The following is a 56,209-nucleotide window of genomic DNA, read 5'->3' on the forward strand; positions in this document are numbered from 1 at the left end:
TGGACCACGCGGGCATCGCGACGCAGAACATCGTCGAGAAGCAACTCGTCGCCGAGGGCAGCAGCCGCGAGGAGCTCGGCCGCGAGGCCTTCATCGAACGCGTGTGGAAGTGGAAGGCCGAGTCCGGCGGCACCATCCAGGGACAGATGCGTCGCCTGGGCGACGGCGTCGACTGGAGCCGCGACCGCTTCACCATGGACGAGGGCCTCTCGCGTGCCGTCCAGACCATCTTCAAGAAGATGTACGACGACGGCCTCATCTACCGCGCCGAGCGCCTGGTGAACTGGTCGCCCGCGCAGCAGACCGCGATCTCCGACATCGAGGTCAAGTACGAGGACGTCGACGGCGAGCTCGTCTCCTTCCGTTACGGCTCGCTCGACGACGCCGAGCCGCACATCGTCGTCGCGACCACCCGCATGGAGACGATGCTCGGCGACACCGCGATCGCCGTCCACCCCGACGACGAGCGTTACAAGGCTCTGGTCGGCGTCGAACTGGACCACCCGTTCCTCGACCGCAAGATCCCGGTCATCGCCGACGACTACGTGGACCCCGAGTTCGGTTCCGGCGCCGTCAAGATCACCCCGGCGCACGACCCCAACGACTTCGCGATCGGCCAGCGCCACAGCCTGCCGATGATCACGATCATGGACGCCACCGCGCACATCGAGGGCACCGGCACGCAGTTCGACGGCCTCGACCGCTTCGCCGCGCGCGTCGCCGTCCGCGAGGCGCTCGCCGAGCAGGGCCGCATCGTCCAGGAGATCCGCCCCTACGTGCACAGCGTCGGCCACTCGGAGCGTGCAGGTGAGCCGATCGAGCCGCGCCTGTCGATGCAGTGGTGGGTCAACGTGGAGTCCCTCGCCAAGGCCGCGGGCGACGCCGTCCGCGACGGCGACACCGTCATCCACCCGGCCAGCCAGGAGTCGCGCTGGTTTGACTGGGTCGACAACATGCACGACTGGACCATCTCGCGTCAGCTCTGGTGGGGCCACCGCATCCCGATCTGGTACGGCCCGAACGGCGAGGTGGAGTGCTTCGGCCCCGACGAGACCGCGCCCGAGGGCTGGGAGCAGGATCCCGACGTCCTCGACACCTGGTTCAGCTCCGGCCTGTGGCCGTTCTCGACCATGGGCTGGCCGGAGACCACCGCCGAGCTCGACAAGTTCTATCCGACGTCGGTGCTGGTCACCGGCTACGACATCCTGTTCTTCTGGGTCGCCCGCATGATGATGTTCGGCACCTACGTCGGCAAGCTCGACGTCGCAGGCTTCCACGGACGCCAGGCGCAGGTGCCGTTCGGCGACGTCTTCCTCCACGGCCTGGTCCGCGACGAGCACGGCCGCAAGATGAGCAAGTCCAAGGGCAACGGCATCGACCCGCTCGACTGGGTGGAACGCTTCGGCGCCGACGCCCTGCGCTTCACCCTGGCCCGCGGGGCCAACCCGGGCAGCGACATCTCGGTCGGCGAGTCGCACGCCCAGTCGTCGCGCAACTTCGCCACCAAGCTGTTCAACGCCACCAAGTTCGCCATGATGAACGGCGCCCGGTGCGACGCCCTCCCGGCGCGTGATCAACTGACCGACGCCGACCGCTGGATCCTCGACCGCCTCGACCAGGTCCTCGCCCAGGTCGACGAGGGCTTCGAGAGCTACGAGTTCTCGAAGGCCTGCGAGGCGCTCTACCACTTCGCGTGGGACGAGGTCTGCGACTGGTACCTGGAGCTCGCCAAGGTCCAGGTCCACGAGGGCGGCGACCGCGCCACGAACACCGGTCTGGTCCTCGGCAACGTCCTCGACCCGCTGCTGCGGGCCCTGTCTCCGGTGATGCCGTTCGTCACCGAGACCCTGTGGAAGGCGCTGACCGGCGGAGAGTCGGTCGTCATCGCGCCGTGGCCCGCCGCGTCGGGCGCCGAGCGCGACGCCGTCGCCGCCACCCGGATCGACGATCTGCAGAAGCTGATCACCGAGGTCCGCCGTTTCCGCAGCGATCAGGGGTTGAACCCCGGCCAGCGCGTCGCTGCGACCGTCGACGGGCTCGACGCCGTCGGCCTGGCCGACCAGCGGTCGTACCTGGACTCCCTCGCCCGACTCGAGGCCGCGGGCGACGACTTCGCCGCCACCGCCACCGTCGAGGTGCGCCTGTCGTCGGGGACTGCGACCGTCGCCATCGACACCTCCGGCACCGTCGACGTGGAGGCCGAGCGCAAGCGCGCGGCCAAGGACCTCGCCGCCGCCGAGAAGGAGCTGGCAGGAACCACCGGCAAGCTCGGCAACGAGCAGTTCCTCTCGAAGGCACCGGAGAAGGTCGTCGCGAAGATCAAGGCGCGCCAGGAGCTGGCCGTCGCCGAGGTGGAACGACTCAAGGCCAAGCTCGTCGCGCTGGGTGAGAAGTGAGCCGCGTGACCGACTCCGACGACGATCTCGCCGAACTCCACGCGCTCGAGGCCGAGCTCGACACCCGCTGGCCGGAGACCAAGATCGAGCCGTCCCTGACGCGCATCACCGCGCTGATGGAACTGCTCGGGAATCCGCAGCACGCCTACCCGTCGATCCACATCGCGGGCACCAACGGCAAGACCTCCGTCACCCGGATGATCGACTCGCTGCTGCAGGCGTTCCACCGTCGCACCGGACGGGTCACCAGCCCGCACCTGCAGCTGGTGACCGAGCGGATCGCGATCGACGGTGCGCCGATCCCGGCGCGCACCTACGTCGACACCTACCGCGACATCGAGCCGTACATCACGATGGTCGACGACTCGTCCACCGAGAGCGGCGGCCCGCGGATGAGCAAATTCGAGGTGCTGACCGCGCTCGCCTACGCGGCCTTCGCCGAGGCTCCCGTCGAGGTCGCGGTCATCGAGACCGGCATGGGCGGACGGTGGGACGCCACCAACGTGATCAACAGCCAGGTCGCGGTCATCACGCCGATCGCGATGGATCACGCCGATTATCTCGGTGACACTCTCGCGGCGATCGCGGGGGAGAAGGCGGGCATCATCAAGGCGGGCCAGCCGGACCGGGTGATTCCGATGGACCCCATCACCGTCATCGCGCCGCAGGCACCGGAGGTCACCGATGTGCTGCTGCGCGCCGCCGTCGAGGCGGGCACCATCGTCGCGCGGCAGGACTCGGAGTTCACGGTCGTCGACGCGGTGACCGCGGTCGGCGGACAGATGCTCACCATCCGCGGACTCGGCGGCGTGTACGACGAGATCTTCCTGCCCCTCCACGGGGCGCATCAGGCGCAGAACGCGGCGCTCGCCCTCGCGGCCGTCGAAGCCTTCTTCGGCGCAGGCGCCGACCGGCAGCTCGACGTCGAGGCCGTCCGCCTCGGGTTCGCGGCCGTGGCCAGTCCCGGCCGCCTGGAGCGCCTCCGCGGCGCCCCCAGCGTCTTCATCGACGCCGCGCACAATCCGCACGGTGCGCGGGCGCTCGCGCAAGCACTCGTCTCAGAGTTCGACTTCCGCAGGCTCATCGGCGTGATCGGCGTCCTCGGCGACAAGGACGTCCGCGGTGTGCTGACCGAACTCGAGCCGGTCCTGGACGTCGTCGTCCTGACCAACAACGGCTCACCCCGAGCCCTCGACACCGACGCGCTCGCCGACATTGCAAACCAGGTCTTCGGCGAGGACCGCGTGGTGATCGAACCCTTCCTGCCCGACGCGGTCGAGGCCGCGATCGCCCTCGCCGAGGAGGCCGACGAGAACGGCTCGGTGTCCGGCGCGGGCGTCGTCATCACCGGCTCCGTGGTCACTGCGGGCGCCGCACGCACCCTCTTCGGCAAGGAGCCGTCATGACCGAGAAGTCGACTCCCCGACAGTTCACGCCGCCGACCAACGACCCGTGGAAGGGCTTCCGCGGGGTCATGGCGGGCACGTTGATCCTGGAGGTCATCGTCGTCGCACTGGCGTTCCCGGTGGTCGCGAAGCTGACCGACGCGGGCGTCACGTGGGCGTCGGGCCTGTACCTGGGCGTCGTGGTGCTGGTGCTTATCCTGCTGTCGGGTCGACAGGGTAAGCCTCACGCGCTGGAGATCAACCTCGTGATGCAGGCCTTCGTGATCGGCGGCGGGTTCTTCCACTGGTCCATCGCCGTCGTCGGCGCGGTCTTCCTGTGCGTCTGGATCTACATCGCGTACATCAAGCGCGACGTCGCCAAACGCATCGAACAGGGCCGCCTGTACGGACAGCATCCGGTCTGAGGTCCCGGCGTGGCGAGGACTTCCGTCACGTCCACTGAACGATCGACAGCGGGGTGACTCGGCTTCCTCGGTACTTTCGGTTACACTCACGACTTGTTGTGCCGGACGCCACGGGGGCGGTGGCCGGCGGTGATCGGGGGGCGGGGACCTCGAGACTTCGTGAGAGTGGAGATATGGGCAAGTACAGCACCGTGTTCGGACGGACTCGTCGAGTGGCGGCCGCGGGGGTTCTCGCGGCGAGCGCGGCCATGATCGCGCCGTTGGCGGTGTCCGGTCCGATCGCCTCTGCTGCGCCGAGCACGTCCGCGACACCCTCCGAGTCGCAACTCGACGGACTTCCCGAGCCGAGCTTCCCGATGCCCGTCCGCGACGGCGCCCTCGGCTACCTCGCCACCCGGTCGGCCACCCTGTGGCTGGAGGACCGCGGCGCCGACGACGTGATCCGCAACCTGCCCGTGCCGCCCGCCTACGTGGACGCCAACCGCGGCATGGCCACGAACCTCGAACGCGAACTGAAGTCGGCCAAGCAGACGCCGGGTGCCTGCCTGCAGATCATCGTCGACGGGCCCGACAGCAGCGGCGGCCTGTTCAACTACGGCTTCTACGCCGTCGAGAAGCAGTACTGCCCCAAGTAGCCGCCACTCGATCGGCGTGATCGGGGTGCACTCCATTACAGTGACTCCCGTGACTGAACAGACTCTCGTCCTCATCAAGCCCGACGGCGTCCAGCGCGGACTGGTCGGCGAAGTGATCGCTCGTATCGAGCGCAAGGGCCTCACCCTGGCCGCACTCGAGCTGCGCACCGTGACCGAAGAGGTCGCGGGACAGCATTACGCGGAGCACGCCGAGCGCCCGTTCTACGGCTCGCTCATCGAGTTCATCACGTCGGGTCCGCTGGTCGCGGCCGTCGTGGAGGGCCCGCGCGCCATCGCTGCGTTCCGTCAGCTCGCCGGCGGCACCGATCCCGTCGAGAAGGCCACGCCGGGAACCGTGCGCGGCGACTTCGCCCTCGAGACCCAGTACAACATCGTCCACGGGTCGGACTCGCCCGAGTCCGCGGCCCGTGAGATCGCACTCTGGTTTCCCGCTCTGAACTCCTGATTTCCGTTCCGCAACGCGGCGCGCAAGAGCCATTTCTCCACTCGTGTGCGGGCAGACGCCCGTGATGTGGGATACTTGCCTAGTCGTCGGCATCACGCTTTGGTGCTGACGGCCGACGCACAGCCAGTTTTGAGGTACCCGGTTCCGTCTGACTCCCACAGGGGTCCGGCTGTGGCCCGAGGCCTGCGTCAAGCAAGGCGTCATGACGACGCGAAGACCACATAACACCCGGTCGTCCAGACCGGCACACATAGGAAAGGCCCTCGCGTGGCCGCGTTGCTTGTCTTCGACGCGCCCGGGGGTCTTGAGGAGACCACGTGACCGATAACGGGTCGCCGGCTGACGCTACGGCGGATCAGTCAGCGGAAAAATTCCCCCTCCGTCTCCGCGTGCACGCACTCGCGCGCACGCTGGGACTGACCAGCAAGCAGGTGTTGGCGCACCTGCAGGAGATGGGGGTGACGGCGCGCACCGCGCAGTCGTCGATCTCGCGAGCCGACGCAGAAGCCGTCGAGCTCCGCATCAGCGGCGCCGTCGAGACTCCGGCGGAGACGCCGAGTGCAGGCGGCTCCGACGCCCCGAGCGCAGACAGCCCGAGCGCCGACACCGCAGCTCAGGCGTCGCTCTTCTCCTCGGTGGAGAAGGTGGAGCCGGTGTCCGTCGCGCGCAGCGAGGCCACCGCTCCGCTGTTCCTCTCCGCCTCCCAGGGCGAGGAGTCTGCGCCGTCGGCGAAGAAGGCCGCGAAGAAGGCTGACAAGCCCGCGAAGGCCGAGAAGTCGAGCAAGGGCGAGAAGGCCAACAAGCACGAAAAGGCTGAGAAGGCCGAGAAGGGCGACAAGCCCGCGAAGAAGTCGGGCAAGAAGTCCGGTACCAAGAAGACCAAGAAGGTCGCCGAGGAGACCGAACCCGTCGAGGAGATCTCGACCGAGGCCGTCGAGTCGGAGACCGCGGTCGAGACGGCCGCCGTCGACACCGAGCCGTCGGTCGACGCCTCCGTCGAGGTCGACTCCGCACAGGCCGTCGCAGCAGACGCGAGCGAGGCCGACGCCGACACGAGCGATGCGACCGACGCCGACCAGGCCGACGGATCGAAAGACGAGCACGGTGAGAGCAGGTCGCGTCGCCGCCGCCGCGGACGTCGCGGGCGCGGACGCGGACGCGGTGACCAGGCGTCGGAGAACGCCGAGAACGACGGAACCGAGCACAGCGGCAGCGATCAGTCGACGTCGGACGAGGCCGACGCCGAGCAGAGCGACTCCGATGACGGCAAGCCCCCGAGCAAGGACGCGGACGCCGAGAACGGTGCCGCTGAGAACGGCGACGCTGAGAACGGCGACGCAGCGGATGCCGCGTCGACCGAGTCAGGCTCCGGCGACGACGACAACTCCGGTGTCCCGTCGAGCAAGCGCCGTCGCCGTCGTCGCCGTCGCCGCGGTGGATCCGACGGAGACGACAACGCATCGCACGACGATCCGCCCAACACGGTGGTTCACGAGCGTGAGCCGCGCAGCAAGCGGGTTCGCGACGAGGTGCAGGGCATCTCCGGTTCCACTCGACTCGAGGCCAAGCGTCAGCGTCGCCGTGACGGTCGCGACGCCGGTCGTCGGCGCCCGCCGATCTTGACCGAGTCGGAGTTCCTGGCTCGCCGCGAATCGGTGGAGCGCGTCATGGTGGTCCGCGAGAGGTCGGCCAACAGTGCGATCAATGCGGCCGAGCCGCACGCCGTCCCGACCGAGGACTACACGCAGATCGCCGTCCTCGAAGACGGCGTCCTGGTGGAGCACTTCGTCACCACCGAGACCTCGCAGTCCATGGTCGGCAACATCTACCTCGGCCGCGTCCAGAACGTGCTGCCCGGCATGGAGGCCGCGTTCGTCGACATCGGCCGCGGCCGCAACGGCGTCCTGTACGCCGGTGAGGTCAACTGGGAGGCCGCGGGCCTCGACGGTGGATCGCGGAAGATCGAGCAGGCGCTCAAGCCGGGCGATCACGTCTTGGTCCAGGTCAGCAAGGACCCGATCGGGCACAAGGGCGCACGCCTGACCACGCAGATCTCCCTGGCCGGCCGCTACCTGGTGTACGTGCCCGGCGGCACGTCCACCGGCATCAGCCGCAAGCTCCCGGACACCGAGCGCAAGCGCCTCAAGCAGATCTTGGCCAAGCTGGTCCCCGACGAGGCCGGTGTCATCATCCGCACCGCGTCCGAGGGTGTCAGCGCCGAGGACCTCGGTTCCGACATCGAGCGCTTGGAAGCGCAGTGGAAGAGCATCGAGGCCGCAGCGGAGGAGCACAAGGCGAAGGCGTCGGGAACTCCGAAGGCCCTCTACGAAGAGCCCGACCTGCTGGTCCGCGTGGTCCGCGACCTGTTCAACGAGGACTTCCGCAAGCTCGTCATCGAGGGTGACCGCGCATGGGCGCAGGTCTCCGGCTACGTCGGCGACGTGGCACCCGACCTGTCCGAGCGACTGGAGAAGTTCGAGAAGGACCACGCCGACGCGCCGGACTCCTTCAACGTTCACCGGATCGACGAGCAGCTCGCGAAGGCGCTCGACCGCAAGGTGTGGCTGCCGTCCGGCGGCACGCTGATCATCGAGCACACCGAGGCGATGACCGTCGTCGACGTCAACACCGGCAAGTTCACCGGGTCGGGCGGCAACCTCGAGGAGACGGTCACCCGCAACAACCTGGAGGCGGCCGAGGAGATCGTGCGGCAGATGCGCTTGCGCGACATCGGCGGCATGATCATCGTCGACTTCATCGACATGGTCCTCGAGTCCAACCGGGATCTGGTCCTGCGTCGACTCACCGAGGCGCTCGCTCGTGACCGCACCCGGCATCAGGTCTCGGAGGTCACTTCGCTGGGCCTGGTGCAGATGACCCGCAAGCGGCTGGGCACCGGACTCCTCGAAGCCTTCTCGACCACGTGCACCGCGTGCTCGGGTCGCGGCGTGATCGTCCACGCGAACCCGATCGAGGTCCGCCCGTCGGAGGATGCGAATCGCGGGGGAGGCGACTCCGGGTCGCGTCGCTCGCGGCGGTCGCGTCGACGCGGCAACGATCAGCCGTCGCAGCAGCAGTCGTCCACACAGCAGCACGACAACCAGAACCAGGCGAGCGGACAGCACGCCGACGCGCAGGCCAAGGCACCGCACAAGCCCGCCGCCGAGCATCCGATGTTCCGCGCCATGGCGCACGGCGAGCATCCGGAACAGGCTGCGGACGAGACCGTCGTCGTCGAGACGACGACGGTGGTGGAGAAGACGACGGTGGTCGAGGAGACCGCGGTCGTGGCGAAGACCGAGAAGGCCGAGACGGTCGAGAAGACCGTCGAGAAGCCGGTCGAGTCCGCACCGCAGGCGCCGACCGGCGCGACCCGTCGTCGACGTCGTGCGGTCCGCCGCACCGCCGGCCCCACCGGTGCGGTCGAAGCGGCGGCCGAGACCACCTCGGAGACGGTCGTCGATCAGGCGCCGGTGACCACCGTCGCACCGCAGGCGAGCGAGCCGATCGTGGCCGTCAAGCGGTCCTCGCGGCGCCGCAGCGGTCGTCGCGTGGCGGGCCCGCCGCCGACCGCAGAGTGACCTTGCTCTCGGCGCGCACCCGGCGCGCCGAGAGTTTGACCTGGATAGGCGCGGTACCGTAGCCTTGACAAGTCGCCTCCCGCAGGCGTGCTCATTGTTGCGCGCAGTAGCTGGAGGGGTTCCCGAGTACGTGAGCTCGGGGACATACACACCAAGAGAATGCCGATTCCGCGGGGGATGACCCGCAGATTTCGGCCCGATGAGACGAGTAAGAGGACAGCGGCAATGGCAACGTACGCGATCGTCAAGACCGGCGGTAAGCAGTACAAGGTCGCAGAGGGCGACATTGTGAAGGTCGAGAAGATCGACGGCGAGCCCGGAAGCTCGGTGCAGCTCCCCGTGGCGCTGCTCGTCGATGGTGCAAACCTGACCACCGACGCTGACAAGCTTGCTGCTGTCTCCGTCACGGGCGAGGTTCTCGAGCACGTCAAGGGCCCGAAGATCAAGATCCACAAGTTCAAGAACAAGACCGGCTACCACAAGCGCCAGGGTCACCGTCAGCCGCTGACGGTCCTCAAGGTCACCGGTATCAAGTAATCTCGCTCGTTTCGAACATCTAGGAGGACAGTCAGATGTCAAGTAAGAAGGGCGCGTCCAGTACTCGGAACGGTCGCGATTCAAATGCTCAGCGCCTCGGCGTCAAGCGCTTCGGTGGCCAGCAGGTCAACGCGGGCGAGATCCTGATCCGTCAGCGCGGCACCAAGTTCCACCCGGGCGTCAACGTCGGCCGCGGCAAGGACGACACGCTGTTCGCTCTCGAGGCGGGCGCAGTGAAGTTCGACGTGAAGCGCGGACGCAAGACCGTGAACATCGTCCCGGAGCCGGCCGAAGTCTGACCCGGCACCGGAATCACAGCTCTTTGAAAGAGGGCGGGTAGGGTCGTTCAGGGCCCACACCCGCCCTTTTTCGTATTCCCAGCAATTTTCGAGGAAGGCGAGAGAATGTCACGCTTCGTCGACCGCGTGAAGATCGACGCGACCGCAGGCAACGGCGGTCACGGCTGCACATCGGTTCATCGCGAGAAGTTCAAGCCGCTCGGCGGCCCCGACGGCGGTAACGGCGGTCGCGGCGGAGATGTGCGGCTGGTCGTCGACCCGCAGGTGCACACCCTCCTCGATTTCCATTTCCGGCCGCACGCGCGCGCCACCAACGGCCAACCCGGGCAGGGCGGCAACCGCGCGGGGCGCACCGGACAGGATCTGATCCTGCCGGTTCCCGACGGCACCGTGGTGATCGGCGACGACGGTGAGATCCTCGCAGACCTGGTCGGCGAGGGGACCGAGTTCATCGCGGCCCAGGGCGGTCGCGGGGGACTGGGCAATGCCGCTCTGGCGTCGCGGGCCCGCAAGGCCCCCGGCTTCGCGCTCCTCGGGGAGCCGGGCGAAGAGCGGGAACTGGTCCTGGAGCTCAAGTCGGTCGCCGACGTCGGCCTCGTCGGCTTCCCGTCCGCGGGCAAGTCGTCGCTGGTCTCGGTCCTCTCGGCCGCCAAGCCGAAGATCGCCGACTACCCGTTCACGACTCTCGCGCCCAACCTGGGCGTGGTGACCGCCGGTGCCGAGGTCTTCACCGTCGCCGACGTCCCCGGACTGATCCCCGGAGCCTCCGACGGCCGCGGGCTGGGACTGGACTTCCTTCGCCACCTGGAGCGGTGCGCGGTCCTCGCTCACGTCGTCGACTGCGCCACCCTCGAACCGGGCCGCGACCCGGTCTCGGACATCGATGCGCTCGAAGCCGAACTCGCCGCGTACCAGCCCGCGCTGGTCGCCGACCACTCGCTCGGCGACCTCGCCGACCGCCCGCGGATCGTCATCCTCAACAAGATCGACATCCCCGACGCGGCCGAACTCGCCGACCTGGTGGAGGCGGAGATCGCCGAACGCGGCTGGCCGGTCTTCCGGATCTCCGCCGTCGCACACCTGGGCCTGTCGGAGCTGACGTACGCGCTGGCGGAGATGGTCCGCGAGTACCGCTCGAAGCACGCCAAGCCGGTGGCCAAGCGGCCGGTGATCCGTCCGCGCGCCGTCGACGAGAGCGGTTTCACCATCGTCGACGATCCCGACATCGAGGGCGGCTTCATCGTGCGCGGTGCCCAGCCCGAACGGTGGATCCGGCAGACGCAGTTCGAGAACGACGAGGCCGTCGGCTACCTCGCGGATCGCCTGAACCGTCTCGGCGTGGAAGCCGAGCTGGTCAAACGCGGTGCGCAGCCGGGGGCGTCGGTCACCATCGGTGCGGTCACCTTCGACTGGGAGCCGACCACCCCGATGGGCGACGCCGTGCCGGTCACCGGCCGCGGCACCGACGTCCGCCTGGAGCGCAACGAGCGGATCGGCGCCGCCGAACGCAAACTCGCCCGTAAGGCTCGACGCGAGGCCAGCGACGACACCGAACTGGGTTGGGGCGACGCCGACGACTTCGATGACGACGATGCCGGTGTCGACGACCATGCGGAGAACGCTGTCGACGATGAGCAGTGAGGCGGTGCCCGCCGCCGTCGGCGGGCCCACGATGAGTCAGGCGCGCGCGAACATCGCCGGCGCCCGCAGCATCGTCGTCAAAATCGGTTCGTCCGCGGTCACCGAGATGTCCGACGGGATCGACCTCGCCCGCCTCGACGCCCTCGCAGACGCCCTCGAAGCGCGGATGCGGGCGGGGTCCGACGTGATCGTCGTGTCGTCCGGAGCCGTCGGAGCGGGCATCGCGCCGCTCGGCCTCAAGAAGCGTCCGCGCGATCTCGCGACCAAGCAGGCCGCGGCGAGCGTCGGGCAACTCCTCCTCGCGCACGCCTGGGGGACGTCCTTCGCCCGCTACGACCGTGTCGTCGGCCAGGTCCTGCTGACCGCCGATGACATCTCCAACCGGTCGCACACCGCCAACGCCCAACGCACACTGGATCGTCTCCGTGCCCTGCACGCGGTGGCCGTGGTCAACGAGAACGACACCGTGGCGACTAACGAGATCCGGTTTGGCGACAACGACCGCCTCGCAGCGCTCGTCGCACACCTGGTGCACGCCGACGCCCTGGTCCTGCTGTCCGACGTCGCCGGTCTCTACACCGGCGACCCCCGCAAGCCCGGGCCCGACGGGCAGCCCGCACGGCTGATCGAAGAGGTCGACGGCCCCGAGGACCTCGACGGGGTGATCGCGGGCACCGGCGGTGCGCTCGGCACCGGCGGCATGGCGTCCAAGCTGGCCGCGGCGCGACTGGCCGCCGACTCCGGTGTTCCGGTCCTGCTCGCCGCGGCGTCCGACGCCGCTGCGGCACTCGGCGACGCCTCGGTCGGCACCGTCTTCAAGGCGCGGCCGACGCGCCTGTCCGCCCGACGGTTCTGGGTGCGTCACGCCGCCGAGACCCACGGCTCGCTGACCCTCGACGACGGCGCGATCGCCGCCGTCACCGCACGACGCCGATCGCTGCTGCCCGCCGGGATCGTCGCGCTGTCGGGCGATTTCTCCGACGGCGACGTGGTGGAGCTGCTCGACAAGTCGGGCGCGGTCCGGGCGCGCGGCGTCACGTCGTACGACGCCGACGACGTCGCGACGATGATCGGCCACTCCACCTCCGAACTGCCGCAGGACCTGCAGCGCGCCGTGGTCCACGCCGACGACCTGGTGCCGCTGGCCTGAACCTCCACCGACGACGAGATCCCCTCCGCCCGAATCGGGGGAGGGGATCGTCGTTTGGGGAGTCAGCGGCGGTGCTTGCCCTCGACAGCCGGGGCGGGTACCGGGACCAGCGGGTAGACGCCGTTCTCGTCGTGCACCTCGGTGCCGACGACCGGGGGATTGAAGACGCACAGCATGCGCATCTGCTCCTCGACGGTCACCGTGTGGCGCTCGTGTCCGTTCAGGAGGTACATGCTGCCCGCGGCGAGCGGGTACACCTCACCGGTCTCTCGATCGAGGAGGCTGCCCTTGCCCTCGACCAGCCAGACGGCCTCGATGTGGTTGGCGTAGTGGAACTCGTTGACCGAGCCCGCCGCGATGGTGGTCTCGTGGAACGAGAAGCCGACCCCGTCGCCACCGAGCACGATCCGCTTGGAGACCCAGTTTCCCTTCGGGTCGGCCACCTCGCGTTCGGTGCCGGTGATCTCCTCGGTGGTGCGGACGATCATGCGTTGTTCTCCTTGATGGCTTCGTCGACGGCTTCGCTGAGGATGGCCAGACCCTGAGCGAGTTCTTCACTGGTGAGCGTGAGCGGCGGGAGCAGCTTCACGACCTCGGAGTTCGGGCCGGAGGTCTCGGCGAGCAGACCCTTGCCGAAGGCGATCTCGCAGGTGCGGTCGGCGAGTTCGGCCTGCTCGAAGACGAGGCCCTGAACCATGCCGCGACCGCGGTGCGAGAGGCCCTCGTGGCGGCTGCAGAGCTCGTCGAAGGCCTGAGCGATCTCCATGCCCTTCGCCTTGACCTGCACCGACAGCTGGTCGTCGGACCAGTACTTGTTGATGGCTTCGGTTGCGGTGACGAACGCGGGGTTGTTGCCGCGGAACGTGCCGTTGTGCTCGCCGGGCTCCCAGACGTCGAGTTCGGGCTTGATGAGCGTGAGCGCCATCGGCAGGCCGTAGCCGCCGATCGACTTCGACAGCGTCACGATGTCCGGGACGATGCCGGCCTCCTCGAACGAGAAGAAGTCGCCGGTGCGTCCGCAGCCCATCTGCACGTCGTCGACGATCAGCAGGATGTCGCGGCGCTTGCAGAGATCGGCGAGTCCGCGGAGCCACTCGGCGCGCGCGACGTTGACGCCGCCCTCGCCCTGAACGGTCTCCACGATGACGGCGGCCGGGCGGTTGAAGCCCGATCCGGAGTCGTCCAGGACGCGCTCGAACCAGTTGAAGTCCTCGACGACGCCGTCGAAGTAGTTGTCGAACGGCATCGGGGTGGCGTGCACCAGCGGGATGCCCGCGCCGTTGCGCTTCATCGAGTTGCCGGTGACGGCCAGCGAGCCGAGGGTCATGCCGTGGAAGGCATTGGTGAAGTTGATGATCGCCTCGCGGCCGGTGACCTTGCGGGCGAGCTTGAGTGCGGCCTCCACTGCGTTGGTGCCGGTGGGGCCGGGGAACTGAACCTTGTAGTTCAGGCCGCGGGGCTCGAGGATCTTCGCGGCGAAGGCCTCGAGGAATTCGCCCTTCGCGACGGTCGACATATCGAGGCCGTGAGTGATGCCGTCTCGCGAGATGTATTCCACGAGAGCGTTTTTCAGTGCCGGGTTGTTATGCCCGTAATTGAGTGCTCCTGCGCCTGCGAAGAAGTCGAGGTAGCGATTTCCGTCGACGTCGGTGATCCAGCTTCCCTGGGCCGTGTCGAAGACGGCCGGCCAGGCACGGCAGTAGGAACGGACTTCAGATTCGTGCGTGGTGAAGGTTCGATCGTCCAGTGCAGTTTCGATAGTCATTGTTTCGAGTTTTCCTCGTGGGTCCTGCCGGGGTCACTCAGCGGCGGCCGCCGGCGTAAGCAGATACAGATCCTCGGGCTGATGCGAGTCGAGGAACAGATCTGCGCTGAAGAACGGCTCGCGCGTGAAGCGCAGGCCGAGGGCTCGGGCAGCGCCTGCGAACAGTCGCTGTGACGCCTCGTTATCGGGGCTGATCGTGGTGTTGATGGCTACCACGCCGGCGGGCGCGCAGTGCTCGAAGAGCTCGCACAGCATGCGTCGTGCGATCTTCTTGCCGCGCTGCGCATCGTCGACGGCCACCTGCCACACCATGAGGGTGTCGGGGGCTGTCGGCCTGCGGTAACCGGTGACGAAACCGACGACGTCGCCGTCGATCTCCGCCACGATTGACGTCTCGGAAAAATCCTGTGACCAAAGAACATAGGCGTAGGGCGAATTAACGTCCAATACTCGCGAATCACGAGCGATTTCCCAGATTCTTTTTCCATCACGGGCCCGCGGCCGCCGAAAGGCGACCGTATTTCCGGTGTCTGTCTCCGGTGTGTTCTCAATCGGGTTCATGACGTGACCGAGGCTATCGGTCGTTCAAGTGAAAGTCAGGTCCACGGCGACATTGGTCGGTGAAGCTCTAACCTTTGTGCAGTTCAAGCAATGTCTGTGGCATACATCACAGTAACGCAGAACGGCGGGATTTGATGAGGCTCGCGGCTGTGGGCAGGATCACTTCGCAGCGGTGGTCGATCTTGAGTTCGGCGAGCTCGTCGCCGCGAGTTCCCCCGCGATTCACGATGAAGACCGGTTTGTCTGCTGCTGCGGCCCTCCGAGCGAAGCGGAGACCGGACATGACCGTCAATGACGACCCGGCGACCAGGATCGCGTCGGCGTCGTCGACCATCGCGAACGCCCGCTCGACGGTCGCTTTGGGCACGGTCTCACCGAAGTAGACGATGTCGGGTTTGAGGATGCCTCCGCAGTTCGAACAGGGGAGCATCACGAAGTCGCCGATAACCTCCAGTGCGGCGTCGGCGTCGGGTGCCACTTCGATCGCGCCGCGCGAGGCGACGCGGCGGGTGAAGCCGGGGTTGGCGGCCTCGAGCGCCTCGGCGTGGCGGTGCCGTGAGATCACCGCGCCGCAGTCGAGGCAGCGGACGCGGCCGTATGAGCCGTGCAGATCGATCACCGGGTGGGAACCGGCCTTCATGTGGAGCATGTCGACGTTCTGCGTGATGACTCCGGTGACGACGCCCTGCTCCTGCAGCGACACCAGGGCGCGGTGGGCGGCGTTCGGCTGTGCGGCGTCCATGTGTCGCCACCCCAGGTGATTGCGCGCCCAGTAACGGCGACGGCTCTCCGGAGAGGAGAGGAAGGCGTCGATCGTCATCGGGTTCCGCTTCGGTGACCCCGGACTCCGGTAGTCGGGGATGCCCGACGACGTGGAGATGCCTGCGCCGGTCAGTGCCACGACCCGTCGCCCGGCGAGGTGGTCGGCGAGCAGCTCGGCGCGCTGCTGAGGATCCGAGTCGGCGACGGTGGCCGGAGCGGGCGTCCACGCGGCGGTTCGAGTGCGCATGCCGACAACGGTACTGCGCTGCGCTGGTTAAGATGGTCGACGATATGACCAGAATCATCGCCGGCGAATTCCGCGGCCGTCGACTCTCGGTTCCGGCCGACACGACGCGCCCCACCTCCGACCGCGTGCGCGAGGCGGTCTTCTCCATGCTCGGCTCCCGCATGGACCTCTCCGAGGTTCGTGTCCTCGACCTGTATGCGGGTACCGGCGCGCTCGGGATCGAGGCGGTCTCGCGAGGTGCGGCGTCCGCCGTCCTCGTCGAATCGGATCGTCGGGCGGCCGGCGTGCTGCGCGACAACATCGCGGTGTGCGGTGCGGGCGCGCGCGTCCGGATCGTCAACCGCAGCGTCGAATCGTTCGTCGCTGCGCCGTCGTCGGAGTTCGATCTCATCTTCCTGGATCCGCCGTACGAGGTGCCGACGGAGACGGTCGACGCCGTGATCGCCGGCTGCGTCGCCATGCTGTCGAAGGACGGTTGGGTGGTGGTGGAGCGAGGTCGGCGCAGTGACGACATCACCTGGCCCGAGGGGCTCGAGGAGGTCGCGGCCAAGAAATACGGCGACAGCGTCGTGCTCATGGCGAGCCGCTGACTGTGTACCGATGACTCCGCGTACGCCTGGAGCCAAGTAGATTCGGCAGACATGAGTGCTGCTGTCTGTCCCGGTTCGTACGATCCGTTCACCCTCGGTCACCGCTACGTCGTCGAGCGCACCGCCGCGCGCTTCGATCGCGTCGTCGTCGCCGTCGTCGTCAATCCCAACAAGCAGGGGATGTTCAACGTCGACGAGCGGATCGCCTTGATCGAGGAGGACTGCGCGGACATGCCGAACGTCGAGGTGCGCATTTGGACCGGACTCGTCGTCGATCTCCTCACCGAGGAGAACGCCGACACCATGGTGAAGGGTCTGCGCTCGGAGACGGACTTCGCGTACGAACTGCCGATGGCGCAGATGAACCGCGAGCTGACCGGATGCGAGACCTACTTCATGCTCACCGATCCGCGGTTCGCGCACGTGTCGAGCTCCCTGGTGAAGGAGGTCGCCAAGCTCGGCGGCGATGTGACCCCGTATCTCTCGGAGCACATCCACACCGCGCTGCTCGACCGGATCGCCGGAACCCGCGCGATTTAACCTTCTCGACTCCGACACGCCCGCCCTGCCTCCTTAGTCACAGCGGCAACATTCGGCACAATGGCCTCAGAAACATCAATGGCCGCCGAACCGAGGCTGTGCCGGATCGGAGAAACCGTGTACCGCGTATTTGAAGCCCTCGACGAGTTGGTTGCGATCGTCGAAGAGGCACGCACCGTGCCGATGACCGCCGGATGCGTCGTTCCCCGGAGCGACGTGCTGGATCTGCTCGACGAGCTGCGCGACGCGCTGCCCGGCGAGCTCGACGACGCCCAGGACGTGCTCGACGAGCGCGACACCCTCATCTCCAACGCGCGTGAGCAGTCGGATCGCCTCATCACCGGCGCCGAGAACGACTCCGAGTCGATGCTCGCGCACGCCCGCGCCGAGGCCGACCGCATCCTGGCCGAGTCCAAGGCGCGCGCGGACCGGATGATCGACGAGGCCACCGGCAACGCCAACGCGATCGTCGGCGACGCCACCGACGAGGCCCAGCGTCTCGAGCACAGCGCCGCCCGCGAGTACGAGGCGGTCACCGGTCGCGCCCGCGCCGAGGCCGGCCGCGTCGTCGAGGCGGGCAACTCCTCCTACGAGAAGTCCGTCGCCGACGGCATCGCCGAACAGCAGCGACTCGTCTCCGAGTCGGAGGTCGTGGCCGCCGCGAAGTCGGAGGCCGAACGCATCGTCGACGCCGCCCACGCCGAGTCCGACCGCCTGCGCGGCGACTGCGACATCTACGTCGACGACAAGCTCGCCGACTTCGAGGAGATCCTCACCGGAACCCTGCGTTCGGTGAACCGCGGTCGTCAGCAGTTGCGCACCGGTGCCGGCGTGCACGACTACGTCGAGTACCCGCACGGCGTCGACGCCGAGCCGCAGCGCGGCCCCGCCCAGATGGCGGGCTGAACGGCCGGTCGTTGCTCCAGGGCTCGACGAAGTAACATCGTCTGAGTGACTGATTCTGGATTCGTGATCGACGTCCGGTCGGTGCCGCGTCGTGCCGGTTCGCTGACCGAGAAGGCGTGGTCCTTCGACACCCCCGAGCGCATCGGTGCGGAGATGATCGGGATTCCGGCCGGTGGTCGAATCGAGTTCGACCTCCGGCTCGAGTCCGTGTCCGAGGGCGTTCTCGTGACCGGCACCGTCGGCGGCCACGCCGACGGGCAGTGCTCGCGATGCCTCGATCCGCTGGAACAGGACGTGTCGGCGTACCTCACCGAGCTGTTCGTCTACCCGGACAGCGAAACCGACCGCACCGCCGACGAGGACGAAGAGGTGGAGCGGATCGTCGACGAGGAGATCGACCTGGAGCAGGTCGTCATCGACACGATCGCGTCCGACCTCCCGCTGTCGCCCCTGTGCCGTCCCGACTGCCCGGGACTGTGCCCGATCTGCGGGGTCAAGCTGGCCGACGCCGAACCCGATCACGGTCACGACATCATCGATCCGCGGTGGGCGAAGCTCGCCGATCGACTCGAGACCACCGATGGGGAGGCCGAAGGCAAGTGAGTAAGCGTCCGGACCCGAAACTGCTCACTGACGTTCTCGGCATCGAGATCAGCGACGAACTCCTGCAGCTCGCTCTGACGCACCGGTCGTACGCGTACGAGAACGGCGGCCTGCCGACCAACGAGCGTCTCGAGTTCCTCGGCGACGCGGTGCTCGGCGTCGTCGTCACCGAACGCCTCTACGTCGGGTTCCCCGATCGGCCCGAGGGCGAGTTGGCGAAGATCCGTGCGAGCGTCGTCAACATGCATGCTCTGGCCGACGTCGCCCGCGAGCTCGGGGAGGGCGGCCTCGGGGCGCACCTGCACCTGGGTCGCGGCGAGGAGTTGACCGGCGGCCGCGACAAGGCCTCCATCCTGGCCGACGGGCTGGAGTCGGTCTTCGGTGCGATCTTCCTCGACCATGGCATCGAGGTCTCCAAGACCGTCATCATGAACCTCTTCGAGCCGATCATCGAGCGCGCCGGTCGCCTCGGCGCCGGCCTCGACTGGAAGACCTCGCTGCAGGAGCTGTCGGCCGAGAAGAACCTCGGCCAGCCGCAGTACACCATCACCTCCACCGGTCCGGACCACGACAAGGAGTTCACCGCCGTCGCCGTGGTCGGCGGGGAAGACCTCGGTCAGGGCGTCGGCAAGACCAAGAAGGAAGCCGAGCAGCACGCTGCGGAGCTCGCGTGGAAAGCGCTCGACGAGCGCGCCGAGTGACCTGACTCCTCACCCTTCTGCTCTGGAGTCGAATCGTGCCTGAACTCCCCGAAGTGGAGACCATCCGCCGCGGTCTCGCCGTGCATCTGGCCGGTCGGACCGTCCGCGACGTCGAGGTCCTGCATCCGCGTGCTGTCCGACGTCATGTCGGCGGCGGCGTCGACCTCGCCAGTCGATTGCGCGGCAAGCACTTCGACGGCGTCGAACGTCGCGGCAAGTACATGTGGCTGCTCGCCTCCGACCCCGCCGACGAGGTCGCGGCGGTCGTGCATCTGGGCATGAGCGGTCAGATGCTGATCGCGGAGCAGGGGAGCGACGACCCGATCCATCTGCGAATCCGCGCAGTGCTCGACGACGGGCACGAACTCCGCTTCGTCGACCAGCGGACCTTCGGCGGCTGGCTGCTCGACGACCTCGTCGACACCGGTGCCCGCAAGCTCCCCGAGTCGGTGGCGCACATCGCCGCAGACCCGTTCGAGGAGAGCTTCGACCGCGACGCCGTCGTCTCGGCGCTGCGTCGCCGTGACACCGAGATCAAGCGCGCGATCCTCGACCAGACCGTCATCTCCGGCGTCGGCAACATCTACGCCGATGAATCGCTGTGGCGTGCCCAGCTGCACGGCCGACGTCGTACGAAGGGCATTTCGCGTGCCAAGCTCGGCGAACTCGTCGACCACATCACCGACGTGATGGGGGAGGCGATCAAGGTCGGCGGCACGTCGTTCGACGACCTGTACGTGAACGTGAACGGGCAGTCGGGGTACTTCGAGCGCTCGCTGAACGCCTATGGGCGCGAAGCACTTCCGTGTCGGCGCTGCGAGACGCCGATGGTGCGTGAGGCGTTCATGAATCGAAGTTCGTTCTTCTGCCCGACGTGTCAGCGGGTGCCGAGCACCAGAAGGTCGACAGGGAAATAGCAGCACTCCAGCCACCCAAGGTCCGACCCGAGGATGCATCCACACCTCGGCATGGTCAACGTCAGCGAGTACTGGCGAATCGGACACCTCGGCGTCGACTGTCGTGAAGTGGTGGATTACTTCCGCAGTTCATCGTCGCACCCGATTGCACACCATCTCGTCGACCCAAGCCAAGTGTTCTAATTGCCGAGCGCGTCACTCGTGCGCGTCGCACCATGCATCGACTGCCGCGCCCAGCGCCTCGCCGTCTGTCAGACCCAGCTCCCCGGCGATGGCGCTGAAGCGATCAGCTACCACCTGCGGCACCTGGGCCTTGAGTTCGACCTTGCTGGTCTTGACCGGCTTCGGCTTTGTGGTGAAGGCCTCGCGTTCCCTCTCGAACTCCTCGAACAGCTGCTGGTAGTGCTCGTGGCGCGGCTGCATATTGTCACCCTTGCTGAACCACTTGAGTCGCTTGCATCTCCCCTGTTTGGAACTGGCGATGCCGCGCTTGTGAACGTAGTCGTTGCGCATGAAGCCGAGGTCGCGCATCAGCTCGGACGCGATGTCGCGCCCCGCGCAGCCATGGATCCGCGCCAGCCGCGGTCGGTAGTTCAACTCCCACTCGGTGACGAAAGTGACCACCCACTGACTAGCAAACCGGCTCTGGACTACCGTGTCGAACTCACCCTGCTCGATGTACTCCTGCACTGTCGCGACGCCGGGATCAATGGAGGCTCGGAGCTCGGAGAAGGGGACGGTTGTGACCGACTCGGTGTTGGTGCTCTCCAACGTCATCACGTCGACATACAATGATGACTCACCCGATCGCCCGCTATTGATCGCCGTGGCCCGCGTGTCCCACTCGCCATCGATTAGATTCATGACTCCGACGTGAGCCAGGCGTGCCGACACGACGAGCGTCTTGAGGTCGAGCACCATCTCACGCACGACATCGTCGGCGGTCTCAGAATCGGTCACACCAGCGTCCAGTTGTTCCTGCGCGACCTCGATTAGATCGAGCGCGTCCGTCACTGGCCGAAGGCGCACGTCGGTGGGGTCCAGTTCTTCGACGGCATTGATTACGGGTGCGATCACCGCATGCAGGTGTGAGCCCTCTTCGGGTTGAGCGGTACGCCAGTGCTCGAGGACCGGGTCGGTGATCGTTCCGACCATGACGACGGAGGCCTGCGCAGTCGCGAAGTCAACCCGCGCCTTCCTCATTATGTTGATGGCCATCGCGGACGGCGTGACGGCCTGTTTCAGGACGTGCTTCCAGCGATCGACTTCTTCCGATGTGCTCATACGCCAAGCCTAGTGACGAGTTCAGACAAGCTCGATATTCGCGACAGCGGGTACCTTAGCGTCTGCGTAATTCCTGTGCGCATCGGGAAATTTGCGATGTCCCCTCGCCTCGGGCCTCGTTCTCCAATGTCACGGAATATGGCTTGCTACTCCGAGCGATGTTGCCATTGCGGCGCGGCCGCGTGAGGTTCGACACGGCCCGCTCACGGGCCTCCGGTCAACTTTCGTGGCGCTGCCACGATCGCACTCGCATGATGCGTTCACGGTCTCCACCAGAACCCAGGACGGTTTAGGGTCAATCCACGGATAGCGAGTCAGTAGCTTTTCCGCGGGCCACCATGCCCGTAGTCTCCTCGAACCCCTCCGGAGTCGAGCACTTTTTGATGAGGTGGTTCACATACGCCTTGGTGTATCGGTACGACTTCGTCGGCTCGTCGTACACGCAAAAGTCGGGGTTCGTCCTGTCCGGGTTCGGGTCGCCGACGCGCGGGCGGACCCCCTTCCTCTTCCATGCTGCCGTGAAGTGATGGACATTGAACACGAACGGGATGCCAGACTCGACCTCGGCGGCAGCGGGCTTCGGCATCAACCGACCGAGGCCGGACACAGGCCGCTTCTGCTCGCGCACGATGACTTGGCCGCGTCGGCCCATCTCTTCCGCGATAGCCCGTTCTTCCTCGGTCATGTCTTCGTACCGCGTGAACTGCATTGCCACGGCATCCGGGTCCTTCGGTGCCAACTCGACCATCGCGCGCAGCCGGAACTCGTACCGGGAGTCGCCGATCACCTCTTCGTCGAGGCCGGACTCGTAATCGGTGACGAAGCTGCGGAGATCGGCCGGCAGAGTCTTCCGGAACCGTCGCAGTGCCTGCTCGCCCTGTGACGTGAACGTGCCGACGAAGATCGGCAGCCGTAGCCGCAGGGCCAGCGATTGGGTGTCGCCGAACTGGTTAGTCAGCTCCGTCTCGTAGTTGACGAGGAGGGCGTGAGCGTGGCCAGCGAGGTTAAGCATCAGCGCCTCGTCTGCGTGGGCGTGGCGGTGCTCGAGACGGTTCCTCAGCTTGATGAAGAGTGCCAGGTTGGCGCGCACAGGATCGGAGTCGACCGACCATCGCTCCTTCATCGAGCGCTCGAGCTCCCACCGCTTGGGTTCGCCGTCGATCTTGAGCAGACGCTTCTTGAAGTTCGGGTCCCAATAGCGAAAGTCGACGTCATCGCGGACGAACTCTGCGTGCAGCAAGTAGAGCCACGCCAGATGCATGTGGATGACGAATCCCTCAAACGCCCGGGCCTCCGCCGAGTCGTTGTAGAGCCGGACGGCCAGGCATGCCTCCTCGACGCTCGCGTCGAGCGTCGCCTGCCATCGTGGCGGTCGAGCCATGCCAAGGAGATTATCGGCACCGTCCGACAAATGGGATCTCGTCCGAAATAGTGGTCGGAGCGCCTTATGCCGGATCCCTGAGTGCCTCCTGCCATGGACAGATGACGCAGGAGCGCCCGAGGCGCACAGACTCGAGCGGTGTCGAAATTGTGCAGAGCATGGAACTGCCGTGCTGCAACGCGAACAGCTCACTGCTAGGGCCGGACCCGATCCGTCGATGGTCATCGACCTGATCGGCGGCAACCTCTGGTTCCGCACCCTGGTCCGTGACGACGCCGTCGACGATGACTATCTGGCACGGCTGGTCGACAGCGTGGTGGCCGGAGTCGGAGTGACCCCAGGCGGTTCGTGACGTCGGAGCGTCAGGCCTCGCGCTCCAGGCGGTAGTGCAGGCGCAACGCGCGGAACCGACCGACCTTCAGTTCGTGATCGGTGCGGAGGACACCCTCGTCGTCGACGTACACACGGAAGGACTCCCGCAGTGGCGGCTGCGCGGAGTACCACTGATCGCCGAACAGCACCGACACGTAGGCGCCGTCCTCGCCGAACCGTTGAGATCTGGACGTCAGTCGGAGTGCGCCGTCGGCGTCGGCGCTCGGCGTCAAGAAGACGTGGATGTGTCCGAGTTCCAGCGGGAACGCGACGGCGACGTGCGGCTGGTCCTGCCCGGGCAGCATCGCTGACCGGTAGAAGCCGCTGTAGACCGCGGAATCGTCGAGGCGAAGACGCCGCAGCCAGGCCGCGCCTTCACGGCGTCCCGACTCGTCGGTGACGACCCGGACCTCGCTGGACATGCCGCGGCTCACCGACAGGGGTTCGGTCGGCAGGGCCAACTGTTCGACGCGTCGGCCGAACATCGAGGCCACAGCCATCCCGCCGGGTGCGAACAGGGGGTTCCACTGCGACCACACCTCCATCCGCCAGGATCCGGTGTGCTCGTAGAACTCGCGCACCAGCGGATGCAGCGACGCGGCTTGGAAGTCGGGGCCGTCGAGGACCGCCATGTCGTCGAAGAGGCCGGAGATTGGCGCCGTCGGTGCGACCGCTCCACGCGCCTCGTATGCGGTCAGCCAGGCATCGCCGACCTCGTGCTTGCCGTTGTACGGCGCGGTCAGGAAGCCGAAATCAGGAGTGGACAGATCGACGCGCCGTCCGACGACCTGCCACCACCGACGACTCAGCGGATCGAGGGCGTGGAGCGTCGGTCGACGGCTCATCGGGTGGATCCAGAAGTGGGAGTGTGGGGTTCGCGCCGGACGCAAGAGGATGTGTGGACCATGCGAAGACTGTATCGGCGCGTCTCGGTCACGACGTCGGGCAGCACACTCCGGTGATCACTCGTCGCTGCCGAAATACGCGCGAAGGCTCGCGACCTCGTCGACGATCTTGTCGTGTTCGACGGCCACGAGTCGCCGCAGTTGCCTCGCGAGGACGCCCTATTTCGTCTGGTTGGGGTGGCTCGTGTGGACCTGCTCAAGGAAGACGGTCCGGTCGTCGACGTAGAACCAGATTCGCGCTGTGCCTTTGATGGTCGGCTTGTGCTGCCAGCGGTCGTAGGTCTTCCCGCCGCGCTGGATGGTGCCGAGGGGGCTTTCACGGGTCTATGGACGCGTTCAGTCCTCTTGGCGGCCAGGGGCGCTCTACTACGGTGGACGATTCCGGCTCGTCGAGCCATTCCAGATCGACGTTGCCCAAGCCCGCCGCGACCGCACTCGCGGTCTCCTTCCACGCGGTCAGCTCGGTGATCGCCCGGCGCGGCTGGTCTGTTGCAAACGATGCGCGGGCCGCGTCCACCAAGTCCTGGGCGCAGGTATCGCGATCGGTCGGCGAGAGGGCAAGCATCCACGGGAAGCGTTCGGCTGTTATGGAGGCTTGTTCGGGTCGAACTGACATCGCACCATGCAGCAACGGCTTCAGGAGCAGTGCCCGAGCAGACGTACGTGGGAGGCGGTGCGGCGTCCTCGATGGAATTCGTCCCGCGACAGTGAGAGTGTGGCGCGGCATCGGACCGGATTTCCGCGATGTTCGGAGCCGAAGGTGACCCGGTAGTCGAGTTGTTCGCCGGAGTCGGGGACATCCAGTCGAAGCCCGTCCGCGTGCTCCGAGGCAGCGACGGTGATCGTCTCCGGATCCGGGGCGAGTGGGAACCCGGAGGGAAGCGCTTGCGCCACGGCCACGTCGGCGTAAACCGTCGAGGGGGTGTCATCGGAGACCCAGCCGAGCACCAGAGCGACGGGCACCAGTGTCGCCAGGCAGCCCGAGAGAAAGAGCAGGGACTTCTTGCGCGGCCAGCGGTCGGATCGGAACAGCTTCCACCAGGTCATTGGGGCCAGTGCCGCCAGGATGATCACGACGATGATCAGTGTCTGCGCTTCACTGGACTCGGGCGCGATGGTCCCAGAGAGTTCCATCCACTGCGTGTCGATCGGGACGGGCAACGCGGTGGTCACTCGTCGTGGCCGGCGAGGTGTGCACGAAGACTCGCGACCTCGTCGCTGATCTTGTCGCGTTCGACGGCCACGAGCCGCCGCAGTTGCATGGCGAGGACGGCGTCGGCGCCGACTTCCTGGACGCCGAGGAGGTCGATGATCCGCGCTCGCGCGTCGTCGACGGTCGACGACGCGTCGATGACTGCGAGGACCTCTTCTCGGTGTTCCACTGCCGAATCGATCACGGACAGGATCTCCAAGCGATCGATGATCCGCTGACGATCGGAAACGGGTGCTGGCGCAGTGTGAACGGTCGGCACACGAAATGTCTCGTCGTCTATCGGCTCTGTCGACAGTCCGGTGACAGTCAGTGTGCCGCCTCGTTCGGACCTGGCTGCGACGATGAGGCCCGACTCCGCGTCGATCACGACGGTGAGGTGATCCGCCTCGTCGGCGCCGGGAAGGCCGAGTCGCGTCGACCACGCCGGTCGTCCGTCGTGCGAGGTCTCGACGGGCGTGCTCACCGCGACGACCTCGCTGGACATCTGGTGCAGCAATCCGGAGTGGCCCACGAGGTCGGTGGGGCCGAAACCCGTCGACTGCCAGACGGCACGGACGTCGCGGACATCGATCGGCACCATGTCGTCGTTCACGTCACGGCGTATCGCCGTGCGGCCGTCGCTGAGGTACACGAGTACGCCGTCGCGCTCCACGCGCCACCGATCGCCGCCGCCGTGCCAGAAATCCAGGACATCGGTCCCGTCCGGCGTGGTACTGGACAGCCGTCCCATGAGAGGAATCATCGCGGCACCGATATTGCGTCCGACGAGTTCAGGCCAAGAAGCGGTCATGTGGCTCACCTTAAGGTCCGTGACCGCAAACCTGTGCAAGCGATGTCGGTTCGTGATGGCGGGGTGCGACGACGGCCGATAGGGTCGGGCGCAATCGTCCACACGTGTGACGGACATCGCCTTCGGTGCGCTTGATCGCGAGCCGGACAGACGAGGAGAAAGTGAGTACATGAGGAACCTCGCCCGACGGAGAACAGCCAGAATCGTCGCCGGACTGGGAGCGATCGCACTGATCGCGACCGGCTGCGGGGGCGATGACGTGTCGACCACGGCCGCGGAGTCCACCACCTCGGCTGCCGCGACCACAGCGGCGCCCGGCACCATCGAGGTCACGATGAACGGTGTCGCCGACCGCGAGGTGACGATGACCGGGCCCATCGCGGTGCGGTACTCCACCGCGACCGCGGAGGAGAAGAAGATCCTCGGGCTGCCCCTGACCGGGAGCCGCAACGCCGGAACCCGCGACAGCGGCGTCGTCTACCAGCAGTTCCAGGGCGGCGTCATCACCGCGCGGAACGCGAAGGCCGACACGCCCGCATACCTCACATGGGGCAAGATCCGTGAGGCCTGGAACGTCGAGCGCGACGCCGACGGGAAGCCCGTCGTCGTCGGAAGCAACGGCTCGGCGGGGCCGCTCGGTCCCGTGAACAGCGATGTCACGACCACCGGAACGGTGCAGAAGGCGACCTTCGAGCACGGGGAGGTGACCCACGACACCGCGACCGGCGAGGTCACGGTGACGGTGAACGGGAAGCAGGTCCCGGCGGGGCTGTGACAGGCTGTCCCAGCCCAGGGCGGGGGTTTCGACACGCCGCTCGGCTAGGGCCTCGCGTCGGCTCAACCAGCGATGGGGGTCGGGCGACCAGCTGAGTGGGGGCTCAACCAGCGGAAGTGGCAGGACTCAGGACGTGGAAGGATTCCGGCCCGGATAGTGTTCGGAACCGATGAGGCACGTGCCTCACCATGCGAAGAGTCGCCGAGAAGGGTAAGAAATGACCGAACTGTGGTTGGAGCGCACCGATGTCCGTCGTTACACGGGCAAGAGCTCGCGCGGTGCCGAGGTACTCGTCGGCTCGGAGGACGTCGAGGGCGTCTTCACCCCGGGCGAACTGCTGAAGATCGCACTCGGCGCGTGCACCGGCATGTCGTCCGACCGCCCGCTCTCGCGTCGTCTCGGCGACGACTACGACGCCACCATCCGCGTGTCCGGCGCTGCCGATCGCGAGAACGAGGTGTACCCGAAGATCGACGAGATCCTGGAAGTCGACCTCTCCGAACTCGACGCCGACGCGGCCGAGCGCCTCCTGGTGGTGGTGGAGCGCGCCATCGACAAGGTCTGCACCGTGGGCCGCACCCTCAAGGCCGGCACCGAGGTCAATCTGACGATCGAGACCGAATGAGCGACCAGCGGCTCACGGCCTGGGTGCACGGCCACGTGCAGGGCGTCGGGTTCCGCTGGTGGACGCGCTCGCGCGCCCTGGAACTCGGGCTCGTCGGGTCCGCGTCGAACCAGGTCGACGGCCGCGTCCTCGTCGTGGCCGAGGGACCGACGGCGTCGCTGCAGGCGCTCGTCGAGAAGCTCCGTTCCGGTGACACGCCGGGCCGGGTGGACCTCGTCGTCGAATCGTACGAGGCCGCGCGCGGCGGCCTGACGGGCTTCGTCGAACGCTGATCCGACGCGGCCCGGGCGTTGGGCGAGGCCGGGACCTGCACTCATCGTTCGGTAGGCTGATCGGTCGTGCACCTGAAAAGCCTCACCCTGAAAGGGTTCAAATCGTTTGCGTCGTCGACGACGCTGCGTTTTGAGCCCGGCATCACGTGTGTGGTGGGGCCCAACGGATCGGGCAAGTCGAACGTCGTCGACGCCCTGACCTGGGTGATGGGCGAGCAGGGGGCTAAGGCCCTGCGCGGCGGCAAGATGGCAGACGTCATCTTCGCGGGCACGTCCGGCCGCGCGCCGCTCGGCCGCGCCGAGGTGACCCTGACGATCGACAACTCCGACGGCGCGCTGCCGATCGAATACTCCGAGGTCTCGGTGACCCGCCGCATGTTCCGCGACGGTGCGGGGGAGTACGAGATCAACGGCAACTCCTGCCGCCTGATGGACGTGCAGGAACTGCTGTCCGACTCCGGCATCGGCCGCGAGATGCACGTCATCCTGGGCCAGGGGCGTCTGGCCGCGATCCTCGAGGCCCGTCCGGAAGAACGCCGCGCGTTCATCGAAGAGGCCGCCGGCGTCCTCAAGCATCGGCGACGCAAAGAGAAGGCCGTCCGCAAGCTCGACGCGATGGCCGCGAACCTCGACCGCCTCACCGACCTCACCACCGAACTGCGTCGCCAACTGAAGCCCCTCGGTCGCCAAGCGGAGGTCGCGCGCCGCGCAGCGACCGTCCAGGCCGACCTCCGCGACGCCCGCCTGCGCATCGCCGCCGACGACCTGGTGCAGCGCCGCGAGGAGATGGCGCAGCACAGCACGGTGGAGGCCGACGTCCGCCGCCAGCAGGACGAGGTGGCCGCCGGGCTCGACGCCGCGACCGAAGCCCTCACCGCCGCACAGGAGGAACTCGCCCGCGTCACGCCCGCGGCCTCCGAGGCGAACCGCGTCTTCTACCAGCTCAGCGCCCTGTCCGAACGCGTCGGCGGCACCCTCCGCGTGGCCGGTGAACGCGCCGCGCACCTGTCGTCGCCGAGCGTCGCACCCTCCGGCCCCGACCCCGAAGAGCTGGAACGGCAGGCCGAGAACGCGGCCATGACCGAGGCAGAGCACACCGAGGCCGTCGAAGCGGCCGCCGAACGCCTCGAGTACGCGACCGCCGCGCTCGCCGCGTCGGAGCAGGCCGCGAGCGAGGCCGAACGCGCGCACATGGCGGCCGTCCAGGCCGTCGCCGACCGTCGCGAAGGCCTCGCACGTCTGGAAGGCGAAGCCGCCAACCTGCGGACCAAGGTGGAGTCGGTCGACGGGGAGACCGCGCGTCTGAGCACCGCCATCGACGCCGCCACGCAGCGTGCGGAGGCCGCCCAAGCCGCCCTCGACACCGAGGTGGAGCTCGTCGCGACGCTCGAGGAGGCCGAGCGCGGCCTCGACGAGCACTACGAGAAGTGCGCCGATTCGCTCGCGCGGGCCACCGAACTCGTCGAGAAGCTGCAGGCAGACGAACGCGAGACCGCGCGAGCCATCGCTTCGCTCACCGCCCGCATCGACGCCCTGTCGGTGGGCCTGGAACGCGGCGACGGCGGCGCGTGGCTGATCGAGCAGGGAACCGACGGACTGCTGTCACCCCTGTCGGAACTGCTCACCGTCGAACCCGGATTCGAGGCCGCCATGGCCGGAGCCCTCGGACCCGCCGCCGAGGCCGTCGCCACCGTCGACGGTCTGGCCGCGGTCCGCGCGCTCGACGAGCTCCGCCGCGGCGACGGTGGTCGTGCGGCGATGCTCGTCGGCGGCCTGCCCACCCGCCCTCGCGATCAGCGCCCGACGCTGCCCTCGGGAGTGGTGTGGGCCCGTGACCAGGTCACCGCGCCCGACTCGGTGGCCGGCGCGCTCGACGTCCTGCTCGACCGCATGGTGGTGGTCGACGACGCGGCGACCGGCTTGAAGCTGGCGGGCGAACTCGGCGTCACCGGCGTCACCCGCGACGGCGACCGGATCTCCGCGGCGACCGTCGAAGGCGGATCGTCCAAGCGGCCGTCGACCATCGAGGTCCAGTCGGCCATCGACACCGCGACCACCGACCTCGCCCGCGCGGAGGGGCGCGCGACCCAGATCGAACGCGATCTCGCCAAGGCCCTCGACGAACAGACACGGGCGCGCGAGGCCACCGAAGGGGCGCTCGCCGCGCTGCACGAGTCCGACGCCAACGTCGGCGCCGCCTACGAGACCCTCGGCCGCCTCGGCGCCGACATCCGAGCGGCGGGCGACGAGGCCGACCGACTGGTGCGGCAGCGGAACTTCGTCGAGAAGGGCCGCGCCGAGAACCTGGCGCAGCTCACCGAGGTGGAGGAACGCCTCGCGCGGGCCGTCGACGGCGGCGCCGACGAACCGACCGGCGACTTCGACCGCGAGATGCGCGACGCCGCAGCCGCAGAGGTCGCGTCCGCGCGCTCGATCGAGGTGGAGACCCGACTGACCCTCCGCACCGCCGAGGAGCGGCTCGCCTCGGTCCGCGGCAAGGCCGAGAGCCTCCGCCGCGCCGCCGCCAACGAACGCACCAACCGCGAGCGGCAGCGGCGCCAGGACGCCCAGCGTCGCTACGCGGCGGGTGTCGCGAGCGCCGTCGTCGATACCGGCGAGCGGCTGGCCGACGAGATCGCCCGGGCCGCCGCCGACGCCGCCGAAGGCCGGGACGAACTCGAAGCCGTCCGCTCCCAACGCACTGCCGAGGTCGACGCTCTCCGCGCCCAGGTGGAGCAGCTGACCGGTGTCATGAACAAACTCCGTGATGCCGTCCACCGCGACGAACTCGCCAAGGCGCAGGCCGCGCTCCGCATCGAGCAGTTGGAGGAACAGATCCTTGAACAGTTCTCGATGGCACCCGACGACCTGGTCGCCGAATACGGCCCCGACGTCCCGATGCCGCCGTCCGAGCTGGAGATGCGCGAGTACCAGGATGCGAAGGAGCGCGGCGACCAAGTCGTCGCGCCGGCACCCATGCCGTACGACCGCGCGACGCAGGAACGACGACTCCGGGCCGCGCAGAAGGACCTCAAGACGCTCGGCCGGGTGAACCCGCTCGCGCTCGAGGAGTTCGCGGCGCTGGAGGAACGGTACAACTTCCTGTCCGCGCAGTTGGAAGACGTCAAGGCGGCCCGCAAGGACCTCCTCGAGGTGATCGAGGACGTCGACGCCCGGATCCTCCAGGTCTTCACCGACGCCTACGCCGACGTGGAACGGGAGTTCGTCGAGGTCTTCGCGACCCTCTTCCCGGGCGGCGAGGGCCGACTGGTCCTGACCGACCCCGACGACATGCTCACCACCGGCGTCGACGTCGAGGCACGACCGCCCGGCAAGAAGGTGAAGCGACTCTCGCTGCTGTCGGGCGGTGAGAAGTCGCTGACGGCGGTCGCGATGCTCGTCGCCATCTTCCGCGCGCGACCGTCGCCGTTCTACGTGATGGACGAGGTGGAGGCCGCCCTCGACGACGCCAACCTGCGGCGTCTGATCTCCCTGTTCGAGCAGCTCCGCGAGAAGTCGCAGCTGATCGTCATCACGCACCAGAAGCCGACCATGGAGATCGCCGACGCGCTCTACGGTGTGAGCATGCGCGGTGACGGCATCACCCAGGTCATCTCGCAACGACTCCGCGGCGTCGACATCACGCCCGCGGCCGAGACCAACGCGCCGTTCAACCCGGACTCCGCACCGGCAACCGACTCTGCTCCCCAGAGCTGAAGGGAAGACGTTCTCCAGTGGACACCCAACTCATCATCGGCATCATCGTCGCCGTCGTCCTCATCGTGGCGCTGGTCGGTGGCACCGGCTACGCGCTGCGGCGACGTCGGCAGATCTCGCTGAAGGATGCGCCGACCACGATCGATCAGGTCACTGACGGAACGCAGCGGCAGGTCGACCGGTCCGGCGGCTACAAGGCCGGATCCGGCTTCAACTTCAGCCAGGGCGGTGCCGGATCGGCGACGCTGGAGCGACCGGAGCCGGTTGAGGAATCGACGCCGAAGCCTGCTGAGAAGTCCGTCGAAGAGCCGGTTCAGAAGCCGGAGCCGACGGTCGAAGCACCCGCGGAGGAACCGGCGGTCGACGAGGCTGCAGTCGACGAGCCGGCCGTCGAAGAAGCAGCGGTCGAGGCGCCGGTCGTCGAAGAACCCGCCGCCGAGGCGCCGGTCGTCGTCGACGAACCCGTTGCGGAGCCGACGCCCGAACCGACCCCCGAGCCCGAACCCGAACCTGAGCCGGAGCCGGAGCCCGCCGCTCCCGCGCTCGACGAGATCGCCCCGACCGAAGGACGACTGTCGCGACTGCGCGGCCGCCTGTCGCGGTCGCAGGGTGCGATCGGTGCCAGTGTTCTCGGTCTGCTCGGTGCCGGCGACCTCGACGAGGACAGCTGGGAGGAGATCGAAGACACCCTGGTGATGGCCGACCTCGGTACTGGCGCCACGGCCACCGTCATCGAGCGGCTCCGCGAGGAGTTGGCCACCGGCAAGGTCCGCTCGGCCGACGACGCCCGCACCGCGCTGCGCAACGTCCTCATCGAGCAGCTGCACCCGGAGCTCGACCGATCGGTGAAGGCGCTGCCGCACGCCGACCGTCCCGCGGTCGTGCTCGTCGCAGGCGTGAACGGCGTCGGCAAGACCACCACCACCGGCAAGCTGGCGCGCGTCCTCGTCGCCGACGGTCGACGCGTCCTGCTCGGCGCCGCCGACACCTTCCGCGCGGCCGCTGCCGACCAGCTGCAGACCTGGGGCGAGCGCGTCGGCGCGAGCACCGTGCGCGGCAAGGAGGGCGCCGACCCGGCGTCGGTGGCGTTCGACGCCGTCAACACCGGCATCACCGAGGGTGTCGACGTGGTCCTCGTCGACACCGCGGGCCGCCTGCACACCAAGTCGGGCCTGATGGACGAGCTCGGCAAGGTGAAGCGCGTCATCGAGAAGAAGACCGAGGTCGACGAGGTGCTCCTGGTCCTCGACGCCACCGTCGGTCAGAACGGTCTGATGCAGGCGAAGGTCTTCGCCGAGGTGGTCTCGCTGACCGGCGTCGTCCTCACCAAGCTCGACGGCACCGCCAAGGGCGGAATCGTCTTCCGCATCCAGGACGAGCTCGGCGTCCCGGTGAAGCTCGTCGGTCTCGGCGAGGGCGCCGACGACCTCGCGCCGTTCGAGCCCGGGGCGTTCGTCGACGCGCTCCTGTAGCCACGACACGACTCGCGCGGCCCCGCTCCCTGTTCGACTCGGAGCGGGGCCGACGTCGTTCCGGGGATGGAGACCGTTGTCGGAAACCCTTGCGGACACACTCTGAATCATGATTCAATTCTTCGTACGAAGACTTGAATCACGATTCATAATTTGACGGAGGAGGTGTGCCGTGGCTTATCGCGCCACCGCGTCGACGCGTCGAAGTGCTGAGGCCAAGCGTGCCGCCATCCTGAGTGCTGCGCGGCAGGCGGTCGCCGAGGGCGGCTTCGCCTCGGCGAGTGTCGCGAGCATCGCCGAGGGGAGCGGTGTCAGCGTCGGGTCCGTGTACTCGTACTTCGACAATCGCGAGACCCTGCTCGCGCGGGTCTTCCGCGACGCCGCCGTCTACGAGTTGGAGCGCGTCGCGACCGCGGTCGCGACCTCCGACGATCCGGTCGAGCAGATGCGCCTGCTCATCGACACGTTCGCGGAACGAGCCCTGCGCGGTCGGCGGATGGCCTGGTCGCTGCTCTTCGAGCCGGTGATTCCAGCGGTCGACGCCGAGCGCCTGCGACTCCGGCAGTCGTACCGTGACCTCGGCGAGCAGATCATCGCGGCGGGTGTCCGCACGGGTGCCTTCACTCCGTGCGACGTCCCCGTCGTCGCCTCGGCCGTCATGGGTGCCATCTCCGAAGCGCTGGTCGGCGCGCTGAACCCCGACCTCGTCGGCCCGCCGAGCGCCGACACCGAAGCCCTCCTCGCCACGATCACCGACTTCTGCTTCCGCGCGCTGGGCGCCGGGAACGCAGTGAGCGGGCCCGATGAACCGGGCGCCGGGAACGAAGTGAGCGGGCCCGAGTTTCCCAAAACCTCCCGAGAACCCCGATGACTACTGAAGGAGTCGCCATGTCCACCACGCACGAGGTCTTCAACCAGGCGCCGGCCCGCGTCGACGTGAACGAGTACACCAGCCACACCGCGCTGGTCGAGGCCGTGAACGTCTACGGCGGCGGCTGGGCTACCGACGCCCTGACCGAGGCGGGTGCGCTGGTCGGTCGTGCCGACTTCCAGCGAGACGCCGAACTGGCGAACACCATCCTGCCGAAGCACCACAGCCACGATCGCTGGGGGAACCGGATCGACGACATCGAGTTCCACCCGGCCTATCACCGCATCATCGGCGACGCGATCGCGCACGGCGCGCACACGAGTTGCTGGTCGGACCCGCGCGACGGTGCGCACGTCGCCCGCGCCGCGATGTTCATGCAGTTCGGTCAGGTAGAGCCGGGTCACGCGTGCCCGGTGAGCATGACGCACGCGGTGGTCCCGTCGCTGCGGGTGGATCAGAAGCTGGCCGATCAGTGGCTGCCGCGCGTGTTCTCCCGCGAGTACCAGCACGATCTGGGCACCGGAGATAAGAAGTCCGCGATCTTCGGAATGGCGATGACGGAGAAGCAGGGCGGCTCGGACGTGCGTGCCAACACCACCCGCGCCGTCGAGCAGTCGGACGGCACCTACCGGATCACCGGCCACAAGTGGTTCTGCTCGGCCCCGCAGTCCGACGCCTTCCTCGTCCTCGCGAAGACTGAGCCCGGTGTGACCTGCTTCGTCGTGCCGCGCGTCCTGCCCGACGGCACCCGGAACGTCTTCAACGTGCAGCGACTCAAGGACAAGCTGGGCAACAAGTCGAACGCCTCCAGCGAGGTGGAGTTCGACGGCACCGTCGGCTGGCGTCTGGGCGACGAAGGCCACGGCGTCCGCATCATCATCGAGATGGTCAACCAGACCCGACTGGACTGCATCCTCGGCAGCGCCGCGGGCATGCGCCAGTCCGTCGTCGAAGCCGCCTGGCACGTCCGCAACCGCGCGGCCTTCGGTGCCACGCTCATCGACCAGCCCGCGATGACCGCCGTGATCGCCGACCTGCAGGTGGAGGCCGAGGCCGCCGTCTGGACCGGCATCCGCCTCGCCGCCGCCTACGACGACGACGCCGACGAGTCGGCGGCCTTCCGCCGCCTGGCGACCGCGGTCGGCAAGTACTGGGTCTGCAAGCGCGGTCCCAACCACGCCTACGAGGCGCTCGAATGTCTGGGCGGGAACGGCTACTGCGAGAACGGCTTCCCGCTGTCGCGCCGGTACCGCGAGCAGCCGGTCATGGCCGTCTGGGAGGGATCGGGCAACGTGATCGCCCTCGACGTCCTGCGCGCGATGATGCGCGACCCGCTGTCGGTGGAAGCCGTCGACAACGAGTTCGAGCGGGCCCTGGGTGTCCATCGCGAGTACGACCTCCACGTCGAGAAGACCCGCAAGCTCATCGCGCAGGCCGCCGCCGATCCGGCCGCGGCCCCGGCTCTGGCGCGCCGCCTCACCGAGTCGATGGCGATCGCACTGCAGGGATCGATCCTGATCCGTCAGGCGCCGGAGTCGGTCACCGACGCGTTCATCGCCGGGCGGATCGTCGACCCCGGCCACATGTACGGCGTCCTCGATTCGCACCTGGACCTCTCGGGCATCGCCGCGCGCGCCTGACCGTCGTCCGCCGTCCAACTCCCTCCCTCCCGAACCACCTCCCTCCCGACAGCGAAAGCCTGAGCCCCGAACCATGCACCTGACCGCAGTACTCGAACGCAATGAACGCCTCCACCCCGCCAAAGCGGCGGTCGTGCACGGAGAGGAGGAGATCACCTACGCAGATCTCGCCGACCGGGCGCGACGTGCCGCGACGGTCCTGATCGAAGCCGGCGTGCAGCCGGGCGACCGCGTCGCCGTGATGACCTTCAACACTCCCGGATTCGTCGTCGCCGCCTACGGCGCCTGGTACGCGGGCGCGGTGCTGGTTCCGGTGAACCACAAGTTCGCCGCACCCGAGGTGACGTACGCGATCGACCACAGCGGTGCGCGAATCGGCATCGTCTCCGGCGACCTCGCGCACACCGCGACCACTGGCAGCCCGGAGCTCCCGTGGCTCACCACCGAGCGCCCGCACGACGGCCTCCCGGACTTCGACGCGCTCGTCGCCGCGGCCGAACCGCTGGCGGCGCCCGTCGACGTCGACTCCGATTCGCCCGCCGAGATCCTGTACACGTCGGGCACCACCAGCTCCCCGAAGGGCTGCGTCCACACCCACCAGAGCATCACGGCCCTCGCCCCGATCCTGGCCGTGACACTCGGGTTCACCGACCGGGAGCGGATGCTGATCGCCATGCCGATCTGGCACTCCGCACCCCTCAACGACTGGCTGCTGACCACCCTCTGGCTCGGCGGAACCGTGGTCCTGATGCGCGAGTACGACCCGGCGGCGTTCCTCCCAGCCGTGCAGGACCATCGGATCACGGCCTTCTTCGGGTCGCCGATCGCGTACCTGTTGCCGCTCCAACTGGCGGAGGCGGGCCGCCTCGACATCGCGTCGTTCGACCTCTCGTCCGTCGAGAAGTGGATGTACGGCGGCGCCGCGCTCGGCGAGGCGACGGCACGCAAGCTGACCGAGGTGTACCGGAGCGACCAGTTCTTCCAGGTCTACGGGATGAGCGAGATGGGGCCGGTCGGTACGGCGCTGTTCCCGGACGAGCAGACCGCCAAGGCGGGCTCCATCGGCCGCGGCGGCGCGCTGGGCGTCGACCTGCGCGTCGTCGACGCGAACGGCGTCGATCAGGGGCCGGGCGGAGCGGGGGAGATCTGGCTCCGCGCCGACACCCGCATGGTCGGCTACCTCGACAATCCGGAGGCCACCGCCGAGAGCTTCGTCGGCGACTGGTTCCGCACCGGAGACGTCGCGCGGATCGACGAGGACGGCTACCTCTACGTGATCGACCGCCTCAAGGACGTCATCATCGTCGGCGGCGAGAACATCCATTCGCAGGAGGTCGAGGAGGCGCTGCGCGGCCATCCGCGGTTGACCGACGTCGCCGTCGTCGGCCGACCTCACGAGGAGTGGGGCGAGACGGTCGTCGCGGTCTGTGTGACGACCGACGGTGCGCCGATCACCGTCGACGAGGTCCGCGCGTTCCTCGCCGACAAACTCGCGAAGTACAAGCTGCCGCGCGATGTGGTGATGGCGGACTCGTTGCCGCGCAACCCGAGCGGGAAGATCCTCAAGCACGTTCTGCGCGAGACGATCTGACGTCGAACCCATAGCGCTCGGTCTCCGCAACACGCGCGAAACATTCCGCGCGAGGAGTTGACGAACGCGAAACACCGGCGCGCCGTATCGCGCAACACGACGCGAGCATTCTTCTCGCAGGACGTCAGAGCGACGTCCGCGAGGAGGTGCGAGCGATGCAGACGGCGTTGCCGGACACGATGTTCGGAACCATAGACGCGGGTAACACGGCGTGGGTGATCATGAGTGCGGCCCTGGTGCTGCTCATGACACCGGCGCTGGCGTTCTTCTACGGCGGGCTCTCACGCGGCAAGTCCGTGCTGAACATGATGATGATGTCGTTCGCGGCGCTGGGCACGGTCACGGTCGTGTACGTGCTGTGGGGCTTCTCGATGAGCTTCGGCAACACGCTCACCGGCACCGGTGACATCGGCGGGGTGTTCTCGAATCCCTTCGCCCTGTTCGGCTCGGACCAGTTGATGCAGACGAAGGAGGTCGGCGGTGCCACGCAGGTGGTCGTGTGGGGGAGCACCCACATCCCGGCGATCGTCTTCCTGGCGTTCCAGCTGACGTTCGCGGTCATCGCGGTGGCGCTCATCAGCGGCGCCGTCGCCGAGCGCGTCAAGTTCTCCACGTGGATCGCCTTCACGGTGCTGTTCACGACCATCGTCTACTTCCCGCTCGCCCACATGGTGTGGGGCGGCGGACTGATGTCGAACGCGAAGGACTCTCTCGCGTCGTGGATGTTCGGCGTCGCCGACGGCGTCGCGAAGGTTGCGCCCATCGACTTCGCGGGCGGCACCGTCGTGCACATCAACGCGGGCATCGCGGGCCTGGTGCTGGCGCTCGTCGTCGGCAACCGGCGCGGGTTCGGCCGGACCGCGTACCGGCCGCACAACATCCCGCTCGTCATGCTCGGCGCTGCACTCCTGTGGTTCGGCTGGTTCGGTTTCAACGCGGGCTCGGCGCTCGCCGCCGACGGCATCGCCGGCCTCGCGTGGGTCAACACCGCGGCGGGCACGGCAGCAGCGATGATCGGCTGGCTGGTCGTGGAATGGATCCGCGACCGGCACCCGACCAGCGTGGGCGCCGCATCGGGCGTGGTGGCCGGACTCGTCGCGATCACCCCGGCCTGCGGGTCCGTGACGCCGGTCGGCGCGCTGTTCATCGGACTCGTCGCCGGCGGCCTGTCGGCCCTCGCGATCAGCCTCAAGTACCGCTTCGGGATCGACGACTCGCTCGACGTGGTCGGCGTGCACCTGGTGTCCGGACTCTGGGGCACCGTCGCCATCGGACTCGTGGCGAAGGACTCGGGCCTGTTCTACGGGCACGACTACAAGCAGCTGGTGGTCCAGACCGTGATCGCATTGTTCGCGCTCGCCTTCACCGGCGTCCTGACCTACGTGATCGCGCTGGCGCTGAAACCGCTCGGCTGGCGTATCGATCGGGAGGCCGAGTTCACCGGGATCGACGGCGCGCAGCACGCCGAGAGCGCATACGAACCGGCATGAAACGCCAAGCCATTAGTGTGAATCGGAAGAGAAGGGGATTCCCATGAAGCTGATCAGCGCAATCGTCAAACCGTTCACCCTCGAAGACGTCAAGGCCGCCCTGGAGCACATCGGCATCGTCGGAATGACCGTCAGCGAGGTGCAGGGCTACGGCCGCCAGAAGGGCCACACCGAGGTCTATCGCGGTGCCGAGTACGCCGTCGACTTCGTACCGAAGGTGCGCGTGGAGGTGGTGGTCGACGACGAATCCGTCGACCAGGTGACCGATGCGATCGTCGAGGCCGCGCGCACCGGCAAGATCGGAGACGGCAAGGTATGGGTGACTCCCGTGGAGTCCATCATTCGGGTGCGGACCGGTGAACGCGGACCCGAAGCGATCTGACCGTCGCGCCGCGGCGCTGGAGGCGACCTCCGGAGCCACCCTCGCCGCGGCGCGGTCGGTCCTGCTGCACGACGACACCCTCACCGGCATCCGCCGCCGCGATGCGATCGCGGACCTCTTCGAGGACTGGGTGTCCGCCCGCGCCGACGCCCTCGACCTCGGCGGTCAGAGCGGCTTCGCCGTCGTCGCGGTCGGCAGCCTGGGCAGGCGGGAGATGGTCGGCTACTCCGACCTCGACCTGATCCTGGTCCACGACGACCGCTACCCGGAACGACTGTCCGACGTCGCCGACGGCTTCTGGTACCCGCTGTGGGACGCCGGAATCGCCCTCGACCACAGCGTGCGTTCGGTCGCCGACGCCCTGCGCGTGACCCGCGAGGACGCCTCCGCCGCGCTCGGCCTGCTCGACGCCCGGTTCCTGGCCGGCGATCAGGACCTCGCGGACCTGATGGTCAAGTCGGTGCGGAATCTGTGGCGCACCGAGGCCCGGCTGCGGCTCCCGCAGGTGATCGAGGCCGCGGAGGACCGCTGGCGCCTGACCGGCGAGATCGCTCACCGCGCCGAACCCGACGTGAAGAGTGGTCGCGGCGGCTTGCGCGACATCCAACTGCTCAACGCGCTCGCCCTCGCGCAGCTCACCGACGGACTCGCGCGACTCGACCCCGGGAGCGTCGGGTCGCCGCTCGCACAGGCCTACGACCTCCTGCTCGACGTGCGCGACGAGGCGCATCGGATCGCCGGTCGCGCCCGGGATCAGGTCCGCGCGCAGGACGCGGACGAGATCGCGGCAGCGCTCGGCGTCGCGGACCGGTTCGCGCTCGCCCGTCTGATCAGCGACGCCGGCCGCACCACGTCGTATGCCGTCGACGCCGGGCTGCGCACCGCGCAGAACAATGTCGGACGCCGCGGCCTGTCCCGGCTCCGCCGTTCGCCGCTGCGACGGCCGCTCGACGAGGGCGTCGTCGAGCACGGGGGAGAAGTGGCGCTCGCGAAGTCCGCCATCCCCAGTCGCGACCCGGGTCTCGTGCTGCGCGTCGCGGCCGCGAGCGCGCGGAATCGGTTGCCCATCAACGGGCCGACGATGGAACGACTGGCCGCCTACGCGCCTCCGATGGAGGAGCCCTGGTCGGCGGAGCAGCTCGCGGACCTCCTGGTCCTCCTGGCCTCCGGTTTCGACATGACCGGCCCCGTCGAAGCGCTCGACCGCGTCGGGCTGTGGGGACGGATGTTCCCGGAGTGGGAGGCGGTGCGCGATCTGCCGCCGCGCGACGGCATCCACACGTGGACCGTCGACCGGCACCTCATCGAGACGGTGGCCGCGGCCGCCGAACTGACCACCGACGTCCCGCGCCCGGACCTGCTGCTGCTCGGTGCCCTTCTGCACGACATCGGGAAGGGCCGGGGCGGCGACCACAGCGTGATCGGCGCCGACCTCGCCCGCACCGTCGGCCGTCGGCTGGGGCTGTGGCCGGAGGACATCGAGACCCTGTCCGAGACCGTCCGACACCACCTGCTGCTGCACCGCGTGGTCGGCCGCCGCGACTGCACCGATCCGGAGGTCGTGGCCGACGTCGCCGCGACCCTCGGGAACGACCCGGTGCTGGTCCAGCTCCTGGGCGCGCTGGCGGAGGCCGATTCCAAGGCCACCGGCCCCGGCGTGTGGGGCGAGTGGAAGGCGTCGCTGATCACCGGACTGGTGGAGCGCGTCGTCGCGCACATCGGCGGCGACCCGCAGCCGGTGATCCCGCGTGTCGCCACCGAGCACCTGATGCTGGCCGAGCGCGGGGGACTGCACGTGACCAGTAGGCCCGGTGACGGACCCAACATGACGGTCGTGACGATGATCGCGCCCGACCGTCCGGGACTGCTGTCGAAGATGGCGGGCGTTCTGGCGCTGTCCGGGCTGCACGCGCATTCCGCATCCGTCGCCACCCACGCCGGGCACGCCGTCGACACGTTCGTGGTGATGCCGACCTTCGGTGGCCCGCCCGACGTCGCGCTGCTGCGGCTGCGGTTGGCGGCCGTGCTCGACGGCGACCGCGACCCCGTGGCCGAACTCGCTGCGAAGACCGCGCAGCGCCTGCCGCAGGCGGGACTGTCGTTGCGGACCGCGGTGCCGGTCACGCGCGTGGTCGCGCCGCCGCGCGCCCGGTGGCTCCCCGGACCGGACGACCGCTGGCTGCTGGAACTCCGCTCGGCCGACGACGAGGGGCTCCTCGCCCGCGTCGCCGCCGAACTCGAGAAGGCGGGCGGCGACGTCGCCTGGGCCACGGTAGCCACCCTGGGCGCGACCGCGGTCGACACGTTCAGCATCCGCCTGCCCGACGACGGTCCCGCCGTCCGCGAGGCGATGTCCGCGGCGGTCCTCGCCGTCTGCTCGCCGATGCGGTGAACGAGTGGTTGCGGACGTGGTCACTGTCGTTGTTCTCGCGTGATGATTTGCCGGTTATGGCAATTATGAAAGCGGGATGGTATCCGAACGGCGATGAGTGGGAATCGTATTGGGACGGCGAGGTGTGGACGGGAGATCACCGTCGGAAGGCTCCGCCTCCGCCGCCGCCTGTCAGTCCGCAGGCAAATGCGGCGGGCGTGTCTTCCCGTGACGCCGCCGCCGCGAGTTCGACACGGGGCGACGGGGCTGCTGGAGTGTTTCGTAGAGCATGCTGCAGCGCGTTTGACAGGTTTAACCGATGCGTTCGGTGCGAAGGCTAACCTCGAAATTCATCGCCGAATTCGGCCGACGTGCGGATTTCATGAAGAAAGGTGCTCTGACCTGCAGTAATTGTTGTTGCGAAACTTCAATTACATGGAAGGCGAGAAGCACCTTTCTGTTGAAGAACTCTACCGTGTTTTACCCACAGATTCAGGCCACCGCAGACGGCGGCGGCATCCTCACCCACGGCGGCACCGTCCTGGCCACCCGCACCGCCGAACTCCCCGGCCTCACCGACGCGCTACGGACCGCGCTCGCACCGTGGCGAAAACCCCTCGCAACGCACGATCCAGCGAAGATCCTGTTGGATCTGGCCACGAGTCTGGTCGTCGGCGGTGACTGTTTGGCTGACATCAGCATGGTCCGCGGCCGTCCCGACGTGTTCGGTCCGGTGGCCTGCGATCCGACGGTCTCACGCCTGATCACCACCCTCGCAGCGGATCCCGAGCAGGCGGTGAACGCGATCCGGGCCGCTTGCGCCACTGCCCGCCACCAGGTGTGGTCGCTGGCCGCCGATCAGGCGCCCGGCCATGGTCGGTCGGCGAAGAAGTCGAACCCTTCCCAATTGCCCTTCCCAACCCTCGACATAAACAATCCTGCGGTCAGAAGGAATGTTGACTACAGTTACGGCCCCGGGAAGTGGACAACAAAAGCTTGCGCCGACAACCCCTACGACTGCAATCGGTCGAGGAATGCCGGCGACAAGGAAATGGCCGAACGTGAATCTGTGAAGTATTTTCCAGGAAATCCTGAATCCACACGCCAGGACGCTGCTCGGCACTGCATCTGGCAAGGATTGACTACAGAATCCTCGAATGCCGGATTTGCGGAGCAGGTTGGCAATGCCCACGAACTTGACAGCGGAAGCCCGATCGAAGGATCAAGTGCGATGGATATGCGCAACAATGTGACTGGGAGAGAAGTCGGTAAACGCCACGACGGAGACCGGGTAGGTATCATCTCAGAGTGCGTCAGTCTGGCGCGTAACGCCAAAAGGTGGAACCCCAGAACTGCTCCGCCGAACCGCGATGGAAAGGGTCTCATCTAAATTAGGTAGAGGTAGGTTTCTAAAATGACGAAAACAACTCGATCTGAGCAGACCAAACGACGACTCGTCGCTGCACTCTTTGCACTAGCCTTGGCCTTAGTTACGCTCACCGCGTGCAGTGCAAATAGCACCGAGCCCGAGCAGTCAACTCCCACTGCACCGGCCAGCACGAGAACCATGTTGGAAGGCGGAACAGAGTCCGACTATGCAGAGATCACTTCTGTTATCCAAAAGTCCGTTGCTGCGATGGCACGTTTGGACGGTAAGAGTTTCGACTCAATGCAGTGCCTAGCCTACCGTCCAGCGCCTGGAAGACCCGACAGCTTCAGCGGCATACTTGACACGAGTGTGCAGCAAGGTGTGCGTCTTCTGAGCATTGATCGAATTACGGTCACTGGCAATTCCGCAACTGCCGTGTACACGCTCAAGTATAGGACCCTAGTGTCACGTTTCGTTAATAAGTTTATGGTTTTGCTTTCTTCAAAATTTCGTCAGCGGTCTTTGTCCATACGAACGGGTGCTTGCGGTCGTTCCAGCCGTTGATGAACGCTCGGATCTTCGCGTTGAGGTCCTTGACTGAGGTGAACACGCCTCTCCGGATCGCTTGGCGGTCGATGATGCCGAACCACACTTCGACGAGGTTGAGCCAGGATCCGGAGGTCGGGGTGAAGTGCACGTGCATGTTCGGGTGCGCAGCCAGCCAGTCGCGGACCTCGGCCTTCTTGTGGGTGGCGTAGTTGTCCATCACCAGATGCAACTCCTGGCCGGGGTAGGTGCGGTCGATCTGCTTGAGGAACGACAGGAATTCCTGGTGGCGGTGCCGCGGCTTGACCGCCGCGGTCACCTGCCCGGTCGCGATGTCCAGGGCTGCGAACAGGGTGGTGGTGCCGTGGCGTTTGTAGTCGTGGGTGCGGCGTTCGATCTGCCGCGGCTGCATCGGGAGCATCGGTGCAGTGCGGTCCAGGGCCTGGATCTGCGACTTCTCGTCCACGCACAACACGATCGCGTTCTCCGGCGGCTCCAGATACAAGCCGACGACGTCGGTGACCTTGGCGACCAGTTCCGGATCGGTGGAGAACTTGAACGTCCCCGACCGCCACGGCTGAACGCCGTACTCACGCCATGCACGGGCGACCGTGGCATTCCCGATCCCGAGGTGCCCGGCCAGCAACCGCGACGACCAGTGCGTGACCCCGTACTTGCGCGGCGGCGGCATCAACGTCGCGGAAACGACTTCCGCGTGATCGAGATGCCGTGGGCGACCGGGCCTTTCAGCGTCCAGGAGGCCGTCGAGTCCGTCACGGAGATAGCGGGAACGCCACTTGAGGACCGTCGGCACCGACGTCCCGACAATCTTACTGATCCGCGTGTTGGCCAGCCCCTCGGCAGCCAGGGCCACGATCCGCGCCCGACGCACCAGCCCTGCTGGCGTCGAGGTTGACCTCAACAATCGATCAAGTTCGTCCGCATCGCCATCACGCAATTCCAGTGCCGGGGCTGGAGAATTCGCCATATCCATATTGTCTCAACCTGGCAACCATATACTAATTAACGACACGCGGCACTAGAAGAAGCATCAAAAGTCGATGCTAACTTCATTCGCGAGGACGGCAAGTGGCTCTCGTGCTAACGGCATAGGGCGCAGATCGCTACATCGAACGCAGAAGAGCGCCCCAACCCCCGAAGAGGTTGGGGCGCTTCTCGTTTCACGTGCCTTCGGGATGATGCGTCACCGCGATCCGATCCTGCCGCGCGGCAGCCTCTCGCGACTCCCGCATGAAGGCCTCCACGGACCGGGTGAACGCTTCGAAGCTGCCGGTGAGCCGATCAACCTTCGTGTCGACCTGCTCGACCCTCGCATCGACCCGGTCGACGTCGTCACGAAGGTTCGAGTCGTGGGCGTTCGATACTCGGTCACGCACTTCGTCCGTCGCCTCTCGCGTCGCTCCGCCATGCCGGGCGCCGCGCACCGCGGCGACGGCTCCGATGAACGAGCCCGCGGCGATCAGCAACCAGATCACGAATTCGAACCAGGTGTCCAGGGGCGCCGGTGGTCCGTTCAATCGTCCGCTCGCAGTCTCGTCAGCGCGGCGGTTCCGCGGTCGCCGACCCCGACACGAGCTCACCGACATCAGCACAGATGCGAGGACTGCGGTGCCGACGGTCGCGCCGACGAACTCCCAGTCGACCGAGGCGACGGTGACACTACCGACGAAGACGGCGGCCGCCGCCTGCGCACCGGTCCGGGCCGCGCGCTCGACCGCGTCCCGCCAAAACGACGTCGTGAAGCTCCAGTCGATCGGCTTCGGCCAGTTCCTGGACGCGATCCGCCCGTTTCATCGAGTCGCTGCCGCACTAATAAGGTGCCTGCCGACGACGATGCGCTGATGCGTTTCAAGTTGAGGATCAGTGGGAAGAATGCTGACGTGGCAATCTTCAATGATCGGGTCGTGTGGCACATGGGGCGAGGGCTTTCGGCGTCGAAACTTGCTGCAGGTGCGCTTGCGCTTACCGTCGGAGTGTCGCTGGCGGCGACCGGTGTTCGGAGTGGCAAGTCTGGGTCGGAGATGATTCCGATGAAGTCGATCACAGTCGTCGCCACGAAACGAGACGGCATGCTGAATACGATCGTCAGCGTGACGTCGTCCGGTGGAACCATCGGGCTCAGGGTGGCACATAGCGACGCTGAGGCAATCAGACAGTTACTCAATCGTCTCATTTCGGGTTCGTAGGAGCGCCATCGTTGCCGTTGTGAGGCGGGCTTGGCTTCCACCGTTGATCGGGCCCCGCAGCGGGGCCTGATCAACGGTGGAAATTTCGACGCTGGGGCTGTGTCGATGAACGGCTGACCTCCGCGCGTCCACGACTTGCTCCGGCATGGAAGGATGGGGGAATGTTCGAATCCCTCTCCGACCGGTTGACCGGTGCTCTGAAGGATCTGCGCGGCAAGGGGCGGCTCACCGATGCCGACATCGACGCCACCGCGCGCGAGATCCGGCTGGCACTGCTCGAGGCCGACGTCTCGCTGCCCGTGGTCCGCGCGTTCATCGGACGCATCAAGGAACGTGCCAAGGGCGCGGAGGTCTCGGGTGCGCTGAACCCGGCGCAGCAGATCGTCAAGATCGTCAACGAGGAGCTCATCGGCATCCTCGGCGGCGAGACGCGACGCATCCAGCTCGCGAAGAACCCGCCGACCGTCATCATGCTCGCCGGTCTCCAGGGCGCCGGTAAGACGACCCTCGCGGGCAAGCTGGCCGCCTGGCTCACCAAGCAGGGGCACACCCCGATGCTGGTGGCCTGTGACCTCCAGCGTCCGGGCGCCGTGCAGCAGCTGCAGATCGTGGGTGAGCGGGCCGGTGTTCCGGTGTTCGCACCCCACGCCGGCACGGGTGTCGGCGGCGAGGGCGCCCTCGGCGTCGACGGCTCCAAGACCGCCGTCGAGGTGGCGCAGGCCGGTGTCGACGAGGCGCGGGCCAAGCAGCACGACGTGGTCATCATCGACACCGCCGGTCGCCTCGGCATCGACGCGGAGCTGATGGCGCAGGCCACCGCGATCCGCGACGCCACGCAGCCCGACGAGGTCCTGTTCGTCCTCGACGCGATGATCGGTCAGGACGCGGTCACCACCGCGCAGGCCTTCGCCGACGGCGTCGACTTCACCGGTGTGGTCCTCACCAAGCTCGACGGCGACGCCCGCGGCGGTGCCGCGCTCTCGGTCCGCGAGATCACCGGACGCCCGATCATGTTCGCGTCGACCGGTGAGAAGCTCGACGAGTTCGACGTCTTCCACCCCGACCGCATGGCCAGCCGCATCCTCGGCATGGGCGACGTCCTCTCGCTGATCGAGCAGGCCGAGGCGCACTTCGACCAGGCCGAGGCGGAGAAGACCGCCGCCAAGATCAGCCAGGGCGAGCTGACCCTCGACGACTTCCTCCAGCAGATGCTGATGATCCGCAAGATGGGTCCCATCGGCAATCTCCTCGGCATGCTGCCCGGTGCGGGGGACATGAAGGAGGCGCTGTCGCAGGTCGACGACAAGCAGCTCGACAAGATCCAGGCCATCATCCGCGGCATGACCCCCGGTGAACGTGACGATCCGAAGATCATCAACGCCTCCCGTCGTCGTCGCATCGCCGCCGGCTCCGGTGTCACCGTCACCGATGTCAACCAGCTCGTCGACCGCTTCTTCGCCGCCCGCAAGATGATGTCGCAGATGTCCGGCCGCATGGGCATGGGCGGTGGTCCGAAGCGCAACAACCGCAAGGGCAAGAAGGGTGCCAAGGGACGCAAGGGCAAGGGCCGGGGTCCCACTCCGCCGAAGGCGATGCGCGGCGGCGGCTTCCCGGGCATGCCCGGCATGGGCATGCCGCCCGGCTTCGACTTGAGCAACATGCCTCCCGGCCTCGACGAACTCCCGCCCGGCCTGGAGGGCATCGACCTCAACAACCTGAAGTTCCCGAAGAAGTAGGTCTGGCGTGGCCGAGCCTCTCGAGTTCAACGGCACCGACCCGTTCACGGGCGAACCCATCCGGTTCTGGATGCACGACGGCATCGTCTCCACCGAGCCGATCGACGGCGCGAACGTCGCCGTCGGTCGCGGCTGGATCGTCCCCGGCCTGGTGGACGCGCACAACCACGTCGGCATCGCGCCCGGTCTGGGCGTCACGATCGAGCAGGCGAGGGGACTGGCCCGCAAGGACCTGCAAGCGGGCACGATGCTGATCCGCGAGGTCGGCTCGCCGGTCGACACGCATCCGCTCGACGCCGACGCGCATGGGCCGCGGTTCGTGCGCTCCGGCAAGCACATCGCCCGGCCGAAGCGGTACCTGCGCGACTACGGTGTCGAACTCGACGACCCCGACCAGCTCGCGGCCGAGGTCGCGACGCAGGCGAAGGCGGGTGACGGCTGGGTGAAGCTGGTCGGCGACTGGATCGACCGCGAGGTCGGCGACCTGGCTCCGCTGTGGACGCGGGAGCAGCTCGACGCCGCCGTCGCCGCCGCCCACGAGAACGGTGCCCGGATCACCGCTCACGTGTTCGGCGCGGACGCCCTCCCGGACATCATCGGCGCGGGCTTCGACTCCGTCGAGCACGGCACCGGCCTCGACGAGGACCTCATCGACGAGATGGTCCGCCGCGACATCGCGTTGGTGCCCACCCTCATCCAGTTGGAGACGTTCCCGGACATCGCCGCCGGTGCCGACCGGTTCCCGAAGTACAAGGCCAACATGCTCGCCCTTCATGCGGGGCGCAAAGACGTGTTCGCGCAGGCCCGCGAGGCCGGCGTTCGCATCTACGCGGGCACCGACGCGGGCGGCACCATCGAGCACGGTCGGATCGTCGACGAGATCGAAGCGCTGGTCGGGATCGGCCTGTCGCCGATCGAGGCGCTCGCGGCCGCGTCGACAGCTCCGCGCAGCTGGCTCGGCGTCCCCGGCATCGAGCACGGTGCCCGCGCCGACTTCCTGGTCCTCGACTCCGATCCGGCGGAGGACCTCTCGACCCTGCGTCGACCCCTTCATGTGGTGTGCGGCGGCGAGCGGGTCGTATCCGCTGTGTGAGCACTCTCCGTTGGTCGAGCGATGGGCCGACCGCGGCAGCGGGGCGCGAACCGGCTACAACTGCTGAACGATCTGCGCGATGCCGATGACGATCAGCAGGACGGTGACGAACCAGCCGGCGCCGCGCGCCACCTGCTCTTGATGGCGACGTCCGTAGGCGAACACGCGGCCGATCCACCAGTGCGGTCGCGCCCGCACGATCACCAGCGCCAGCCCGGCCAGGAACGGCAGACTCAACGCGACCAGGGCGTAGAGCGCCACGCCCAGATAGCGTTCGAAGATAGGGATGTCGGCGGCGGAGAGCACCGCGAGGCCCGCGTAGAACGGCACCGATGTCGCCGACTGGGCGACACCCAGAATGAAGCCGACGAGCACGGTCAGCGGCGACGGTTCCTTCAACGGGGTGAGGATCTTGTCGACGAGGCCGGACGAGTCGCCGCCCTTCCACGTCAGGAACGCGGTCAGCAGGCCGGTCAGGATCAGCAGGATGCCGAAAGCCGGGGAACTGAGCACCGCGTCGACCAGAGACTGCAGTCCGTCGAAGACGAGCATGACGATGACGGCGAGGACGAAGACGCCGAGCCAGTCGCCGATCAGCAGCAGGGGAGCGATGCGCCGGTACCGACCCGGTGCCAGCATCATGGCGAGGGCCACCAGGACGCCGATGAGGAGCACATTCACCGAGTCGACGAAGGCGAGCGACAGGGCGTGCAACATGAGTTCGGCGGTCTCCGGCGGTCGTACGGCGACCCGTTCGGCAGCCGATCTATCCACGCACGCTACCGGGTCGATCGCTCCGCACCGATTCGTGGTGGCGTCCGTCACGCGCGGCGCGGTGGACCGGTTTGGGTGTGCCGCCCCGCTTCTGGCAGAATGAAACGCTGGTTCGCCGGAGCCGGCCACGGCCGACCGGCGGTCACCCCGAAAGAGATCGCAAAACCGGGCTCGTCGCCTATCGACGGGTCGCTGAATTGCGCAGTGACACAAGGAGACGCCACATGGCTGTCAAGATCAAGCTCACCCGTCTGGGCAAGATTCGCAACCCCCAGTACCGCATCATCGTCGCCGATGCCCGCACCCGTCGCAACGGTCGCGCCATCGAGACCATCGGCAAGTACCACCCGAAGGAAGAGCCGTCGCTGATCGAGATCGACTCGGAGCGCGCGCAGTACTGGCTGGGTGTCGGCGCACAGCCGACCGAGCCCGTCGCCGCTCTGCTGAAGATCACCGGTGACTGGCAGAAGTTCAAGGGCCTGCCGGGCGCCGAGGGCACCCTGAAGGTCGCCGAGCCCAAGACCTCCAAGCAGGACCTGTTCAACGCTGCGCTCGCCGCCGCCGAGAACGAGCCCTCCGTCGCGGCCACCACCGCGAAGAAGAAGGCCAAGAAGGCTGAAGAGAAGGCCGACGACGCAGCTGCCGAGACCCCGGCCGAGGACGCCGGCGAGGCCAAGGCGGACGCGTGAGCGCAGTTGTCGCTGACGCCGTCGAGCACCTCGTTCGCGGCATCGTCGCCAACCCGGACGACGTCCGGGTCGATCTGATCACCGGCCGTCGCGGCCGGATGGTCGAGGTCCACGTCAACCCCGAGGACCTCGGCAAGGTGATCGGCCGCAACGGTCGTACCGCCACCGCGCTGCGCACCCTCGTCACCGGCATCGGTGGCCGCGGGATGCGCGTCGACATCGTCGACACCGATCGCTGATCGTCAGGTCTCGCATCTGATGGAACTGGTGATCGGACGTGTGGTGAAGACCCACGGCATCCGTGGTGAAGTCGTGGTCGACATCCGCACCGACGACCCCGCCGATCGTTTCGCCGTGGGCACGGTCCTTCGTGGCCGTGCCCCGCGGAACGCAGGCGGCGGAGTCTCTGAATACCGAGTAGCAGCCGCCCGCATGCATGCCGGGCGGCTGTTGCTGTCCCTCGACGAGGTCCGCGGCCGCGAGGACGCCGACACGCTGCGCGGCACGCTCTTCGTGATCGACGCGGCCGACGTCGACTCGGGTGACGACCCGGACGAGTTCTACGACCACGAACTCGAGGGCCTGCCCGTCACCACGGTCGACGGCGACGCCGTCGGCACCGTGAAGGAGGTCCTGCACCTGCCCGGCAGCGAGGTCCTGTCGGTCACCACCGACGACGGTCGCGAGGTGCTGGTCCCGTTCGTCCGAGAGATCGTCCCCGTCGTCACCCGCGACGGCATCCAGATCGATCCGCCCGACGGCCTCATCGATCCGATCGATGACTGACGCGGCCCGTGACGCCATGAGGATCGACGTCGTCACGATCTTCCCCGAGTACCTGGAGCCCATGCGGGCCGCGCTGCTCGGCAAGGCGATCGACGCCGGACTCGTCGAAGTCGGCGTCCACGACCTCCGGCAGTGGACCTACGACGTCCACCACAGCGTCGACGACGCCCCCTACGGCGGCGGCCCCGGCATGGTCATGAAACCCCAGGTGTGGGGCGAGGCGCTCGACGCGGTCTGCCCCGACGACGCCCTGCTCGTGGTCCCCACCCCGGCCGGCATCCCGTTCACGCAGGCCACCGCGCAACGCTGGAGCACCGAGAAGCACCTGGTCTTCGCCTGCGGCCGCTACGAGGGCATCGATCAGCGGGCCTTCGACGACGCCGCCCGCCGCGTTCGCGTCGAGGAGGTGTCGCTCGGCGACTTCGTCCTCATCGGCGGTGAGGTCGCGGTCCTCGCCATGGTCGAGGCCACCACCCGCCTGATGCCCGGCGTCCTCGGCAATCCGCAGTCGCACCAGGAGGATTCGTTCTCCGACGGCCTCCTGGAGGGCCCGAGTTACACCCGACCGAAGGTGTGGCGCGATCTCGAGGTCCCGCCGGTCCTGCTGTCGGGCGATCACGCCAAGGTCGCCGCGTGGCGGCACCAGCAGTCGCTGGAACGCACCCGCGAACGCCGCCCGGACCTGCTCTCCGACTGATTCTCCGTTTCCTCGGCGTGTCGCGGAACCGGACGCGCCGCCGGTGCGTCCAATCCGTATGAGCACCTCCTGGATGGTCGACACGAACGTGATGCTGAGCCGTCTGGATTCGATGGAACCCGCGGCCGCCGCCGCAGACGCCGCCGAGATCGGGCGGATCATCGAGAAGGCGCAGGCCGTCGCCGACCGGCTCCGATTCGCCTTCGCTCCCGGTAGCGACCTCTCCGGTGTGTCCGCGCGTGCGGCCGAGACGGCGGGGAAGTCCGTCGCCGAGGAGGTCGAGTCGGTCGGGAACCGCCTGCAGGTGGGGCAGACGTCGCTGACGAGGTCGGGCAACGCACTCGCTGCGACCGTCGCCTACCGACCGCGGATCGCGGCGTTGGACGCCCTCAAGAACGCACCGCCCTCGGCGCAGCTGGCCGCCCGCACCGTACTGAGCGGCGAGCTCACCGGCGCGTACAACAGTCGGATGGCGGCCAGCGCCGCCGCCGTCGTCCCCGAGACGCTCGGCGGTTCCGTCACCGACACCGCCGGCCGATCCGTCGACGGTGCAGGGCCGCAGACGACGACGGCGTCGTCCAGTCCGGTCGACGACGCTGCGGGGTGGCAACCGGCACCGGCCGGGGACGACGGGGCGGTCGTGCCGGTGGGCGACGGTAGTCCGGTGGGGGAGCAGCCCGGAGCAGCGCCGTCGACCGAGACGCCGTCCTCGCCGGGGCCGAACGCGCCGGACTCGTTGCGCAGCACTCCGATCGAACCCCCGTCCGGGCCGTCCCCGTCTCCCGCATCCACGACGCCGCCGACGAGTCCCGACACCGCAGTCGGCAGTCCGGCACCGATCGCACCTGCGTCGATGACCGCACCCGTCCGCGCGCCCGTCGGAACGACGGTCCCGCGAACAGTTCCCGGATCTGTGCCGCTCGCAGTCCGTCCCGGTACGACACCGCCAGGGCAACTCCACGGCGTACGGCCCGGGGCACCGATGGCGCCGACGGCCACGGCACCCGGAAGCGTCGGCACGCCTGCGACCGGAGCCCAGGCCTCCCCACCGGGAAACCCCGGTGCCCGCCCGAGCCAGACACCGTACGGTCCCGGCCCGGTCGCCCGCCGCAGCAGCGAGGAGTCCGGACACCGTCCCGCCGACTACCTGCGATCCACGACCGAAGGCCTCCTGGTCCTGGGACCGCAGCCGATCGTCGGACCACCGGTCATCGGGCAGGTGCAGGCCGTCGAACCCGCCGGGGGAGAGGAGGACGACGGCCCGTTGGACCCTCTCGACGATGAGGATCAAGAGCTCGACTTGACGCTGTGAGACGTGGGCGCCAGACACCGTCGACCGGGATTTCCCTCCGGCTCGTTCACGTGGCACAATGTTTCAGGTTGCCTGCCGGAAACTCTTCTCGTCTCCGCAGCAGTGCACAAGACCTATGCATCGGACACGAACCGGTCGAACTCGGACGTTCATTCGTCGGGGCCGCCAGGTTCCTCTGCCCAGCCCTAGATTGGACGAAGAAATATGAACACCCTGGACTTCCTCGACAAGCAGTCCCTGCGCGACGACATCCCCGAGTTCGGCCCCGGCGACACCCTCGACGTGCACGTCAAGGTCATCGAGGGCTCGAAGGAGCGCGTGCAGGTCTTCAAGGGCGTCGTGATCCGTCGCCAGGGCGGCGGCATCGGTGAGACCTTCACCGTGCGCAAGGTGTCGTTCGGTGTCGGCGTGGAGCGTACCTTCCCGGTCCACAGCCCGAACGTGGCGAAGATCGACGTCCTCACCCGTGGTGATGTGCGTCGCGCCAAGCTGTACTACCTGCGCGACCTCCGCGGCAAGGCTGCGAAGATCAAGGAAAAGCGCTGATCTCAGCGATTCTCTCGCGAAACCCCGCCTGTCGGCGCCGAGCAATCGGCCGCCACGGCGGGGTTCTTCGTTTCTGTGCCTGCGAGGTCGGGCGCAGGGCGGGTGCGACCGGAACTTCACAGCACCGCTCGCTACCCTGTCTACGTGGATCAGAACTCCAACAGTAACGACGACGAGTCGCGCGCCAACGACGAACCGATCAGCGATCGACCGGCGGACGACGGTGAGGCGAAGGCGAAGCCGTCCTTCACCTTCAAGAAGGACGACGACGCCGACGAGGAGTCGGAGGGCAAGAGCCGCTGGTTGCGCGAGACCGTCATCATCGTCGGCATCGTGCTGGCGTTGATGTTCGTGTTCACCCAGTTCTTCTTCCGGCAGTACGTGGTGCCGTCGGAGTCGATGGAGCCGACGCTGATCGGGTGCGCGGGCTGCAGCAACGACCGGATCGTCGTCGACAAGATGGTCTACCGATTCAGTGATCCCGAGCCGGGTGACGTCGTGGTGTTCAAGGCTCCCACGTCGTCCTGGGACGGCATGTGGACGTCGCCGCGGTCGTCGAACCCGGTCATTCACAAGGTGCAGGATGTGCTGTCACTGTTCGCGCTGGCGCCGCCAGATGAGAACAACCTCGTCAAGCGCGTGATCGCGGTCGGCGGGCAGACCGTCCAGTGCCGCGAGGCCGACGGCAAGGGCGTGACGGTGGACGGGAAGCCGTTGCACGAGCCGTACGTCGACAAGAACCTGCAGGCGCAGAACTTCCAGATGTCCGACGGCACGCTCGGCGCCGGGAGCTGCTACGGCGACGACTTCGGTCCGATCAAGGTCCCCGACGGCAATGTCTGGGTGACGGGCGACAACCGCAGCAACTCCGCGGACTCCCGCGCGCACATCGACGACGAGCTGCACGGCACCGTGCCCGTCTCCGACATCCGCGGCAAGGTCCGCACCGTCATCTACCCGTTCTCGCGGATCGGTGGCGTCGGCTCGGTGAACCCGCAGGGCTGACCGGAGATGTCCGGATCCACGCGGTGGCCGCCACGGTCGCCGGTGCGCAAGGCCGCGGCCTTGCGCACGCTGGAGTTCACCCTGAACCGTCAGGGGCTCGGTCCCGTCGCCGGCGTCGATGAGGCGGGGCGCGGCGCCTGCGCCGGTCCGCTGGTCGTCGCGGCGTGCGTGCTGGGGACATCGCAGCTCAAGTCGCTCGCGGACCTCGACGACTCCAAACGACTCACGGAGAAGGCACGGGAGACGCTCTACAAGGCCGTCGTGAAGCATGCGGTCAGCTACTGCGTCGTCTCCATCCCGGCAGCCGACGTCGACCGTCTCGGCGTCCACGTCGCCAACATCGAGGGGATGCGGCGGGCCGTCGCAGGCCTGTCGGTGAGGCCGGGCTACGTCCTGTCCGACGGCTTCAAGGTGCCGGGCCTGCCCGCGCCGTCGCTGCCGGTGATCGGGGGCGACGGCAACGCCGCGTGCATCGCTGCTGCGTCGGTGCTCGCGAAGGTGACCCGCGACCGCATGATGGTCGCCATGGACGCGGAGATCCCCGGCTACGAATTCGCAGTACACAAGGGGTACAGCACGGCGCTGCACATGTCGTGCCTCGACGCGCTCGGCCCGTCGGAGGAGCACCGTCGCTCGTACCGCAACGTCCGCGATAGGCTGGCCTGATGAGCGCTGAAGATCTCGAAAAGTATGAAGCCGAGATGGAGTTGTCTCTGTACAAGGAGTACAAGGACATCGTCGGTCAGTTCACCTACGTGGTGGAGACCGAGCGCCGGTTCTACCTCGCGAACGGCGTCAACCTGGTGCCGCGGAACGCGGACGGCGAGGTCTACTTCGAAATCCACATGACGGACGCCTGGGTGTGGGACATGTACCGTCCCGCACGCTTCGTCAAGCAGGTCCGCGTGGTCACGTTCAAGGACGTGAACATCGAGGAACTGGAGAAGTCGGAGCTGCAGCTCCCCGACGAGCCGTGATCTAGAACTGCCGGATCTTCTCACGCAGGAGTGCCGTGGGATCCAGCTCGGTTGACGTCGGCCTGCCGCGCAGCGCGGTCTCCTGGCGGATCCACTCGCGGACCGCGTGGCGTTCGACGATCGCCCACCGGCCGTCACGGCGCTCCAGGTGGTCGACGTACCGGACGCCGGTCGTGAAGTTCCGCTCCGGCGCTCCGTCCCGATGCCAGTGCGAGGCGGTCGCGTACGTCTCGCTGACGGCGTGGTCGCCGAACAGATCGACACGGTGGTTCCCGAGCGTGTGCTGCGTGCCGTCGAATGTGGCGAGCAGCGGGGCCACCCACGTGACGAACTCGTCGACCGGACCGTCGAATCCAGTGTGATGGTCGACACCGTCGTCGTGGTACACCGACCGCACCAGCGGCATGTCGCGGCGGTCGATACCGTGGCAGTAGTCCGTGAGGACCCGGTAGATCGCGTGCTCGTCGCACAGGCGCTGCAGTTGTTCGTCGCTGGGCATCGTTGACGTCTCCTCGCAGTCGGTCCGCGGTCGATCGTAGGGGCCGTAGGATGCTCGGGGCGACGGCCGCGTCCCGCTCAGCGGTCGGTGGACTCGTGCATCGTCGCAGGAGAATCTGTGGATCGATCGACCGTTGTGCACACTCGCCGGGTGACGCGGCATTCGTGCTGGAGATCGGTCCGCGATGACGCCCATGCTGTGGCTCATGGGGGAACAGACAGCACGACCCAAGACAGCACGACCCAAGCCTGACCGTCGGCGTCTCGTCGGGCAGATCGGTGAGGATCTCGCGGCGCAGTACGTCGAGAAGCTGGGGTGGCAGATCCTGGCGCGGAACTGGCGGACCCGCAACGGCGAGCTCGATCTGATCGGTGCCGACGGCAGCACGTTGGTGATCGTCGAGGTGAAGACGCGGGCCAGTCGGACGTACACCGATCCGTTGGCGGCGGTGACGCCGGAGAAACTGCGGCGGATGCGCCTGTTGGCGAGGCAGTGGTTGGCGCAGCAGGAGCGTTTCTGGGAGGTCATCCGGTTCGACGTCGTGTCCATTCAACTCGACGTCGCCGACCCCGAGGACCTGGAGCGGGCGACGTGGTGGCACCACGTCGGCATCGAGGACTAGGTGTGCCGTGACCGGGTTGGGCAGGGTGCATTCGGTGGGGCTCAACGCCTTCTCCGCCGACATGATCGAGATCCAGGCGAACATCTCCTCGGG

Annotated in this window: 57 protein-coding genes and 2 pseudogenes (2 of these 59 cut by a window edge); 44 read left to right on the top strand and 15 right to left on the bottom strand. The window is 67.7% G+C overall.

What is annotated here, in order from left to right; translation table 11 throughout:
* From ACH46_RS08225 to proB, 10 genes are all read left to right on the top strand, one after another.
* A protein-coding gene (locus ACH46_RS08225) for a valine--tRNA ligase (RefSeq protein WP_062392476.1) crosses the window boundary here: on the top strand, window positions 1-2,396 show its 3' portion. 280 nt of this gene lie to the left of the window's left edge; only the last 2,396 of its 2,676 coding nucleotides appear in the window; the start codon falls outside the window, past its left edge; its stop codon occupies window positions 2,394-2,396.
* Window positions 2,393-3,802, top strand: coding sequence for a bifunctional tetrahydrofolate synthase/dihydrofolate synthase (gene folC, locus ACH46_RS08230; protein ID WP_062392477.1), 1,410 nt, complete (start codon window positions 2,393-2,395; stop codon window positions 3,800-3,802). Before ACH46_RS08225 ends, folC begins: the two co-directional genes overlap by 4 nt.
* Window positions 3,799-4,206, top strand: a complete 408-nt coding sequence (locus tag ACH46_RS08235) for a DUF4233 domain-containing protein (RefSeq protein ID WP_062392478.1) — start codon at window positions 3,799-3,801, stop codon at window positions 4,204-4,206. Before folC ends, ACH46_RS08235 begins: the two co-directional genes overlap by 4 nt.
* 173 nt (window positions 4,207-4,379) lie before the next feature.
* On the top strand, window positions 4,380-4,841 hold the full coding sequence (locus ACH46_RS08240) for a hypothetical protein (protein WP_226995807.1): 462 nt from the start codon (window positions 4,380-4,382) through the stop codon (window positions 4,839-4,841).
* A 49-nt stretch (window positions 4,842-4,890) separates the two neighbouring features.
* Window positions 4,891-5,307 carry a nucleoside-diphosphate kinase gene (gene ndk / locus ACH46_RS08245; RefSeq protein WP_062395146.1) on the top strand — a complete coding sequence of 139 codons (417 nt, stop codon included), beginning with the start codon at window positions 4,891-4,893 and terminating at the stop codon, window positions 5,305-5,307.
* 317 nt (window positions 5,308-5,624) lie between these two features.
* Window positions 5,625-8,888, top strand: coding sequence for a translation initiation factor IF-2 N-terminal domain-containing protein (locus ACH46_RS08250; protein WP_062392479.1), 3,264 nt, complete (start codon window positions 5,625-5,627; stop codon window positions 8,886-8,888).
* Between the two features lie 225 nt (window positions 8,889-9,113).
* Window positions 9,114-9,425 (top strand): 50S ribosomal protein L21, encoded by a 312-nt coding sequence (gene rplU, locus ACH46_RS08255; protein WP_062392480.1) that lies wholly within the window; start codon window positions 9,114-9,116, stop codon window positions 9,423-9,425.
* 35 nt (window positions 9,426-9,460) lie between these two features.
* Window positions 9,461-9,724 carry a 50S ribosomal protein L27 gene (gene rpmA / locus ACH46_RS08260; RefSeq protein WP_062392481.1) on the top strand — a complete coding sequence of 88 codons (264 nt, stop codon included), beginning with the start codon at window positions 9,461-9,463 and terminating at the stop codon, window positions 9,722-9,724.
* Window positions 9,725-9,829: 105 nt separating this feature from the next.
* Window positions 9,830-11,365, top strand: a complete 1,536-nt coding sequence (gene obgE, locus ACH46_RS08265) for a GTPase ObgE (protein WP_062392482.1) — start codon at window positions 9,830-9,832, stop codon at window positions 11,363-11,365.
* 31 nt (window positions 11,366-11,396) lie between these two features.
* Window positions 11,397-12,515, top strand: coding sequence for a glutamate 5-kinase (gene proB / locus ACH46_RS08270; protein ID WP_062395149.1), 1,119 nt, complete (start codon window positions 11,397-11,399; stop codon window positions 12,513-12,515).
* A gap of 62 nt (window positions 12,516-12,577) precedes the next feature.
* On the opposite strand, the gene ACH46_RS08275 is transcribed toward proB, so the two are convergent.
* The 4 genes from ACH46_RS08275 to ACH46_RS08290 all read right to left on the bottom strand — a co-directional run bounded on the left by ACH46_RS08275 (window position 12,578) and on the right by ACH46_RS08290 (window position 15,850).
* Window positions 12,578-13,003 carry an ectoine synthase gene (locus ACH46_RS08275; protein WP_062392483.1) on the bottom strand — a complete coding sequence of 142 codons (426 nt, stop codon included), beginning with the start codon at window positions 13,001-13,003 and terminating at the stop codon, window positions 12,578-12,580.
* Entirely contained in the window at window positions 13,000-14,280 is a 1,281-nt protein-coding gene (gene ectB / locus ACH46_RS08280) for a diaminobutyrate--2-oxoglutarate transaminase (RefSeq protein ID WP_062392484.1), read from the bottom strand. Before ectB ends, ACH46_RS08275 begins: the two co-directional genes overlap by 4 nt.
* 33 nt (window positions 14,281-14,313) lie before the next feature.
* The gene (gene ectA / locus ACH46_RS08285) at window positions 14,314-14,841 is read right to left on the bottom strand and encodes a diaminobutyrate acetyltransferase (RefSeq protein WP_062392485.1); all 528 of its coding nucleotides are present in this window, start codon (window positions 14,839-14,841) and stop codon (window positions 14,314-14,316) included.
* A 106-nt stretch (window positions 14,842-14,947) separates the two neighbouring features.
* The gene (locus ACH46_RS08290; RefSeq protein WP_062392486.1) at window positions 14,948-15,850 is read right to left on the bottom strand and encodes a Sir2 family NAD-dependent protein deacetylase; all 903 of its coding nucleotides are present in this window, start codon (window positions 15,848-15,850) and stop codon (window positions 14,948-14,950) included.
* Between the two features lie 44 nt (window positions 15,851-15,894).
* On the opposite strand from ACH46_RS08290, the gene rsmD reads away from it, so the two are divergent.
* The 6 genes from rsmD to mutM all read left to right on the top strand — a co-directional run bounded on the left by rsmD (window position 15,895) and on the right by mutM (window position 20,107).
* Window positions 15,895-16,440, top strand: coding sequence for a 16S rRNA (guanine(966)-N(2))-methyltransferase RsmD (gene rsmD, locus ACH46_RS08295; RefSeq protein ID WP_062392487.1), 546 nt, complete (start codon window positions 15,895-15,897; stop codon window positions 16,438-16,440).
* A 51-nt stretch (window positions 16,441-16,491) separates the two neighbouring features.
* On the top strand, window positions 16,492-16,980 hold the full coding sequence (gene coaD / locus ACH46_RS08300) for a pantetheine-phosphate adenylyltransferase (RefSeq protein WP_062392488.1): 489 nt from the start codon (window positions 16,492-16,494) through the stop codon (window positions 16,978-16,980).
* Between the two features lie 117 nt (window positions 16,981-17,097).
* On the top strand, window positions 17,098-17,886 hold the full coding sequence (locus ACH46_RS08305; RefSeq protein ID WP_062392489.1) for a DivIVA domain-containing protein: 789 nt from the start codon (window positions 17,098-17,100) through the stop codon (window positions 17,884-17,886).
* A gap of 45 nt (window positions 17,887-17,931) precedes the next feature.
* Entirely contained in the window at window positions 17,932-18,489 is a 558-nt protein-coding gene (locus ACH46_RS08310; RefSeq protein ID WP_226995808.1) for a YceD family protein, read from the top strand.
* On the top strand, window positions 18,486-19,190 hold the full coding sequence (rnc, locus tag ACH46_RS08315; RefSeq protein WP_062392491.1) for a ribonuclease III: 705 nt from the start codon (window positions 18,486-18,488) through the stop codon (window positions 19,188-19,190). The genes ACH46_RS08310 and rnc overlap by 4 nt, the downstream gene beginning before the upstream one ends.
* A 35-nt stretch (window positions 19,191-19,225) precedes the next feature.
* On the top strand, window positions 19,226-20,107 hold the full coding sequence (gene mutM, locus ACH46_RS08320) for a bifunctional DNA-formamidopyrimidine glycosylase/DNA-(apurinic or apyrimidinic site) lyase (protein ID WP_062392492.1): 882 nt from the start codon (window positions 19,226-19,228) through the stop codon (window positions 20,105-20,107).
* Between the two features lie 195 nt (window positions 20,108-20,302).
* On the opposite strand, the gene ACH46_RS08325 is transcribed toward mutM, so the two are convergent.
* Window positions 20,303-21,391, bottom strand: a complete 1,089-nt coding sequence (locus tag ACH46_RS08325) for a hypothetical protein (protein WP_062392493.1) — start codon at window positions 21,389-21,391, stop codon at window positions 20,303-20,305.
* A 295-nt stretch (window positions 21,392-21,686) separates the two neighbouring features.
* Entirely contained in the window at window positions 21,687-22,802 is a 1,116-nt protein-coding gene (locus ACH46_RS08330) for a DUF3644 domain-containing protein (RefSeq protein ID WP_226995809.1), read from the bottom strand.
* Between the two features lie 139 nt (window positions 22,803-22,941).
* On the opposite strand from ACH46_RS08330, the gene ACH46_RS08335 reads away from it, so the two are divergent.
* A complete protein-coding gene (locus tag ACH46_RS08335) occupies window positions 22,942-23,124 on the top strand; it encodes a TetR/AcrR family transcriptional regulator C-terminal ligand-binding domain-containing protein (protein WP_062392494.1) in 183 nt (60 codons plus the stop codon).
* Window positions 23,125-23,134: 10 nt separating this feature from the next.
* Here the strand turns inward: ACH46_RS08335 and ACH46_RS08340 are convergent, their stop codons facing one another.
* The 4 genes from ACH46_RS08340 to ACH46_RS08355 all read right to left on the bottom strand — a co-directional run bounded on the left by ACH46_RS08340 (window position 23,135) and on the right by ACH46_RS08355 (window position 26,052).
* On the bottom strand, window positions 23,135-23,989 hold the full coding sequence (locus ACH46_RS08340) for a hypothetical protein (protein ID WP_062392495.1): 855 nt from the start codon (window positions 23,987-23,989) through the stop codon (window positions 23,135-23,137).
* 376 nt (window positions 23,990-24,365) lie between these two features.
* Entirely contained in the window at window positions 24,366-24,614 is a 249-nt protein-coding gene (locus ACH46_RS08345; RefSeq protein ID WP_226995810.1) for a hypothetical protein, read from the bottom strand.
* 71 nt (window positions 24,615-24,685) lie between these two features.
* Window positions 24,686-25,222 (bottom strand): hypothetical protein, encoded by a 537-nt coding sequence (locus tag ACH46_RS08350; protein WP_062392496.1) that lies wholly within the window; start codon window positions 25,220-25,222, stop codon window positions 24,686-24,688.
* On the bottom strand, window positions 25,219-26,052 hold the full coding sequence (locus ACH46_RS08355; RefSeq protein WP_157851026.1) for a DNA gyrase subunit A: 834 nt from the start codon (window positions 26,050-26,052) through the stop codon (window positions 25,219-25,221). Before ACH46_RS08355 ends, ACH46_RS08350 begins: the two co-directional genes overlap by 4 nt.
* 169 nt (window positions 26,053-26,221) lie before the next feature.
* Here ACH46_RS08355 and ACH46_RS08360 point away from each other — a divergent pair, with 169 nt between their 5' ends.
* From ACH46_RS08360 to ACH46_RS21930, 13 genes and pseudogenes are all read left to right on the top strand, one after another.
* The gene (locus tag ACH46_RS08360) at window positions 26,222-26,827 is read left to right on the top strand and encodes an LGFP repeat-containing protein (RefSeq protein ID WP_062392498.1); all 606 of its coding nucleotides are present in this window, start codon (window positions 26,222-26,224) and stop codon (window positions 26,825-26,827) included.
* Between the two features lie 217 nt (window positions 26,828-27,044).
* A complete protein-coding gene (locus ACH46_RS08365; RefSeq protein ID WP_062392499.1) occupies window positions 27,045-27,452 on the top strand; it encodes an OsmC family protein in 408 nt (135 codons plus the stop codon).
* Window positions 27,449-27,724 (top strand): acylphosphatase, encoded by a 276-nt coding sequence (locus ACH46_RS08370; protein WP_062392500.1) that lies wholly within the window; start codon window positions 27,449-27,451, stop codon window positions 27,722-27,724. The genes ACH46_RS08365 and ACH46_RS08370 overlap by 4 nt, the downstream gene beginning before the upstream one ends.
* Window positions 27,725-27,790: 66 nt before the next feature.
* Complete coding sequence (gene smc, locus ACH46_RS08375) at window positions 27,791-31,441, top strand: chromosome segregation protein SMC (protein WP_062392501.1); 3,651 nt, start codon at window positions 27,791-27,793, stop codon at window positions 31,439-31,441.
* Window positions 31,442-31,458: 17 nt separating this feature from the next.
* On the top strand, window positions 31,459-32,913 hold the full coding sequence (gene ftsY / locus ACH46_RS08380) for a signal recognition particle-docking protein FtsY (RefSeq protein ID WP_062392502.1): 1,455 nt from the start codon (window positions 31,459-31,461) through the stop codon (window positions 32,911-32,913).
* Window positions 32,914-33,085: 172 nt separating this feature from the next.
* Window positions 33,086-33,784 (top strand): TetR/AcrR family transcriptional regulator, encoded by a 699-nt coding sequence (locus ACH46_RS08385; protein WP_082399500.1) that lies wholly within the window; start codon window positions 33,086-33,088, stop codon window positions 33,782-33,784.
* Between the two features lie 17 nt (window positions 33,785-33,801).
* On the top strand, window positions 33,802-35,424 hold the full coding sequence (locus tag ACH46_RS08390; RefSeq protein ID WP_062392503.1) for an acyl-CoA dehydrogenase family protein: 1,623 nt from the start codon (window positions 33,802-33,804) through the stop codon (window positions 35,422-35,424).
* 73 nt (window positions 35,425-35,497) lie between these two features.
* Complete coding sequence (locus ACH46_RS08395) at window positions 35,498-37,015, top strand: class I adenylate-forming enzyme family protein (RefSeq protein ID WP_062392504.1); 1,518 nt, start codon at window positions 35,498-35,500, stop codon at window positions 37,013-37,015.
* A gap of 155 nt (window positions 37,016-37,170) precedes the next feature.
* Complete coding sequence (locus ACH46_RS08400; protein WP_062392505.1) at window positions 37,171-38,505, top strand: ammonium transporter; 1,335 nt, start codon at window positions 37,171-37,173, stop codon at window positions 38,503-38,505.
* A 43-nt stretch (window positions 38,506-38,548) separates the two neighbouring features.
* The gene (locus ACH46_RS08405) at window positions 38,549-38,887 is read left to right on the top strand and encodes a P-II family nitrogen regulator (RefSeq protein ID WP_062392506.1); all 339 of its coding nucleotides are present in this window, start codon (window positions 38,549-38,551) and stop codon (window positions 38,885-38,887) included.
* On the top strand, window positions 38,862-41,279 hold the full coding sequence (locus tag ACH46_RS08410) for a [protein-PII] uridylyltransferase (protein ID WP_062392507.1): 2,418 nt from the start codon (window positions 38,862-38,864) through the stop codon (window positions 41,277-41,279). The genes ACH46_RS08405 and ACH46_RS08410 overlap by 26 nt, the downstream gene beginning before the upstream one ends.
* Before the next feature lie 439 nt (window positions 41,280-41,718).
* Window positions 41,719-42,132: pseudogene (locus ACH46_RS21925) on the top strand (transposase); the annotation flags it as partial.
* A 177-nt stretch (window positions 42,133-42,309) separates the two neighbouring features.
* A complete protein-coding gene (locus ACH46_RS21930) occupies window positions 42,310-42,648 on the top strand; it encodes a DUF6973 domain-containing protein (protein WP_417935296.1) in 339 nt (112 codons plus the stop codon).
* 463 nt (window positions 42,649-43,111) lie between these two features.
* Here the strand turns inward: ACH46_RS21930 and ACH46_RS08415 are convergent, their stop codons facing one another.
* The 3 genes and pseudogenes from ACH46_RS08415 to ACH46_RS21935 form a co-directional block, all read right to left on the bottom strand.
* On the bottom strand, window positions 43,112-44,161 hold the full coding sequence (locus ACH46_RS08415; RefSeq protein WP_082399504.1) for an IS630 family transposase: 1,050 nt from the start codon (window positions 44,159-44,161) through the stop codon (window positions 43,112-43,114).
* 193 nt (window positions 44,162-44,354) lie between these two features.
* Window positions 44,355-44,669: a DUF2746 domain-containing protein gene (locus tag ACH46_RS08420; protein ID WP_226995811.1), complete on the bottom strand. Its 315-nt coding sequence runs from the start codon at window positions 44,667-44,669 to the stop codon at window positions 44,355-44,357.
* A gap of 135 nt (window positions 44,670-44,804) precedes the next feature.
* Window positions 44,805-44,975: pseudogene (locus tag ACH46_RS21935) on the bottom strand (holin); the annotation flags it as partial.
* A 60-nt stretch (window positions 44,976-45,035) separates the two neighbouring features.
* Between ACH46_RS21935 and ACH46_RS08430 the strand changes: the two are divergent.
* The 3 genes from ACH46_RS08430 (at window position 45,036) to ACH46_RS08440 (ending at window position 48,209) form a co-directional block, all read left to right on the top strand.
* Window positions 45,036-45,380 carry a hypothetical protein gene (locus ACH46_RS08430; protein ID WP_226995812.1) on the top strand — a complete coding sequence of 115 codons (345 nt, stop codon included), beginning with the start codon at window positions 45,036-45,038 and terminating at the stop codon, window positions 45,378-45,380.
* A 161-nt stretch (window positions 45,381-45,541) separates the two neighbouring features.
* A complete protein-coding gene (gene ffh / locus ACH46_RS08435) occupies window positions 45,542-47,116 on the top strand; it encodes a signal recognition particle protein (RefSeq protein ID WP_062392512.1) in 1,575 nt (524 codons plus the stop codon).
* A 7-nt stretch (window positions 47,117-47,123) separates the two neighbouring features.
* A complete protein-coding gene (locus tag ACH46_RS08440; protein ID WP_062392513.1) occupies window positions 47,124-48,209 on the top strand; it encodes an amidohydrolase family protein in 1,086 nt (361 codons plus the stop codon).
* Window positions 48,210-48,263: 54 nt separating this feature from the next.
* Here ACH46_RS08440 and ACH46_RS08445 read toward each other — a convergent pair whose 3' ends face one another.
* Window positions 48,264-48,926, bottom strand: a complete 663-nt coding sequence (locus ACH46_RS08445; RefSeq protein WP_062395152.1) for a hypothetical protein — start codon at window positions 48,924-48,926, stop codon at window positions 48,264-48,266.
* A 281-nt stretch (window positions 48,927-49,207) separates the two neighbouring features.
* Between ACH46_RS08445 and rpsP the strand changes: the two genes are divergently transcribed.
* From rpsP to ACH46_RS08490, 9 genes are all read left to right on the top strand, one after another.
* A complete protein-coding gene (gene rpsP / locus ACH46_RS08450) occupies window positions 49,208-49,672 on the top strand; it encodes a 30S ribosomal protein S16 (RefSeq protein WP_062392514.1) in 465 nt (154 codons plus the stop codon).
* Complete coding sequence (locus ACH46_RS08455) at window positions 49,669-49,911, top strand: RNA-binding protein (RefSeq protein ID WP_062392515.1); 243 nt, start codon at window positions 49,669-49,671, stop codon at window positions 49,909-49,911. Before rpsP ends, ACH46_RS08455 begins: the two co-directional genes overlap by 4 nt.
* Before the next feature lie 19 nt (window positions 49,912-49,930).
* Window positions 49,931-50,458, top strand: coding sequence for a ribosome maturation factor RimM (gene rimM, locus ACH46_RS08460; protein WP_062392516.1), 528 nt, complete (start codon window positions 49,931-49,933; stop codon window positions 50,456-50,458).
* Between the two features lie 16 nt (window positions 50,459-50,474).
* On the top strand, window positions 50,475-51,155 hold the full coding sequence (gene trmD / locus ACH46_RS08465; RefSeq protein ID WP_062395154.1) for a tRNA (guanosine(37)-N1)-methyltransferase TrmD: 681 nt from the start codon (window positions 50,475-50,477) through the stop codon (window positions 51,153-51,155).
* 58 nt (window positions 51,156-51,213) lie between these two features.
* A complete protein-coding gene (locus ACH46_RS08470) occupies window positions 51,214-52,467 on the top strand; it encodes a hypothetical protein (RefSeq protein ID WP_062392517.1) in 1,254 nt (417 codons plus the stop codon).
* 204 nt (window positions 52,468-52,671) lie between these two features.
* Entirely contained in the window at window positions 52,672-53,013 is a 342-nt protein-coding gene (rplS, locus tag ACH46_RS08475) for a 50S ribosomal protein L19 (RefSeq protein ID WP_062392518.1), read from the top strand.
* Window positions 53,014-53,157: 144 nt separating this feature from the next.
* Window positions 53,158-54,018, top strand: a complete 861-nt coding sequence (gene lepB / locus ACH46_RS08480) for a signal peptidase I (protein ID WP_062395156.1) — start codon at window positions 53,158-53,160, stop codon at window positions 54,016-54,018.
* A 6-nt stretch (window positions 54,019-54,024) separates the two neighbouring features.
* Window positions 54,025-54,684, top strand: a complete 660-nt coding sequence (locus tag ACH46_RS08485) for a ribonuclease HII (RefSeq protein ID WP_062392519.1) — start codon at window positions 54,025-54,027, stop codon at window positions 54,682-54,684.
* Window positions 54,684-54,995: a DUF2469 domain-containing protein gene (locus ACH46_RS08490; RefSeq protein WP_062392520.1), complete on the top strand. Its 312-nt coding sequence runs from the start codon at window positions 54,684-54,686 to the stop codon at window positions 54,993-54,995. The genes ACH46_RS08485 and ACH46_RS08490 overlap by 1 nt, the downstream gene beginning before the upstream one ends.
* Before the next feature lies 1 nt (window position 54,996).
* Here ACH46_RS08490 and ACH46_RS08495 read toward each other — a convergent pair whose 3' ends face one another.
* Entirely contained in the window at window positions 54,997-55,494 is a 498-nt protein-coding gene (locus tag ACH46_RS08495) for a nuclear transport factor 2 family protein (protein WP_062392521.1), read from the bottom strand.
* A 205-nt stretch (window positions 55,495-55,699) separates the two neighbouring features.
* Between ACH46_RS08495 and ACH46_RS08500 the strand changes: the two genes are divergently transcribed.
* Window positions 55,700-56,116, top strand: coding sequence for a YraN family protein (locus ACH46_RS08500; protein WP_062395158.1), 417 nt, complete (start codon window positions 55,700-55,702; stop codon window positions 56,114-56,116).
* A 61-nt stretch (window positions 56,117-56,177) separates the two neighbouring features.
* Window positions 56,178-56,209: the beginning of a YifB family Mg chelatase-like AAA ATPase gene (locus tag ACH46_RS08505; RefSeq protein WP_062395160.1), read on the top strand. It continues 1,432 nt past the right edge of the window; the window shows 32 of its 1,464 coding nt (coding positions 1-32); it begins with the start codon at window positions 56,178-56,180; its stop codon lies off the right edge, out of view.

It is taken from the genome of Gordonia phthalatica (assembly GCF_001305675.1).
GTDB classification, from domain to species: Bacteria; Actinomycetota; Actinomycetes; order Mycobacteriales; family Mycobacteriaceae; genus Gordonia; species Gordonia phthalatica.

What these genes read in the sequence shown, in the direction of transcription:
- ACH46_RS08470 (WP_062392517.1), top strand. Translation starts at nt 51,214, where the DNA reads ATGAGCACCTCCTGGATGGTCGACACGAACGTGATGCTGAGCCGTCTG.
- rsmD (WP_062392487.1), top strand. Translation starts at nt 15,895, where the DNA reads ATGACCAGAATCATCGCCGGCGAATTCCGCGGCCGTCGACTCTCGGTT.
- ACH46_RS08240 (WP_226995807.1), top strand. Translation starts at nt 4,380, where the DNA reads ATGGGCAAGTACAGCACCGTGTTCGGACGGACTCGTCGAGTGGCGGCC.
- ACH46_RS08290 (WP_062392486.1), bottom strand. Translation starts at nt 15,850, where the DNA reads ATGCGCACTCGAACCGCCGCGTGGACGCCCGCTCCGGCCACCGTCGCC.
- ACH46_RS08370 (WP_062392500.1), top strand. Translation starts at nt 27,449, where the DNA reads ATGAGCGACCAGCGGCTCACGGCCTGGGTGCACGGCCACGTGCAGGGC.
- ACH46_RS08400 (WP_062392505.1), top strand. Translation starts at nt 37,171, where the DNA reads ATGCAGACGGCGTTGCCGGACACGATGTTCGGAACCATAGACGCGGGT.
- ACH46_RS08430 (WP_226995812.1), top strand. Translation starts at nt 45,036, where the DNA reads ATGCGTTTCAAGTTGAGGATCAGTGGGAAGAATGCTGACGTGGCAATC.
- ACH46_RS08355 (WP_157851026.1), bottom strand. Translation starts at nt 26,052, where the DNA reads ATGACCGCTTCTTGGCCTGAACTCGTCGGACGCAATATCGGTGCCGCG.
- ACH46_RS08500 (WP_062395158.1), top strand. Translation starts at nt 55,700, where the DNA reads ATGGGGGAACAGACAGCACGACCCAAGACAGCACGACCCAAGCCTGAC.
- coaD (WP_062392488.1), top strand. Translation starts at nt 16,492, where the DNA reads ATGAGTGCTGCTGTCTGTCCCGGTTCGTACGATCCGTTCACCCTCGGT.
- rplU (WP_062392480.1), top strand. Translation starts at nt 9,114, where the DNA reads ATGGCAACGTACGCGATCGTCAAGACCGGCGGTAAGCAGTACAAGGTC.
- ACH46_RS08405 (WP_062392506.1), top strand. Translation starts at nt 38,549, where the DNA reads ATGAAGCTGATCAGCGCAATCGTCAAACCGTTCACCCTCGAAGACGTC.
- ACH46_RS08390 (WP_062392503.1), top strand. Translation starts at nt 33,802, where the DNA reads ATGTCCACCACGCACGAGGTCTTCAACCAGGCGCCGGCCCGCGTCGAC.
- ACH46_RS08395 (WP_062392504.1), top strand. Translation starts at nt 35,498, where the DNA reads ATGCACCTGACCGCAGTACTCGAACGCAATGAACGCCTCCACCCCGCC.
- rpsP (WP_062392514.1), top strand. Translation starts at nt 49,208, where the DNA reads ATGGCTGTCAAGATCAAGCTCACCCGTCTGGGCAAGATTCGCAACCCC.
- ACH46_RS08490 (WP_062392520.1), top strand. Translation starts at nt 54,684, where the DNA reads ATGAGCGCTGAAGATCTCGAAAAGTATGAAGCCGAGATGGAGTTGTCT.
- ACH46_RS08485 (WP_062392519.1), top strand. Translation starts at nt 54,025, where the DNA reads ATGTCCGGATCCACGCGGTGGCCGCCACGGTCGCCGGTGCGCAAGGCC.
- ACH46_RS08235 (WP_062392478.1), top strand. Translation starts at nt 3,799, where the DNA reads ATGACCGAGAAGTCGACTCCCCGACAGTTCACGCCGCCGACCAACGAC.
- ACH46_RS08415 (WP_082399504.1), bottom strand. Translation starts at nt 44,161, where the DNA reads ATGGCGAATTCTCCAGCCCCGGCACTGGAATTGCGTGATGGCGATGCG.
- trmD (WP_062395154.1), top strand. Translation starts at nt 50,475, where the DNA reads ATGAGGATCGACGTCGTCACGATCTTCCCCGAGTACCTGGAGCCCATG.
- rpmA (WP_062392481.1), top strand. Translation starts at nt 9,461, where the DNA reads ATGTCAAGTAAGAAGGGCGCGTCCAGTACTCGGAACGGTCGCGATTCA.
- obgE (WP_062392482.1), top strand. Translation starts at nt 9,830, where the DNA reads ATGTCACGCTTCGTCGACCGCGTGAAGATCGACGCGACCGCAGGCAAC.
- ACH46_RS08360 (WP_062392498.1), top strand. Translation starts at nt 26,222, where the DNA reads ATGAGGAACCTCGCCCGACGGAGAACAGCCAGAATCGTCGCCGGACTG.
- rplS (WP_062392518.1), top strand. Translation starts at nt 52,672, where the DNA reads ATGAACACCCTGGACTTCCTCGACAAGCAGTCCCTGCGCGACGACATC.
- ACH46_RS08445 (WP_062395152.1), bottom strand. Translation starts at nt 48,926, where the DNA reads ATGTTGCACGCCCTGTCGCTCGCCTTCGTCGACTCGGTGAATGTGCTC.
- ACH46_RS08365 (WP_062392499.1), top strand. Translation starts at nt 27,045, where the DNA reads ATGACCGAACTGTGGTTGGAGCGCACCGATGTCCGTCGTTACACGGGC.
- ACH46_RS08340 (WP_062392495.1), bottom strand. Translation starts at nt 23,989, where the DNA reads ATGAGCCGTCGACCGACGCTCCACGCCCTCGATCCGCTGAGTCGTCGG.
- ACH46_RS08495 (WP_062392521.1), bottom strand. Translation starts at nt 55,494, where the DNA reads ATGCCCAGCGACGAACAACTGCAGCGCCTGTGCGACGAGCACGCGATC.
- rimM (WP_062392516.1), top strand. Translation starts at nt 49,931, where the DNA reads ATGGAACTGGTGATCGGACGTGTGGTGAAGACCCACGGCATCCGTGGT.
- proB (WP_062395149.1), top strand. Translation starts at nt 11,397, where the DNA reads ATGAGTCAGGCGCGCGCGAACATCGCCGGCGCCCGCAGCATCGTCGTC.
- ffh (WP_062392512.1), top strand. Translation starts at nt 45,542, where the DNA reads ATGTTCGAATCCCTCTCCGACCGGTTGACCGGTGCTCTGAAGGATCTG.
- ectA (WP_062392485.1), bottom strand. Translation starts at nt 14,841, where the DNA reads ATGAACCCGATTGAGAACACACCGGAGACAGACACCGGAAATACGGTC.
- ACH46_RS08275 (WP_062392483.1), bottom strand. Translation starts at nt 13,003, where the DNA reads ATGATCGTCCGCACCACCGAGGAGATCACCGGCACCGAACGCGAGGTG.
- ACH46_RS08345 (WP_226995810.1), bottom strand. Translation starts at nt 24,614, where the DNA reads ATGCTTGCCCTCTCGCCGACCGATCGCGATACCTGCGCCCAGGACTTG.
- ACH46_RS21930 (WP_417935296.1), top strand. Translation starts at nt 42,310, where the DNA reads ATGGCCGAACGTGAATCTGTGAAGTATTTTCCAGGAAATCCTGAATCC.
- ACH46_RS08325 (WP_062392493.1), bottom strand. Translation starts at nt 21,391, where the DNA reads ATGAGCACATCGGAAGAAGTCGATCGCTGGAAGCACGTCCTGAAACAG.
- ectB (WP_062392484.1), bottom strand. Translation starts at nt 14,280, where the DNA reads ATGACTATCGAAACTGCACTGGACGATCGAACCTTCACCACGCACGAA.